This window comes from Streptomyces sp. PsTaAH-124, from assembly GCF_000373685.1.
Lineage (GTDB): Bacteria > Actinomycetota > Actinomycetes > Streptomycetales > Streptomycetaceae > Streptomyces > Streptomyces andamanensis.
The window spans coordinates 170,372-220,993 of the sequence record NZ_KB892166.1 but is presented as its reverse complement, the minus strand read 5'-3'; the positions used below and the strand labels follow the sequence as shown (position 1 = coordinate 220,993).

Below are 50,622 nucleotides of genomic sequence, written 5' to 3'. Positions count from 1 at the left end.
ATGTTCCCCCGGTTCACAGCGTCCTCGCTGTGTTTTCTTCAAAGGAACCTCGTCCCGACCATGACGGCCGGAGACGGGGTATCAACATATCTGGCGTTGACTTTTGGCACGCTGTTGAGTTCTCAAGGAACGGACGCTTCCTTTGTACTCACCCTCTCGGGCTTTCCTCCGGGCGCTTCCCTTCGGTCTTGCGTTTCCGACTCTATCAGATCTTTTTCCGATCCGATTTCCTCGGTGCTTTCCAGGTTCCCGCTTCCGCGTTTCCCTTTCCGGCGGTTCCGACTTTATCAGAAGTTTGGAGCCGGTCTGACCGGGCTTCGTTTTCCGATTCATCGGGGCTTCTCAGGAATCTGAATGACGAATGACTCCGGAAGCGGATAGATGTTCACTGTTGCCCGCCTGCCGGACCAGTAGGTCAGCTCCAGGCAACTGTTCGAATCTACCTCCCCACCCGCTCCGTGTCAACGGCTCCGGTGGGGCGAAGAGGACACTAGCAGCTCAGCGGACGGAAACGCACATCAGGCGGCCGTCGGCACGGTGGCGCTTCGCTCGGCTGCCGCCAGGTCTCCCGTACCGCTGGCGCGTACGGCTCGGCCGCCGAGGACGTACACGTAGGTCAGGAACGCCGCCTCGGCGACGACGCCGATGCCGATGCGGGCCCAGGTGGGCAGGCCGGACGGGGTGACGAAGCCTTCGATGGCGCCGGAGACGAACAGGACCAGGGCGAGTCCGATGACCATGCCCACGGCGGCCCGTCCTTCTTCGGCGAGCGCGGCGCGACGCGTGCGCGGGCCCGGGTCGATCAGCGTCCAGCCGAGGCGCAGTCCCGTACCGGCGGCCACGAAGACCGCGGTCAGTTCCAGCAGGCCGTGCGGGAGGACCAGGCCGAGGAAGGTGTCCAGGCGTCCGGCCGAGGACATCAGGCCGATGCCGACGCCCAGGTTGAGCATGTTCTCGAAGAGGACCCACAGGACCGGCAGTCCCAGGAAGACACCGAGGACCAGGCACATCGCGGCGGCCTGGGCGTTGTTCGTCCACACCTGCGCGGCGAAGGCGGTCGCGGGATGGTCCGAGTAGTAGGTCTCGTACTCACCGCCGGGGCGCGTGAGCTGCCGTAGCTCACTGGGGGCCGCGATGGTGGCCTGCACCGCCGGGTGGGTGCCGATCCACCAGCCCAGGAGTGCGGCGACGACGGTGGACAGGAGTGCCGTGGGCACCCACCAGTGGCGTGCCCGGTAGACCGCCGCGGGGAAGCCCTCCAGCAGGAACCGGGTGACGTCGCGCCACGAGGCCCGCCGGGTCCCGGTCACCGCCCCGCGCGCGCGGGCGACGAGCTGGCTGAGCCGGGCGGTCAGCAGCGGGTCGGGGGCGCTGGAGCGGATGAGCGACAGATGGGTGGCGGCACGCTGGTAGAGGGCGATCAGCTCGTCGGCCTCCGCACCGGTGAGGCGGCGTCGGCGGGCGAGCAGCGCTTCGAGGCGGTCCCACTCGGCTCGGTGGGCGGAGACGAAGACGTCCAGGTCCATCGTGTCTGCCTGCTCCTCGGCTGGTTGGTCGGCGGTCCGTCGGATGTGTCTGCTTGTCCTACTGCGACGCGACGGTCCTCAGCTTGGCAGACTGGCAGTTCTCGGGGCAGGCCAGGGAAGGGCGGCAGAGCGTGAGTGAGCTGGTGACGGGCGAGGCGGTGGCGCTGGAGCTGCGCCCCGCGAGACTGCCCAGCAGGGCGCTGGCCGTCCTGCTCGACCTCGCTGTGACCGTGGCCGCCTACCTCCTGGTGAGCGTGGGGCTGCTGGTCGCCACGGCCTCGCTGGACGAGGCGGCGCAGGTCGCGCTGTCGATCGCGGCCTTCCTGCTGGTGCTGGTGGGCGGTCCGATCGCGGTGGAGACGCTCAGCCACGGGCGGTCCCTCGGGAAGCTGGCGTGCGGGCTGCGGGTCGTCCGGGACGACGGCGGGCCGATCAGGTTCCGGCACGCGCTGGTGCGCGGGGCGATCGGTGTGGTGGAGATCCTGATGACCTTCGGGGTCGTCGCCTGTATCGCCTCGCTGGTCTCGGCGCGGGGCCGGCGGCTGGGCGATGTGTTCGCGGGGACCCTGGTGGTGCGCGAGCGGACGGCGGCCGGCCGGATGTCCGCCGTGCCACCGCCGCCGCCCTGGCTGGCCGGGCGGTTCTCGGCGCTCGATCTGTCGGCGGTGCCCGACGGGCTGTGGCTGGCCGTGCGGCAGTACCTGACGCGGATGCAGCAGCTGGACCCGCGGGCCGGCTGGGACCTCGCGCAGCGGCTCGCCACCGATCTCTCCGCGCTCACCGGTGTTCCCGTACCGCCCGGGGTGCCGCCGGCGATGTACCTGGCCGCGGTGTTGCAGGAGCGGCAGGTGCGGGAGGCCCGGCGGGCGTTCGGGCACTCTCCCGCCGGGGGCGGACCCGAGGCGGCTCGTGCCTTCGTCGCGCCCCAGACGCCGCCCGCACCCTCCCCGGCTCCGGCTCTTTCTTCTCCTTCTCCCTCTTCTCCGTTCTCCCCGCCTTCCCCGCCTGCTTCTCCTGCCCTCTCGCCGTCTCCGGCGCCTTCCGACGCGGCGGACGTGGAGGCGCGGCGGCCCGCGACCGGGTTCGTGCCGCCCGCGTAGGGCCGGTCCGTGCCGCTCTCAGGCGTCGAAGGCGGACGGCGGTGACCTGAGGTCCTCCAGCTCGATGCCGGGGGCCGCCAGGACGACGTCGCCGGAGAGATGAACGGTGTGCCGTTCCCCGGTGTCCAGGGCTGTGACCTGGTACTCGTCCACGGTCAGGGGGCCGTTGTCAGTGGCGTGTGCTTCTCTCTTCACCAGGGCCCAGGACTGGTCCACGGTGCGGGGGGCGAGGACCGGATCCGTGAAGGTGACGAGGCGTACGCGGGTGGCGGAGGCCGAGGGGGTGAGGCGCAGGAGACGAGCGGTGGCGACGAGGAACGCGGGGGACGTGCCGGTGAAGGCGTGGGCGCGCACATTGCCTTCGGTGGCGTGGGTCCCGGTGGGGTCGGTGCGGACCCAGGTGACGCCGTCGAGGGCGGCGCCGCGCACCTGCCAGCCGCCCGCGTGGAGTTCGAGGCGGATGGGGCGGCCGAGTTCGTCGAGGGCGAGGTCGACGGAGCCGCGGTGCTCGCCCGTAGGGGCGGTGACCTGGGAGACGTAGCGCCAGCCCGAGGGGCCTGGTGCGCACTGGAAGTGTTCTTCGGCGAAGGGGGTGTGATCGTGCGGATCGTGGAGCGAATAGGTGCCGCGGGGCATGGGGTTCCTGGGGCTTGACGGGCCGGTCCGGTCAACGGGGCAGGCCCCCGGCACGGGGGTGCGGGGGCCTGTCCCGGAGGACCGGGGAACCGGAGCGCCGGGCGGGGCCGCGGGTGCGGCTCGCCCGGCGCCCGGGATCGGTCAGTGGTGCCTGCGGTCGGTCAGTAGCGGTAGTGGTCCGCCTTGTACGGGCCGTCCACGTCCACACCGATGTACGCGGCCTGCTCGGGGCGGAGCCGGGTCAGCTTCACGCCGAGCGCGTCCAGGTGGAGGCGGGCGACCTTCTCGTCGAGGTGCTTGGGCAGCACGTAGACGCCGGTCGGGTACTCGTCGGGCTTGGTGAACAGCTCGATCTGGGCCAGGGTCTGGTCCGCGAAGGAGTTGGACATCACGAACGACGGGTGGCCGGTGGCGTTGCCCAGGTTCAGCAGGCGGCCCTCGGACAGCACGATGATGACCTTGCCGTCCGGGAAGGTCCAGGTGTGGACCTGCGGCTTGACCTCGTCCTTGACGATGCCGGGGATCTTCGCGAGGCCGGCCATGTCGATCTCGTTGTCGAAGTGGCCGATGTTGCCGACGATGGCCTGGTGCTTCATCTTCGCCATGTCCGAGGCGAGGATGATGTCCTTGTTGCCGGTGGTGGTGACGAAGATGTCGGCGGTCTCGACGACGTCGTCCAGGGTGGTGACCTGGTAGCCGTCCATCGCGGCCTGGAGGGCGCAGATCGGGTCGACCTCGGTGACGATCACCCGGGCGCCCTGGCCGCGCAGGGACTCCGCGCAGCCCTTGCCCACGTCGCCGTAGCCGCAGACGACGGCGGTCTTGCCGCCGATCAGGACGTCGGTGGCGCGGTTGATGCCGTCGACCAGGGAGTGCCGGCAGCCGTACTTGTTGTCGAACTTCGACTTCGTCACCGCGTCGTTGACGTTGATCGCGGGGAAGAGGAGGGTGCCGTCGCGCTGCATCTCGTACAGCCGGTGCACGCCGGTGGTGGTCTCCTCCGTGACACCGCGGATCTCGGAGGCCAGCTGGGTCCACTTCTGGGGGTTCTCGCCCAGGGTGCGGGTCAGCAGCTGGAGGATGACGCGGTGCTCGTCGGACTCGGCGGTGTCGACCGAGGGGACCTTGCCGTCCTTCTCGTACTCGACGCCCTGGTGGACGAGGAGGGTGGCGTCGCCGCCGTCGTCCAGGATCATGTTCGGGCCGCCGGTGGGGGTGTCCGGCCAGGTCAGCGCCTGCTCGGTGCACCACCAGTACTCTTCGAGGCTCTCGCCCTTCCAGGCGAAGACCGGGATGCCCTGGGGGTTCTCGGGGGTGCCGTTCGGGCCGACCGCGATGGCGGCGGCGGCGTGGTCCTGGGTGGAGAAGATGTTGCAGGACGCCCAGCGGACGCGGGCGCCGAGGGCGACCAGGGTCTCGATGAGGACGGCGGTCTGGACGGTCATGTGCAGGGAGCCGGTGACGCGGGCGCCCGCGAGCGGCTGCTGCTCCGCGTACTCCTTGCGGATCGCCATCAGGCCCGGCATCTCGTGCTCGGCGAGGGTGATCTCCTTGCGGCCGAACTCGGCCAGGGACAGGTCGGCGACCTTGAAGTCCTGCCGGTTGTCGACAGTCGTCATTACGGGCTGCTCCTCGGGATCGGGTCGAGGTGGGTACGGCTGACCTGCGCGGCGGCGGGCACGAAGGCGCCCCTCAGGACACAGGCATGCCTGCCCGCGTGCGCGCAGCGCAGTCCGTCGGAGGCCCTCTCTCCCTCGGTCGGCCCGCTCCGGGGCCGCCCGACCGCCATCAGCAGCGACGTCTGGCTCTGACCCAAGCTACACCGCGGTACCCGGCGGCCCCCAGTCCGCCTCCGGCCGGATCCGGCCGTCCGGGGCGTCAGTGACCGGTGGCGTGCGGGTTCGGTCCGCCCGGTGTGGCCTCCGGGTCGGCGCCCCTGGCGGCCTCGGCCGCGCTGTAGACGTCGGGTTCGAGGTAGATGACGCGGGCGATGGGGACGGCGGCGCGGATGCGGGACTCGGCGGCGTCGATGGCGGCGGCGATCTCGGTGGCCGTGTCGTCGTGCTGGACGGCGATCTTGGCGGCGACGAGCAGTTCCTCGGGGCCGAGGTGGAGGGTGCGCATGTGGATGATGCCGGTGACGGTGTCGCCGTCGACCATGGCGTCCTTGATCCGCTCGACCACGTCGGTCCCGGCGGCCTCGCCGAGCAGCAGCGACTTGGTCTCGGCGCCCAGCACGAGGGCGATCAGGACGAGCAGCACACCGATGCAGACGGTGCCGATGCCGTCCCAGACGCCGTTGCCGGTGAGCAGCGCGAGGCCGACGCCGCCGAGGGCGAGGACGAGTCCGATCAGGGCGCCGAAGTCCTCCAGCAGGACCACGGGCAGCTCGGGTGCCTTGGCGCGGCGGATGAACTGCGGCCAGGAGAGCTTGCCGCGCAGCTCGTTGGACTCCTTGATGGCGGTGCGGAAGGAGTAGCCCTCGGCGCAGATCGCGAAGGCGAGGACGGCCACCGGCCAGTACCAGTTCTCCACTTCGTGCGGGTGGCTGATCTTCTCGTAGCCCTCGTAGATCGCGAACATGCCGCCGATGGAGAACAGCACGATGGAGACGAGGAAGGCGTAGACGTAGCGCTCGCGGCCGTAGCCGAACGGGTGCTGCTCGGTCGCCTCGCGCTGGGCCTTCTTGCCGCCGACCAGCAGCAGGAACTGGTTGCCGGAGTCGGCCACCGAGTGCACGCCCTCGGCGAGCATCGACGAGGAGCCGCTGAAGGCGAACGCCACGAACTTCGATACCGCGATCGCGAGGTTGGCGCCGAGTGCCGCCACGATCGCCCTGGTGCCGCCTGACGCGCTCATCTGTCCGCGTTGTCCCTTCGCCTTCGTGCTGCCGGTGGGTCATTGTTGCAGCCCCGTCCGGCGGCGGTGCGCCGGATCCGTACGGCGGGCAGGTACCGCGGACCACGGCAGGCGGGTACGGCGAACCGGTACGGCGGACGGGCCGTCGCGGACGGGACGGCCCGCGGCGGCCCGGTGGCCGGTCGGGGCTCGGGTGTCAGACGACGACCGTGGCGCGGAAGAGCGTGCCGGTGCCGGACACCTCGGCCTTCTCGGCCGCCGGGACGAACACCGACTGCCCCGGCGTCAGTTCCTCCTCGCCCGCCCGTACCGAACCGGCCGTGCAGAGCAGGATCTGCGGGGTGGCCAGGGTGAGATCGCGGGCCGGGGCGCCCTCCGGGAGGACGTAGCGGGAGAGGCGGAACTCGTCGATGGGCGTCTCGTAGACCTCCTCGCCGTCCGGGGCGGCCTCGGGGCGCAGCACACCGGGGTCGGCCGCCTCGAAGCGGACGATGCGCAGGAGTTCGGGGACGTCGACGTGCTTGGGGGTCAGGCCGCAGCGCAGGACGTTGTCGGAGTTGGCCATGATCTCCACGCCCAGGCCGTTCAGATAGGCGTGCGGGATGCCGGCGCCGAGGAACAGGGCCTCACCGGGCTGGAGCCGGACGTGGTTGAGGAGCATGGCGGCCAGGACACCGGGGTCGCCCGGGTAGTGGTGGGCGATGCCGGCGTACGGGGCGTGATCGCCGCCGAGGCGGGCGCAGGCGGTGGCGGCCTCGCCGACCGTGCGGGCCATCTCCGCGGGGTCGGCGGTGAGGATCGCGGTGAGCACCTCGCGCAGGGCCGCCTCCTCGGGGCGGGCGCGCAGCAGGTCGACGTAGGGCTTGAGGGAGTCCACGTCGAGGGCGGCGAGCAGCGCGGCGGCCTCGGCGGGCGCGCGGAAACCGCACAGGCCGTCGAACTCGGTGAGGGCGCAGATCAGTTCGGGCTTGTGGTTGGCGTCCTTGTAGTTGCGCTGCGGGGCGTCGGCCGGGACACCGCGGCGCTCCTCGTCGGCGTAACCCTCCCGGGCCTGGTCCAGGTCGGGGTGGACCTGGAGGGAGAGGGGGGCTCCGGCGGCGAGGAGTTTGAGCAGGAAGGGCAGGCGCGGGCCGAACCTGGCGACCGCCTCGGCGCCCAGTTCCCGCTCCGGGTCGGCGTCGATGACCGCGGCGAGGGTGCCGCGTCCGGTGCGCGAGGGGGCGCCGGGGTGGGCGCCCATCCACATCTCCGCCTGCGGTTCGCCGCTCGGTTCCACGCCCAGGAGGTGCGGGATGGCGGTGGTGGAACCCCAGGCGTAGGGGCGGACGGTGTTGTCGAGGCGGTCCATGTGTTTCTCTGTGTTTCTCTCTGCGATGCGGCACCTGGCACCCGGCGGGCCGGCCGGGTGCCGGGTGTCCGGTGTGCGGGTGTCCGGTGTGCGGGTGGCGGTTCAGGACCGGGAGACGAGCGCCAGGTAGACGGCGGCGAAGTCCGTGACGGCGATGAGTTCCGCGAGGGTCTCGATCTCGCCGCCGGGCTCCGGTTCCAGCTCGCTGATCGGCGTGTCGTGGCTGAGGGCCAGGTCACGGGCGGCGGGCGCGGCGGTGAGGCCGCCGAGCGGGCGGTCACGCAGCAGCACCACGCGCGCGTGCAGCGCGGGCCGTTCGTCGACGCGGTCGCGGAAGAAGTCGTCCGGGTCGGCGCTGGCGGCCAGCGGACCGGCGAGCAGGGCGCTGTGTTCGGCGAGTGCCTCGGGCAGTTCGGCGACGACGGCGGGGACGCCGGACAGCTCGGCGAGCCCGGCGGCGAACCGGCGGCCGGCGGGACCGGCCGCGACGCCCTCGGTCCAGATCACCGGGAGGGCGTCGGCCAGTTCGGCGGCGAGGGTCTTGGCCGGGTTGCTGTAGGTGGCGATGGCGGGCCCGCAGCGTTCGGCGATCTGGTCGAGCCGGTCGGCGGCGGCCTCCAGGGCGTCGGGCGGCGCGGTGAGCAGGCCGACGCGGTCCAGCAGCGCCAGCAGCGGGGTGAGCAGCGCCCACAGCACGCCGGGCGCGGATCCGGCGAGGGGTTCGTCGTGGTCGTAGGGGGCGGTCGCCATGGGGATGAACAGACCGTGGGCGCCTGCCACGGACTCGGCGAGCGGGGTGCCCGCCGGGGCGACGGCGACGACCGTGCAGCCGCGGCGGTACGCCTGTTCGGCGAGCGTGGACAGGCTCGGCTCGGTGCCGTCGGGGGTGGCGATCAGCAGGAGGTCCACGGAGCCGGCCCAGCCGGGCAGTTCCCAGCGCAGGGCGCCGGAGGCACTGGCGACGCCGGTGGGGGCCAGCCGGGTGACGGGGCTGCCGGCGCCGGCGAGGGTGCCGAGCAGGTCGGCGGCGTGGGTGGCGGCGGCGCCCGGTCCGGCGATCAGGACGGCGCGGGGGCGGCCGTCCGGTTGGAGGTCGCCCACGCCGGCCTCCGCGGCGTGCCGGGCGGCGGTGCGGACGCGGGCTCCGGCCTCGGCCGCGCCGCGGAGCAGTCCGCGGTGGTCGGCGTCGGCGAGCGCCTCGGGGGCGTCGAGCAGCGTTTCGTCGATCATGTGCGGCAGCCTCCGATCGGTGCCGATCGCCGGGCACCGGGGCGTCTGGACGGCGGGGGGTCGGGACGGCGGATCGTCGCGGCGGCGGGGCGGGCGGCGCGGGGGCGGCGCGACCTGAGGACGGCTGGGCGGCGGGGCGGCCGGGCGGCGGACGGTGCGTCGCCGTCGTCCCGTGTCCGGGCCGCGTTCCCGTCCGGGTGGGCCGGGCTTGCGTCCGGGGGGCCGGGGTCCCGGTTTGCGTCCGGGTGGGCCGGGCCTCCGGTCCTGCGGACCGTCCGTCCGGGGTTGCCGGACCCGTGCGGGGGCCGTACGGCCGGGTGGTGGACGCCTGCCGGTCCCGTCGGTCCCGGGCCGGTCGGCCCTCGGGTCCGCCTCGGCCCTCGGTCCGCCCCGGTGCTCGGTCCGCCCCGGTGCTCGGTCCGCCGGTTCCGGGGACCGGTTCGGTCCCCGGGGCGCCGGACTCCTCGGGGTGTCCGGTCGCGGCTGCCCGGTGCCGTGGCGGCGGTCAGGCCGGGCGGCGGGCCTCGTCCACCAGCAGGACGGGGATGCCGTCGCGGACCGGGTAGGCCAGACCGCAGTCCTCACCGGTGCAGATCAGCTCGGTGTCCTGCTCCTTGAGGGGGGCGTGGCAGGCCGGGCAGGCCAGGATCTCCAGGAGGCCGGCTTCGAGCGGCATGGGTGTTCCCTTCGGGACGCGGGGTGCGTATGGGGTTGTACGGACGTGCCTGGTCAGCGTACCGCCGGTCGGGGCGCCGGTGGCGGGGTCCGCCGGGGTGGCCGGTCAGCCCCTGATGATCTCCAGGACCTCGTCGCGGACCTTGGCCATCGTGGCCTCGTCGCGCGCCTCCGCGTTCAGCCGCAGCAGCGGTTCGGTGTTGGAGGGGCGGACGTTGAACCACCAGTCGGTGGCGCTGACCGTGAGGCCGTCGAGTTCGTCGAGGGTGACGTCGTCACGGCCCGCGTAGGCGGACCGGAGCGCGGCGAGGCGGGCGGCCTGGTCGGCGACGGTGGAGTTGATCTCTCCGGAGCCCGCGTAGCGGTCGTAGCGGGCGACCAGGGCGGACAGCGGCTTGTCCTGGCCGCCGAGCGCTGCGAGGACGTGCAGGGCGGCCAGCATGCCCGTGTCGGCGTTCCAGAAGTCCTTGAAGTAGTAGTGCGCGGAGTGCTCGCCGCCGAAGATCGCGCCGGTACGCGCCATCTCGGCCTTGATGAAGGAGTGGCCGACGCGGGTGCGGACGGGGGTGCCGCCGTTCTCCTTCACCACTTCGGGGACCGAACGGGAGGTGATCAGGTTGTGGATGACCGCGCCCCGGCCGCCGTTGCGGGCCAGTTCGCGGGCGGCGACCAGCGCGGTGACGGCCGAGGGCGGGACCGGGTCGCCGTGTTCGTCGACCACGAAGCAGCGGTCGGCGTCGCCGTCGAAGGCGAGGCCGAGGTCGGCGCCCTCGGCGCGGACCCGCCGCTGGAGGTCGACGAGGTTCGCCGGGTCGAGCGGGTTGGCCTCGTGGTGGGGGAAGGTGCCGTCCAGTTCGAAGTACATCGGGACGAGATCGACGGGCAGGCCGGTCAGAACGGTGGGGACGGTGTGGCCGCCCATGCCGTTGCCCGCGTCGACGACGACCTTCAGCGGGCGGATGGAGCTGACGTCGACGAGGGCGCGCAGGTGGGCCGCGTACTCCTCCAGCGTGTCCCGCTGGGTGACCGCTCCGGGGCGGTCGGCCGGCTGCGGGGCGCCCGACTCGCTCCAGCGCTCGGCGAGTTCGCGGATCTCGGCGAGGCCGGTGTCCTGGCCTACGGGGGCCGCGCCCGCGCGGCACATCTTGATGCCGTTGTACCGGGCCGGGTTGTGCGAGGCCGTGAACATCGCGCCCGGCAGGTCCAACGCGCCCGAGGCGTAGTACAGCTGGTCCGTCGAGCAGAGCCCGATCTCGGTGACGTCGACGCCGCAGCGCACCGCGCCGCGGGCGAAGGCGCGGGCCAGGCCGGGCGAGGAGGGCCGCATGTCGTGGCCGGTCACCAGGGCGCTCGCCCCGGTCACCCGGGCGAAGGCCGCTCCGAACAGCTCGGCCAGCGGCTCGTCCCACTGGTCCGGGACCACCCCGCGCACGTCGTACGCCTTGACGATCTGCGACAGATCAGCAGCCACGGCCAACCCTTCTGAAGTCCCTGTCGGTCCCCACAAACTACCCGTCCCGGGCGGTGCGGCCCGCGCATGAACCGGGTGCGGCACGAGTGCCGCCGGACACACCGACCGCATGGGACGCGGCGCGCGGCATGAGGGGAGGAGAGCGGGCGGGCGGTGCGCGGATCCCCGACTCGGGTTGTGGTGAACGGTTTTGTCAGTTGTCCGGTGAGCGGAGGACCCGCAGATGGCCGCGGCGCGCGACCTCCATCGGGTCGGCTCCGCGGGCGCCACCGCCGGCTTCGGCCGCGCGCTCCTGCGGGCGGGCCGCCTCGCGCACGGCGTTGGCGAGCGCCTCCAGGTCGTCGCCGCTGGGCCGGGCCGGAGCCGAACCGTCGAGGAGCCGGACGACCTCCCAGCCGCGCGGGGCGGTGAGGCGCTCGGAGTGCTCGGCGCACAGGTCGTAGCAGTGCGGCTCGGCGTAGGTGGCGAGCGGGCCGAGGACGGCGGTCGAGTCGGCGTAGACGTACGTCAGCGTCGCTACGGCGGGACGGCCGCAAGCGGTGCGCGAACAGCGACGTACAGGGCTCACGACGTTGGACGGTACCGCACTCTTGAGCGGGCCGCGACGACTCTCCACCAGGTCACTCCACCGTGTCGTGCTGTGAAACACCCCACATGCTCCTTCAACAACACCTTACTGACCAGCGTTGACGGCATATGACGGGATCCCGAACACCCCTTGTTCCGGTCACGAGTAGGTACAAACACCGTCAATTGCCTTGAGATCGGCGGCCTCGGAGAGATACGCAATCGAGTCCGAGCTTGGCCGGATCCGGTGCCGGATGACCGGTTGCCGTACGGATCGCGCGGGCGGACGACCGGGACCCGCGGCGGTGGGCGCGGCCGGACGGCACGGCGCCGGGACGGTGTCCGCAACGAGGCGGGCGGGGGTCGCGAGGACTACCCTTCACCAGTGATGGACAACCGTGTACCGCCCCGCGCCGCAGGCCCCGGGCCCCGCCGACGTGATCGCCACGGCCGGGGCATGCGCGGCCCGATCGCACCGCCCCAGGTGCCGCTCGCCGCGAGCCGCGCCGAGGTGTTCGCGGACCTGGTGCAGGACTCCGTGGAGCGCCTGGAGCGGCGGTGGCCGCAACTGGCCGACATCGACTTCCTCGTGCTGGACGTGCCGCGTCCGGCCGGGCCCGGACAGTCCTGGAGCGACGAACCGGTGCCGCTCGGGGACGCCTTCCCGGCGGAGGCCGGGAAGACGGCGCGGGTGGTGGTCTACCGGCGTCCGGTGGAGATCCGCAGCAAGGGCCGCGACGAACGGGCCGCCCTGGTGCACGAGATCGTGGTCGAGCAGGTGGCCGAACTGCTGGGCCTGACACCGGAGACGGTCGACCCTCGCTACGGCGAGGACTGACCGCACGGCATCGGCTGCACGGCACCGGCCGCGCCGCGCTGGATGTCAGCCGTGCGTGCGCGGCCGGTCGCGAAGCGCTGTCAGCCGTGCGGTGCCGCCGGCCGTGGAGCATCGCCGGTCGTGGGGCACCGCCAGCCGTGCGGTGCCGCCAGTCCTGGAACGCGGTGCCGTCATTTCTGGAGCACCGACACGTCCTCGTCGGCCTGCGGCACCGACACCGTGCCCCGGTCGTCCGGCAGGGTCTGGACGGTGAAGCCGGGGACGCCCTCCTCCGTCGCCATGAGGGTGCGGGCCCCGTACACCGGGCCGCCGGACAGCCGCTCCACCGTCAGCGCGTAGCTCCCCTTCAGACCGGACGGCCGGGGCGGGTCGATGTCCTGGGTGGTGCCCGCCTTGATCGTGTACGTCTTCGACTGGGCCGTACCGCCCTCGCTGCCCGCCGACGCGGTGACTCTGACCTGGGCGGTGGCGGTGGGCGCGGTCAGCGACAGCGTCGAGCCCTTCGCGCTGTTGTCGGCCGAGGTGGCCCGGGTCCCGATCGGTCCGGACGCCGGGATGAACGCCGTCTCCTGCTTGCCGCCCTTGCCCCGGGTCACGCGCACCGCGGCGACGACCGGAACGGCCGCCTGCCCCTGGCTGAGCACCAGCGAGCCCGCCTCGCCGCGGGTGAGGTCGCCCAGGTCGACGCCGGTCGTCATACCGCCCTTCAGGTGCACGGTCTCGTGTCCCGCGGGAGTGATCAGACCGGTCGGCGAGGCCAGTTGGACCTTCAGGTCGGTGTCGGCGTCGGCCGCGGTGAAGGCGATCAGCCGCACGGAAGTGGCGTCCTTGGGGATGCCGGGCAGCACCAGGGAGGACGCCGGGTCCGCGGCGGCGGCCAGCCAGTCCCCGCCGATCTTCTCGTCGAGGGCCTGCACCGCCGCGCCGACCCGGCCGCTGCGCACGGTCACATGGACCGTGACGTCCTCCTGCCGGGTGTCGCCGAGCGTGGACAGCAGGACCGGCTCGCTGGAGCGCGGGCCGACGGTGATGCCCTCCCCCACCTCCGACTTCACCGCGCCGTCCTTGCCGTACAGCTGGATGTCGACGACGGCGGCGGAGTCGTCGGGGTTGGTCAGGTGGACATAGTCCGAGCGTCCTGCGGCGGTGCTCGCGCCGGGGAACCAGAACTCGGTGTCCGGGGCGGTGCAGTCCATGCCCAGCAGCCCGCGCCCGGCGCCCGCCGCGACCTCGGTGGTCTGCTGCATGGTCCAGCCGGGCGCGAACTTGCCCTCGGCGGTGCCGATCAGCGCGGGCGCGTCACCGCCGGAGGTGTCCCCGGTGACCGGCTTGCCCGGCTCCTTGGGCTGGAGGGCGGGCTTGTCGGCCTTCTTCTTGCTTTTGCCCTTGCCCTTGTCTTTGTCCTTGCCCGCCGAGTTGTCGGCGCCGCCGTCCGACTGCTGGGTGGCGGAGCTGAGTTCGGCCTTGCCGTCGGCTCCGGTGCCGTTCGTCACGGGGGTGAAGGACGTGTAGGAGGTGTCGGCTATGTCCGAGTCGCTCGGTGCCGGGCAGACCAACGTGGTGCGCTCCACCGGCAGTTGGGCGGCGGCCCGCGCGGGAGCGGTGCCCGCCTCGGCGGGCCCTTCCAGCGCGGCGAACCCGGTGACGGCGGCGAGCGCGGCCGCACCGGCGATCAGGGACAGGGTCGTGCGGTTCACTGCTGGCTCCCGTCGGGGCGCTCACTGCCGTTGCCGTGCGGGTGGTGCTGGTGCTGCTGTGCCGGGTCGTACGGCTGCTCCTCGTAGGGCTGGTGGTACGTCTGGTCGTAGCCGCCGGGGGCCGGCCGGCCGCCGTAGGCGTACGGGTCGTACTGGCCGCTCTGGTACGGGTCGGCCTGGCCGCCTTGATACGTCTGGTCGTACCCGCCCGCCGTGTACTGCTGGGGCGGGGCCGCGGCCTGGTACTGCTGGTCGCCGTAGGCGCCGTAGTCGGTGGCCGCCGGGGCACCGGCGTAGGCGGTGGTGTCCCACTCGCCGTAGGACTGCTGCTGCGGTACGGCGGCCGGGGCGCCCTCCTCGTGCGCGGGCTCGGCGGCCGGGTCCTGCCCGGTCTCCTGGGCGCTCTCCTCGGCCTCCGCCTGGGCACGCAGCCGGCGGGCCCTGCGGCCCTCGCCGGTGACGGGCTGCGCGGGGACGGGCTGCTCCTCCTCGGGCAGGTCGTCGTCGACGTCGCGGCGGCGGCCGGGCAGGGCGAGCACCACCAGCACGACGGCGAGCAGGCCCTGCGCCCACAGCCAGGCGGTGCGGGTGAACGGGGCGTCGAAGGTGACGTCGAGCTTTCCGCCCGAGGCGGGGAGTTCGAAGCCCTGGGCCCAGCCGTCGACGGTGGTGCGGGTGAGCGGCTTGCCGTCCAGGGTGGCGCTCCAGCCCGCGGCGGCGGAGTCGGCCAGGCGCAGCACCCGGCCCTCGGCACCGGCCGGGACGGTGGTGTGGATCTCCACGGGACCGGCGGCGACGGGCTGGGCCGCGGCCGTGCCCGAACCGGTGCCGCCGCCCGGGGCCGCGGCGGGCACGATGGCGGCGCGCGAGACCTCCTGGTTCACCCGCCACAGGGCGCTGCCGTCCTGCTGGCTGAGCCGGGACAGACCGGGCGTGGCGTCCAGGACCCGGGTGATCTCGCGGGGGGCGCCCTTGTGCACGAGGACGTAGCGCACGGCGAAGCCGCCGAGCTGTCCGGCCTGGTCGGCGCCGGAGCCCGCGACCAGGTTGGCGACGACCTTGTCGAGCCTGCTGTTGCCGCTGCCTGCCGCGGCCAGTTCGGCGTCGCCCATGCGGACGCCGGAGCCGCGCACCAGCATGTAGCCGACGTGCGCCGGGGAGTCGCTGTCGAGGACCAGGGTCCGGGCCTGGTCGCGGGTGCTGCTCTCCTCGGCGACGAACGCGGGCACCTGCACCGGGTCGCGCCGCTCCAGCGGGCCGTCGGCGCCGCGGATCATCCACCCGGCGACGACGAGCAGCGGACCGGCCGCGGCGGCGAAGGCGATCAGCGCGGCGACCGGCTGGCGCCAGCCGAAGCTCTGCTCGGCCACGCGCGCGCGTGCCCCGTCGGCGCCGAGCAGGGCGGCGGCCAGGAGGGCGAGGCCGTAGACGAGGGTCGCGGGTCCGGCCCAGGTGGAGTCGTTGGACAGGACGGCGAAGACGAGCGACACCAGGGCGACCGTCCAGGCGGCCCAGACGGCGGCCTGGCGCTGCGTGCGCAGCAGGGCGGCCAGCGCGGCCAGGACGATGCCGATGAGCATCAGTCCGTGCACCGTGCCGGGTCCGCCGGGGGCGGCGCCCAGCAGGTCCAGGGCGGAGGCGGCCGAGGAGCCGTACTCCAGGCCGGCCTCCTGGAAGAAGCCGGACGGCAGCAGCGTCAGCGACCAGGGGGCGAGCAGCAGCAGCGGGGTGAGGATCTGGGCCAGGAAGCGCAGCAGGCGCGCCACGAGGTCGCCGCGGCGCACGGCCAGCGGCACCAGGCCGAGGACCAGCGCGAGGGGCCAGACGATGGGGGTGAAGGCGGTGGTGATCGTCAGCAGGAGGGCGTACGCCCAGGTGGCGCGCCAGCTGCCGCGCGTGCCCGCCGGGGCGGTGAGCCCGGTGGCGGCGACGCCCGCGCGGGCGATGAGCGGCAGCAGGACGGCGAGCACCGCGGTGCCGACGCGGCCGCCTGCCAGGGCGCCGGTGGTGGCGGGCAGCACGGCGTAGACGACGGCCGCCCAGGCGCGCAGCAGCCGGGACGGGATCAGGGGGCGGGAGGCGAAGTACGCGGTGAATCCGGCCAGCGGCACGGCGCCGACCAGCAGCACGGTGACGGCGAGTCCCGTGGAGCCGAGCAGCAGGGACGCGAGCAGCGCCACGATCGCCAGGTAGGGCGGCGCGGAGGAGGTGCCGCCGGCGCCGACCGGGTGCCAGGAGTCGAGATAGCGCGCCCACAGGTCGCCGGAGCCGGGCGGGGCGGGCAGCAGGGCGCCGCCCGCGAGCGCGCCGCCGCCGAGCAGGCCGCGGCAGGCGATCAGGGAGACGAGCAGCAGGACCAGGAAGAGCACCGGGCCGGGTTTGCGGGCGATGCGCTTGAGCCGGGCGAACTGCTCGATCTCCAGGAAGTCGGCGTCCTCGCCGCCGGGTCCCGACTCGATCGCGCCGCCGTGCCGGCCCGCGGAGGAGACCTCGGGGTCGGAGCCGCCGACGAGGTTGCCCGCGACCTGTTCGACGGTGGCGCGGACGGTGGCGCCGGGCGGCGGGAACAGGGGGCGCAGCTCCCCCTTGTCGATCTGCGGTGCGCCGCGCGCGCGTCGGCCCGCGATGATCCGCTCGGGGCGCAGCAGGGTGCCGGCCAGACCGCGGATCTCGTCGAGGGCCTGTCCGGGGACCTTGCCGACGAGGTAGGCGAGGGTGCGCAGCAGGGTGCCGACGACGATCCGCACCAGGACCCAGGGCAGCGCGGCGGTACGGGTGTTGACGAGCAGGGTGTAGACGGCGCCCGCCTTGTCGACCTTGTGCGGGGAGGCCGCGGTGCGGCCCACGCAGTCGACGGTGCGGCGCTCGCGGGAGGCCGCCTCGGCGTGGCGTACGACGGCGTCGGGGGCGACGAGGACGCGGTGTCCGGCCGTATGGGCGCGCCAGCACAGGTCGACGTCGTCGCGCATCAGGGGCAGCCGGCGGTCGAATCCGCCGAGCTGTTCGAAGATGTCACGCCGGACCAGCATGCCCGCGGTGGACACCGACAGGACGGGCTGCACGTGGTCGTGCTGGCCCTGGTCCTGTTCACGGCGGTCCAGACCGGTCCAGCGGCGGCCGGAGTTGGCGATGCTGACGCCGACTTCGAGGAGTTGGCGGCGGTCGTACCAGCCGCGCAGCTTGGGGCCGACGACGGCGACGTCCTCGCGGCCGAGTTCGTACTCGTTGTCGACGACGCGCAACAGGTGGGCGAGGGCGTCCGGTTCGGGGGCGCAGTCGTCGTGCAGGAGCCACAGCCACTGCACAGGTTCGCCGTGCGGGAGGTCGGGCAGGTCGTAGGCGTCGTCGCGCCAGGTGCGCGTGACGGGGTCCCAGCCGCTGGGGCGCTTGAGGTAGGGCAGTTCGTCCGGGGTGAGGCGGGGGGCGGTGCGGACGGCCTCCTCGACGGCCTGGCCGAAGCCGGTGCGGCGGGCGAGGTGGAGCACCCGGTCGTCGCCGAGGGCCTCGCCGAGGACCTGGGCGGACGCGTCGGCGCTGCCGGTGTCGGCCGCGACCGCGTACTGGACGGGGCGTTCCTGGCCGAGCAGTCCGGCGAGCGCGTCGGGCAGCCAGCGGGCGCCGTCGTGGGAGACGAGCACGGCGGTCACGATGTGCCGCGGGTACTCGGGCGGGCGGTCGGGGTCGGACTGCGCCGGGGCGTATCGCGTGGCGCGCGGGGGGTCCGACGGCGCTGCGCCGTCGTGGTGGGCTGCCGTACGGCTGTGCACGGACATCGAGATACACGGCCCCGGTTCGATGGACTGCGGTGGACGCCCGTGCCTGCTGAGGGCGGCGGGCGTCTCGGACGAGCGACCACACTACTGGCTGGGCAAGACGGCGGCCCGCCGCCTGTGGATAACCCACCTGCGACGGGCCGTTCGTGAGGATTCTGCGGGGATCTGCGCGGTGTCCGTCCGGCCGGGCGGCGCCGTCGGACAGGGGCCGGAGCCCTGCCGGGCGGCGGCCGGAGCCGGGTTCAGACGGCGGCCTTCTTCAGACGACGGCGTTCACGCTCGGACAGACCGCCCCAGATGCCGAAGCGTTCGTCGTTGGCGAGGGCGTACTCGAGGCATTCGGAGCGGACCTCGCAGGCGAGGCAGACCTTCTTGGCCTCGCGGGTGGAGCCGCCCTTCTCGGGGAAGAAGGACTCGGGGTCGGTCTGGGCGCACAGCGCGCGCTCCTGCCAGCCGAGTTCCTCGTCCGCGTCGTCGACCAGCAGTTGCTGCACCAGCTCGGTCATGTGCGCCCCTCGTCTGTCTTTCGCGTCCCCGTGATGTAGCCGTTACCGATACCGGCTGAACGACACGAGTGAAATTACAAGTGTGCTGCTCCGGGCGAGTCAAGCCGAGATCTGCTATTGGGCCCCTTATTCACTCTGCGGAACCAAGGCCATGCGGAAAGTGTTCAAATCGGCATAAACCTTGACACCCAGCAGGGGCACCGAAGGCCGCCCGCCCTGCGCGGACCCCCGTCGGTGCCCGCACCAGGAAGGACGACCTGGCGTTCGATCCCGTTCCGGCCCGCGCGCCGAAGCGAACCGGATCACAGTCGGATCACAGGATCGCAACGGCGCTTGCGCGCCCGGCTTGTGCGCCATGTGTCCCGGTCTCCCGCTGAGCAAACCTTTCACCTGCGAGATGAACCGGATGAGGTGAAACATGTCCCACATTCCGGGCAGTGAGTTGACAGCGCTGGTGTGAACCGATGTGCTTGTGGGCATGCTCGCGCACTCGGCACTCACCTCGACCCGCACCGCCGGGTCCCACGGTGCTGCCCGCGCCCGCTGTAGCTGTCGCTGCTGCGGCTGTTGAGCCCCGCGCGTCCACGCGCCCGCTCCGGCCGCCGCCCGGGTCCCGCCCGCAGAACCCGGTGCGCCCCCTTCAGCACCACGCCTGAGAACCACGCCGATCGCCGCGGATCCCCGCATCCCGCAGATCTCCGAGTCTCCCGAGGAACCACCGCACCTCATGAACAGCGACAGCGACCTCCAGATCGCCGGCGACCTCCTGGAGGTCCCGCACCTCCTCCAGGCTCCGCGCGAGCACCCGGTCACGGTGGCCGAGTTCGCCGGCCTGGCCAGGGCCGTCGCCGCCGACCGCGCCCAGTGGGAGCACCTCGTCCGGTACGACGCGACGACGCGCTGGTACCACCGGCTGCGCACCGGCCCCGGCTACGAGGTGTGGCTGCTGTCCTGGGTGCCCGGACAGGGCAGCGGACCGCACGACCACGGCCGCTCCTCCGGGGTGCTGACCGTCCTGGAGGGCACCCTGACCGAGCGCACCCGGCGGGGCACGCGCGCGCTCGCGGCGGGTGAACAGCGCGTGTTCGCACCGGGATACGTGCACGAGGTCACCAACGACGCGCTGCGTCCGGCCGTCAGCCTGCACGTCTACTTCCCGGGCCTGACCGAGATGCCGATGCACGACTCCCCCGCCGCGCGGACCGCCGCCCGGTGCGCCGCCGCGAGCGGCGGCCGGGAAGCGGCGGACGCCGTCAACGCGTGACCCGTCCGGGGCCGACTCCGGCGACCGCGTGCCCCGTTGTCGTACCCGCCTGCCAGACTTGGCCCATGCGCATTGTGGTTCTGGCAGGCGGCATCGGCGGTGCCCGGTTCCTGCGCGGTCTGAAGCGGGCCGTGCCGGACGCGGACATCACCGTCATCGGCAACACCGGCGACGACATCCACCTCTTCGGGCTGAAGGTCTGCCCCGATCTGGACACGGTGATGTACACGCTCGGCGGCGGCATCAACGAGGAGCAGGGCTGGGGCCGGGCGGAGGAGACCTTCCACCTCAAGGAGGAGCTCGCGGCCTACGGCGTGGGACCGGACTGGTTCGGGCTCGGCGACCGGGACTTCGCCACGCACATCGTGCGCTCCCAGATGCTGGGCGCGGGCTATCCGCTCAGCGCGGTCACCGAGGCGCTGTGCGACCGGTGGAAGCCCGGGGTGCGGCTGATCCCGATGTCCGACGACCGGGTCGAGACGCATGTGGCCGTGGAGGTCGACGGCGAGCGCAAGGCGGTCCACTTCCAGGAGTACTGGGTGCGGCTGCGCGCGTCGGTCCCGGCGCAGGCGGTCGTGCCGGTCGGCGCGGAGCAGGCGAAGCCCGCGCCGGGCGTCCTGGAGGCCATCGCCGCGGCGGACGTGATCCTCTTCCCGCCGTCCAACCCGGTCGTCTCGGTCGGCACCATCCTCGCCGTGCCCGGCATCCGCGAGGCCATCGCCGACGCCGGGGTGCCGGTGGTGGGCCTGTCCCCCATCGTCGGCGACGCGCCCGTGCGCGGGATGGCGGACAAGGTCCTCGCCGCGGTCGGCGTGGAGTCCACCGCCGCGGCCGTCGCCGAGCACTACGGCTCGGGGCTGCTGGACGGCTGGCTGGTCGACACCGTCGACGCGGGCGCGGTGGAGCGGGTCGAGACGGCCGGGATCCGCTGCCGCGCGGTGCCGCTGATGATGAGCGACCTCGACGCCACCGCGCAGATGGCACGGGAGGCGCTGGCACTGGCCGAGGAGGTGCGCACGGCATGAGCGGCACACCCGCCGACGGCACGGCCGACACGGGGGGCAGCGGCGGCACCGCCGGGTCCGCCGGTCCCGCCGCCCCCTCCGGTCCCGGCACGGCGCCCGCGTTCCGGGTGTGGGCCGTGCCCGGCATCCCCGAGGTGGCCCCGGGCGACGACCTGGCCAAGCTGATCGCCGCCGCCGAGCCGGGCCTCGCCGACGGTGACGTGCTCCTGGTCACCTCGAAGATCGTCTCCAAGGCGGAGGGCCGGGTGGTCGAGGCCGCCGACCGGGAGGCCGCGATCGACGCCGAAACCGTGCGGGTCGTGGCCCGGCGCGGACCGCTGCGCATCGTGGAGAACCGGCAGGGCCTGGTCATGGCCGCGGCCGGGGTGGACGCCTCCAACACGCCCGCGGGCACGGTGCTGCTGCTGCCCGGGGACCCGGACGCCTCGGCGCGCGCGATCCGCGAGGGCCTGCGCGCGGTGCTCGGCGTCGACGTCGCGGTCCTCGTCACCGACACCTTCGGCCGCCCCTGGCGGGCCGGGCTCACCGACGTCGCCATCGGCGCCGCCGGACTGCGCGTCCTGGACGACCTGCGCGGCGGCACCGACGCCCACGGCAACCCGCTCGGCGCCACCGTCGTCGCCACCGCCGACGAACTGGCCGCGGCGGGCGACCTGGTCAAGGGCAAGGCCGCCGGGCTGCCCGTCGCCGTGGTGCGCGGCCTGGGGCACACGGTCACGGACGACGACGGGCCGGGCGCGCGGGCGCTGGTGCGCGAGGCACGCGACGACATGTTCCGGCTGGGCACCTCCGAGGCCGTACGGGAGGCGGTGACCCAGCGGCGTACGGTGCGGTCCTTCACCGACGAGCCCGTGGACCCCGGTGCGGTGCGGCGCGCGGTCGCGGCGGCGGTGACGGCTCCGGCGCCGCACCACACCACACCGTGGCGGTTCGTGCTGCTGGAGTCGCCCGGGGCGCGGACCCGGCTGCTGGACGCGATGCGCGACGCCTGGATCGCCGACCTGCGGCGGGACGGCAAGAGCGAGGAGTCGATCGCCAGGCGGGTGCGCCGCGGGGACGTCCTGCGCCACGCCCCGTACCTGGTGGTGCCGTGCCTGGTCATGGACGGCTCGCACACCTACGGCGATCCGCGGCGCGACGGTGCCGAGCGGGAGATGTTCGTGGTCGCCGCCGGAGCGGGCGTGCAGAACTTCCTGGTCGCGCTGGCCGGGGAGCGGCTCGGCTCGGCCTGGGTGTCCTCGACGATGTTCTGCCGGGACGTGGTGCGCGAGGTGCTGGAACTGCCCGCCGACTGGGACCCGATGGGCGCGGTGGCGGTCGGACACCCGGACGGCCCGCCCAGACCCCGGGACGAGCGGGACCCGCAGACGTTCGTCGAGGTGCGCTGAGGCGGCCTCGCCGGGACGGGTGACCGCGCAGGGACCTGCCCTAGGCTCATAGCGACCGCCTTCGACCCCGGGAACTGATCGTGGCAGGACGTTTCGCCCCGCGCCCCCGGCCCCCGCACTCGACCGTGTCCGGGGGCCGGGCCGCCGTACCCGCAGCCGCGGGCGCGCCCGAGGTGCCGCCGGGCGGACCCGAGCGGGAGCGCGCCTGGGTGCCGGACGAGCCGCTGGACCTGGGCCTGGTCCTGGGGCCGCTGCGGCGCGGGCCGGGCGATCCGACGTTCCGGGCGATGCCGGACGGCTCCGTGTGGCGGGCCAGCCGCACCCCGCTCGGGCCGGGCACGCTGCGGGTCTTCGTCCGTGGCGGACAGGTGTGCGGGCAGGCGTGGGGACCGGGCGCCGAGTGGCTGCTCGACCAGCTGCCCGAGCTGCTGGGCGCGGCCGACGAACCGGCGGCGTTCGCACCGCGGCACCGGCTGCTCGCCCTGGCCCGGCACCGGCGCCCCGGGCTGCGGCTGACCCGCACCGGACTGGTGCTGGAGTCGCTGATCCCCTCGGTCCTGGAGCAGAAGGTCACCACGCTGGAGGCGTACGCGGCCTGGCGGACGCTGGTGTGCGCGTACGGGGAACCGGCGCCCGGCCCCGTCCCCGTGCCGATGCATGTGATGCCGGCGCCGCGCGCCTGGGCGCTGATCCCGTCGTGGGACTGGCACCGGGCCGGGGTCGACGACAAGCGGGCGTCGACGGTGCTGCGCGCGGTGCGGGTGGCCGCGCGGCTGGAGGAGGCGACGGCGATGCCTCCGGCGGCGGCCCGGCAGCGGCTGGAGGTGGTGCCCGGGATCGGGCCGTGGACCTCGGCGGAGACCGTGCAGCGCAGCCACGGCGCGGCGGACGAGGTGACGGTCGGGGACCTGCACCTGCCCGGCATCGTGGGGTTCGCGCTGGCCGGGAACCGGGACGCCGACGACGCCGAGATGCTGCGGCTGCTGGAGCCGTACGCCGGTCAGCGGCACCGGGCGGCGCGGCTGATCCTGCTCAGCGGCCGGATCCCGCCGCGCCGGGCACCGCGGATGCCGTTGCGCGACATGGGACGGCTGTGAGCCGCGCGTAGGCCCGCCGGACCGGCCCGCCGAACCGGGCCGGGACCCGCGACAGCCTGACCACGGCAGAACCTCCGTCCGACCACCGCCGTCCCGTCGCCCCGCCGCGACGACGCCGCGGCAGACGGCGGACCGGCCGGCCGCCTACTGGTCCGAGGAGAAGCGCACCGCGCCCGCCGGGATGCGCGCGTCGCACCAGATCCGCATGCCGTCGCACAGCTCGTTGTCGGCGCCGACCACCGCGCCGTCGCCGATCACCGTGCCGGTGAGGACGGAGCGGCGGCCGATGCGGGCGCGGGTGCCGATGAGGGAGTCGGTGATGACGGCGCCGGGCTCGATGACGGCGCCGGGCAGGATCGTACTGCCGGACACCCGCGCGCCCTCGGCGACGCGGGCGCCCTCGCCGACCACGGTGCCGCCGGTCAGTTTGGCGTCGGGGGCGACGACGGCGGTGGGCAGGACGAGGCGGTCGCCGCAGCGGCCGGGCACCGCCGGGGAGGGGGCGCGGCCGAGGACCAGGTCGGCCGAGCCGCGGACGAAGGCGGCCGGGGTGCCGAGGTCCAGCCAGTAGGTGGAGTCCACCATGCCCTGGAGGTGTGCGCCGGCCGCGAGCAGACCGGGGAAGGTCTCGCGCTCCACCGACACCGGGCGGCCCTGCGGGATCCCGTCGATGACCGAGCGGCGGAAGACGTAGGCCCCCGCGTTGATCTGGTCGGTGACGATCTCCTCGGGGGTCTGCGGTTTCTCCAGGAAGGCGAGGACCCTGCCGGAGGCGTCGGTCGGGACCAGGCCGTAGGCGCGCGGGTCGGTCACCTTCGTCAGGTGCAGGGAGACGTCCGCGCCGCTCTCCTCGTGGGTGCGCGCCAGAGAACGGATGTCCAGGCCGGTCAGGATGTCGCCGTTGAGGACGAGCACCGGTTCGTCCGGCCCGGAGCGCAGGCGCGCGGCGACGTTGCGCAGGGCGCCGCCGGTGCCCAGGGGCTCCTCCTCGGTGACGTACTCCAGATGGAGGCCGAGGGCGGAGCCGTCGCCGAAGTACGGTTCGAAGACCTCGGCCAGATAGGAGGTGGCGAGCACGATGTGCTCGACGCCCGCAGCAGCGGCCCGCGCCAGCTGGTGGGTGAGGAAGGGCACGCCGGCCGCCCGCACCATGGGTTTGGGGGTGTGCACCGTGAGCGGGCGCAGCCGGGTCCCCTTGCCGCCGACCAGGAGGATCGCTTCTTTCACCTGTCGTCTCCGCTTCCTGCCGGGACCGGCCGCTTCGTCCTTCGGCCGGACAGTGTAGGCAGACCGCTCTCAGCGGCCCTGGTAGCGCGCCGCGGTCGAGCGGATCGTGCCGAGCTTGGCGTAGAGCTTGCGTCCGGGGCAGTCGGTGGCGAAGCCGTCCCGGTGACCGGAGATCACGTTCAGATGGACGTTCTTCCCCTTCTTGTAGCGGTTTCCACCGCCGGACTTCAGATAGGTCTTGCCGCGCGGGTCCATCCCGTAGAGGCCGAGCTTCCACGCGGTCAGCCGGGCGACGGCCTTGAGGGCGGCGGAGGACGGCTTGGTCTTGCTGTAGGTGCCGATGACGGCGATGCCCACGCTGTCGCTGTTGAAGCCCATGGTGTGCGCGCCGAGGACGGGCTTGGCCACGCCCCCGGCGCGGCCCTCGTAGACGGTGCCGCACTTGTCGACGAGGAAGTTGTAGCCGATGTCGCGCCAGCCCATGCTCCTGACGTGGTAGCGGTAGATGCTGCGGATCACCGAGGGGGCCTGCGAGCAGCGGTAGTTGTTGCCGGTCGCGGTGTGGTGGACGAACGCGGCCTTCACCTTCTTCGTGTAGCCGAACCCGCGCGAGCGCAGTGACTCGTCGGCGCCCCAGCCGTGCCGGGTGACGATGCGCGGGCGCGCTCCGATGTACGGCTTGGCGCGCTGGGCGGCCGTGAGTTCGTCGCCGCGCAGGTCGAGCAGTTCGCGTGCGGTGGCCGCCTGGTCCAGGGCGGGGATCTCGGTGGCGCCGAGCGGGACGAGGCCGGAGTTGGCGGCGGAGGCGGCGGTCGCGGCCTCGGTCAGTTCGCCGGTGCGCGCCTGGTCGGCCTGGGGGCCCGCCGGGGGTGTGTCGCCGGGGTCGACGAGTTCCAGGCGCAGCCCGGAGGGCAGCGGGGCCGGCTGCCGGGCGCCGTCGCCGTCCGTCCGGTCCCCGGTGTCGGCGCGGACCCGCAGGTCGACGCCGTCGGAGTCGCCCACCCACAGCGGTGCGGTGGCGCCGCGGATGTGGCCAGCGGCGCGCTCGGCGGCGCCCGGGTCGGCGCCGTGGTCGGCGTTGTGGGTGTCGACGTCCTGCCAGTCGGACCAGGTGCCGGTGGCCGCGGAGCGGGTGCGGACCTGGACGGTGCCGTGCAGTTCGGTGTCCGGGTCGTCCCAGACGACGCCGACCAGGGAGAAGTGCCGTACGTCCGTGCGGTACAGGCCCTGTTCGAGGCGGGCGGCGGTGACGGACCGGCCGCGGGCGTGGCCTGCGGCGCGCACGGCCAGGGGCAGGGACTGGGTGCTGCCGGGGACGGCGGGCGCCGTCGCGGCCGGGGCCGCTCCCGGCGCCGTGGCCGGTGCGGCGGCTGCGGCGGCACCCGCGGGGACGCCCGGCACGAGGGCGAGTCCGGCCGCACAGGTGACACCGATCGAGGACGCAAGGAATCCGTATCGACGCATGCCCCCGATCTTGGACATAGTCACACATATATGTCCATCTACGAACTGACGGTGCGTCGGGTGATGTTCCCTCGAACTGATGCCCGAGCGGCGAGATCCGGGCCGCCGTCCCTCGCCGCGGGCGGCCCGCGCCGCGTACGCTGACGCGGGTGAACGCCACCGAACGCACCCCTGCCGACCTGCTGCGTTCCGCGCTCGCCGCGGATCCGGGACGCCCCCTGGTGACCTTCTACGACGACGCCACGGGCGAACGCGTCGAACTGTCCGTCGCCACCTTCGCCAATTGGGTGGCCAAGACGGCGAACCTCCTCCAGGGAGACCTGGCCGCGGGCCCCGGTGACCGGGTCGCGCTGCTGCTGCCGGCGCACTGGCAGACGGCGGTGTGGCTGCTGGCGTGCGCGTCGGTGGGCGCGGTCGCGGACGTCGGCGGGGGCCCGGGGGCCGCCGACGTCGTGGTCAGCGGGCCGGACACGCTGGAGGCGGCGCGGGCCTGCTCGGGCGAGCGGATCGCGCTGGCGCTGCGCCCGCTGGGCGGCCGGTTCCCGCAGCCGCCCGCGGGCTTCGCCGACTACGCCGTCGAGGTGCCGGGCCAGGGCGACCGGTTCGCGCCGTTCGCGCCGGTGGACCCGGAGGAGCCCGCGCTGATCGTGGCCGGTGCGGAGCACACCGCGGCCGACGTCGTGGAGCGGGCCCGCGCCGACGCGTCCCGGCTGGGCCTGACGGGACCCGGTTCCCGGCTGCTGTCCGGGCTGGCGTACGACACCTGGGAGGGACTGAGCGCGGGGCTGTACGCACCGCTCGCCTCCGGCGGCTCCGTCGTCCTGTGCCGCCATCTGGACCGCCTGGACGAGACCGCCCTGGCCCAGCGCATCGAGACGGAACGGGTCACTGCCACGGCGAGGTGACCGCCACCCCGGTCCCGCTCCCCCTCGTCCCGGCGTTTTCCCCCGTTCGGCCCAGCACCACCCCGCCTCCCCTCCCCCGAGGGGCCATCGTCGTACGGACGGGACGTCGGGAAGACAGTCGGGAAGAAGGTCGGGAAGAGGCCGGGAAGAGGGTGGTCGCGGTCGTGGGCCGCAGGGCGGAGGGTCGGGACGAGGGACCCGGGGCAGGGGTCCCGGGGCAGGGGTGCGGGTCCCGGGGGCCGTGGGGCCCGGACAGGGCGCGTCGGCCACCGGCGCCGGGCGGCGGCGCGGCGCCTGCGCAGACTCCGGGCCGCCGTGTTCGCCGCGGCCGTCCTCGTCGGCGGTTCGGCCTGCACGATCCGGACCGCGGAGAAGCTGACCGGCATCCGGGTCGACCACCACATGGTCGTCGACTTCGGCGGGTTCAAGGACCTGGTCGACGCGGCCGACGGCGTGCGGGTGTGCCTGAAGGAACCCGTCATCGACGAGGACGCCGGGCTGCGGCTGCCCGCGGGCCGGGTGACGCTCGACGGCGAGCAGGCCCTCGGCTACGTCCGGGCCCGCAAGACGCTCGGCGACGGCAGCGACACCGACCGGATGGCACGGCAGCAGCGGTTCCTCGGCGCCCCCATCGGCAAGGTGCGCGGCGACGGGGTCCTGCTGAACCCGGTGAAGCTGTACCCCGTCCTCGACGCGGCCACCTCCTCACTGACCACCGACCCGGCGCCGGCGAATCTGCGCGGTCTCCACCAACTCGTGCGCGGACTGCGCGGCATCCCCACGGAACGCGTGCGGTTCCTGACGGTTCCGCGGAAGTCGTACGCCTACGACGCCGACCGCGATCAGCTCGTGCAGCCGGAGGCCGAAAGGCTGTTCGCCCGGCTGCGTACCGACCGGCCGCTGGAGGTGGCCCCGGAGGATTCACGGGATTCCGGCGCAAACAACGGCAATTCCGGGCCGCTGGATTCCGTGCGGGGACCCGATTCCACGCCCGGCGAGGAATCGCCTGCGCAGCCGGACGACTACGTTCAGTACGTTTATCCGGGCGTCCCGGCGGACGCCGGGACCAGCCGGGTCCTCGCGGCCCCACCTTCGCCGACGCCCACCTTCACCGGCAATACCGCCGCACAGGCCCCCTGCGGGTAAAGCCGCCGCCAAGGGCGAACTTTTGTCCGGGGAGAATGGGCGGATTGCCCAGTTGTAGGGGCGTGGAATTCGTCACCGGCGTCGCTCAATGCTCAACAGGCCGGATAGTGTGAGCGATCCGGTGCTACCGGCCACGAGGTCATCCTGGGGTCGCGCACTGTGTGAACCAGACCTGAGCGCCTCAGGGGGAAGGCGCCGCGTGGCCCCGACGGAGGGTTCGGACAACCGTGGACGCGCAAGGCCGTGGGCGGGCGGACAACATTGATCCCGCAGACCAGTGGGTGCTCAATCCGGCCACCGGTGAATACGAACTGCGACTGGACCCTTCCCCTCCGCAGTCGGCGGTGCCGGGGCAGCGCCGGGGCGCCGCCCCCGGGCCCGGGGGCGGCGCCTCCCGGCGGCGCGGCACTCCGTCCGACGCGGAGCAGGCGCACGAGACGGCCCCGGCGCCCACCGTGCCCGGCCCGCGCCGCCGCCGCGGCGCGCCCGACGAGGAGGAGCCGCCGCCCGGCCGGCGCAGCCGCCGCCCGGAGAAGAAGAAGCGGTCGCGGACCAAGAAGGTCCTGATGTGGACCGGCGGCACCATGGCGTTCGTCCTGGTCGGCGCCGGTACGGCGGGCTATCTGATCCTCAAGCACCTCGAAGGCAACGTCACCACCACCGACGTGGGCAGCGCGGCCAAGGACAGCTTCAGCAAGGACGAGGCCTTCAACATCCTCATCATCGGCACCGACAAGCGGACCGGTAAGGGCAACGAGGGCTACGGCGACAAGGGCAGCGTGGGCCACGCGGACACCAACATCCTGCTGCACGTCGCCAAGGACCGGACGAACGCCACCGCGCTGAGCATCCCCCGGGACCTGATCGTCGACGTCCCCGACTGCCCGACCAAGCAGCCCGACGGCAGCACCAAGGTCGTCCCGGGCTCGCACAAGGTCCGGTTCAACGAGAGCCTGGGCCAGGACGGACGCGACCCGGGCTGCGCGATGCGCACGGTCAAGGAGATCACGGGCATCTCCCCGGACCACTTCATGATGGCCGACTTCAACGCGGTGAAGACCCTGACCTCGGCGGTGGGCGGCGTCGAGGTGTGCCTCAAGCACGCCGTCAACGACAAGGACTCGCACCTGAACCTGCCCGCCGGTTCGTCCAAGATCGAGGGCGAGGAGGCGCTGGCCTTCGTCCGCACCCGGCACAGCTTCGGCAACCACGGCGACCTGGACCGGATCAAGGTGCAGCAGCAGTTCCTCAGTTCGCTGATGCGCAAGATGGCCTCCGGCGACACCCTCACCAACCCGGTCAAGCTGTACGACCTGGCGGACGCGGCCACCAAGTCGCTGACCGTCGACACCGGCATCGGCAAGGCGAGCACGCTCAAGGACGTCGCGCTGGAGCTGAAGAAGGTGCCGACGAAGAACATCACCTTCCTGACCGTGCCCGTGCTCGACAACCCCGACGACGGCCCGGTCCACAAGACGGTCATCCTCAACCAGGCCCAGGCTCCCCAGGTGTTCGACACCATCAACAGCGACGTCTCCTTCACCGAGGTGCAGAAGAAGAAGCAGCAGGCGAAGGACGCGCAGGCGGCCCGGCTCAAGGGCACCCGGTCGGCGGCCTCCGAGGTGCGGGTGCGCGTCCTCAACGGCGGGGCCAAGGACGGCGCGGCGCAGGAGACGCTCACCTGGCTCCAGAACCAGCAGGGCGTGCTCAAGTCGGAGAACGGCAGCAACGCGCCGGAGAAGCTCGCCAACACCACGCTGGAGTACGCGCCCGACCAGGCGGACCAGGCCCGTGAACTCGCCTCGCTCATGGGGCTGCCGGGCGCCGCGCTGAAGCCGGGCAAGAGCGTGACCAACTCCCAGGGCCTGCCCGCGATGACGCTGACCCTGGGCAAGGACTACAAGGGCGCGGGAGTGTCACTCACCGCGCCCAAGAAGGCACCCAAGGTGGAGGGGCAGCACACGGCTGACACGGTTCAGTGCGCCAGTTGAGCGCACCGTGTGACCTGACGGGCCTGTCGTACGTCTAACACGGCGTACGACAGGCCTGTTCGATGACTTGAGGGCGGGGAGGATGGGGAGTTGACGCAGAGCGGTCTGCGCGGGGAGGGGCCCGCGGTCGAGGACACGATGCCTCTGGCGCAGTACGAGAAGAACACGGGAGGCGGCGGCCACGGCCGGCGCGGCGGGGGCGGCCGGGGCACCGGCGGCAGACCGCCCAAACGCCGGGTGCTGCGCTGGTCGGCCACGGTGCTCGCGGTGGTCATACTCGGGACGGCCGGCGCCGGTTATCTCTACTACGAGCATCTGAACGGCAACATCCAGAAGGGCGAGCGCAGCAGCGGTGACTCCAAGGCGGCCAAGTCGAAGGCGAACGCCGACGGCCAGACGCCCCTGAACATCCTGCTGATCGGCTCCGACAGCCGCGACTCCGACGCCAACATCGCGCTCGGCGGCGGCCGGGACAACCGCGGCAACCCGCCGCTCGGCGACGTACAGATGCTGATCCACCTGGCCGCGGACCGCAAGAGCGCCTCCGTGGTGAGCATCCCGCGCGACACCCGCGTGGACATCCCCAAGTGCACGGACCCGAAGTCCGGCAGGACGTACCCGGCGACCAACACCATCATCAACGAGTCCCTGGCCCGCGGCGGCGCCGGCTGCACCCTCGCCACCTGGCAGAACCTCACCGGTGTGTACATCGACCACTGGATGACCATCGACTTCGCGGGCGTGGTGCGGATGGCGGACGCCATCGGCGGCGTCGACGTCTGCGTGAACCAGAACGTGTGGGACCGCTCGACGGCCCTCGCGCACGGCGGCTCCGGCCTGAAGCTGACGGCCGGCACCCACAAGGTCAAGGGCGAGCAGGCCCTCCAGTGGCTGCGGACCCGGCACGCCTGGGGCAGCGACCTGCTGCGGGCCAGGGCCCAGCACATGTACCTGAACTCGATGATCCGCACGCTCAAGGACCAGAGCATCTTCACCGACACGGGCCGGCTGATGGACCTGGCGGAGGCGGCCACCAAGTCGCTGCACGTCTCCGAGGAGATCGGCACCGGCAAGAAGCTCTACGACCTGGGCATGCAGCTCAAGGCGGTCCCGACGAACCGCATCACCATGACGACGATGCCGAACGTCCAGGACCCGCAGAACCGCGACCACGTCGTGCCGGACGGCAACAACGCGCAGAAGATGTGGAAGCTGCTGCGCGACGACGTCTCCTTCGACGCCAACGGCAAGCCCACCGACGCGAAGCAGGGCGCGGACGGCGCCAAGAAGACGACGCGGCCCAGCTCGCCGCCCGCGCACGCGGACGGCCAGATCGGTGTCACGGTGCAGAACGGCACCCGCACCGCCGAGCTGGCCCCGGTCGGCCACCGGGCCACCGCCATCAGCGACGAGCTGGTGCAGAAAGGCTTCACCAGGGCGACGCCGGACGGCTCGACCACCCCGGCCGTGTCCGACACGGTCGTGCGCTACCCGAGCGCCGAACTGAAGGGCGACGCCGAGCGGGTCGCCACCGCGCTGGGCATCCCGGTCGGTTCGGTGGAGCGGTCGACCGACGTCTCCGGCGTCACGCTCGTCGTCGGCGCGGACTGGCGCGAGGGCAGCACGTACCCGAAGCAGAAGGCACCCAAGGCCGGGGACATCCCGGAGAACTCCGACGCCATCAACGGCGCGGACACCAAGCAGTGCATGGACGTGTACCAGCCCTACCGCTGGTAGCGGCGCGCTCATCCGGAAGGGCCCCTCCCGCCGTGCGGTGAGGGGCCCTTCGGGTGTCCGGGCGGGTGGGCCGGTCAGGCGGAGGAGGTGACGACCGCCGGGCGCCGGGAGGCGATGACCCGCTTGGCCAGGGAGCGGGGGCTGGTGAGGAAGCCCCAGCCCCAGGACATGTGCATGGTGGCCAGGGCCACCGGGATGCGCAGCCGGGCGCGCAGCGGCAGGCCCTTGCCCGCGGGCAGCGAACCGGCGGCGATGGCCGCGAGATAGCCGCCCGGGACCACCAGGGCCCAGGGGGTCACGGCGGCGCCCACCACGATCCCGGCCGCGATGGCGCACACGGCGGTCGGCGGGGCGAGGTAGCGCAGGTTGATGGAGCCCTCGTGGTAGCGGGCGACGACGTGCCGCCAACGACCGTAGTCCTTGTACTGCTTGGCGAGCGCCTTCACGGTCGGCCGGGGGCGGTAGGAGACCCGCAGCTCGGGCGAGAACCAGATCAGGCCGCCCGCCTCGCGGATGCGGAAGTTCAGCTCCCAGTCCTGGGCGCGGATGAACTCCTCGTTGTAGCCGCCCTGTTGCTCCAGCGCCTCGCGGCGGAAGACGCCCAGGTAGACCGTCTCGGCGGGGGCGGCCTGGCCGCCGGTGTGGAAGGCCGCGTTGCCGACGCCGATCTTCGAGGTCATCGCGGCGGCGACCGCGTGCTCCCACGCGTTCTCGCCCTCGGCGTGCATGATGCCGCCCACGTTCTGCGCGCCGGTCTCCTCCAGGAGCCGTACCGCCGTGGCGATGTAGTTCGGCGAGAGCATGCCGTGGCCGTCGACGCGGACGACGATCGGATGGCGGGAGGCCTTGATCGCGGCGTTGAGGGCGGCGGGGGTACGGCCGGTGGGGTTCGGGACCGTGTGCACGCGGGGGTCGTCGCGGACGAGCTGGGCGGCGATCTCGTCCGTGCGGTCCGTGGACGGACCCAGGGCGATCACGACCTCCATCTCGCCGTCGTACTCCTGCGCGAGGATCGCTTCGACGGCCCCGCGCAGATGCCGCTCCTCGTTGAGGACGGGCATGATCACAGAAACGGCGGGGAACCGCACGTCGGAGTTGGCGTTCATCGGTGCTCACGTTACCGCGAACGGGGGACACCGGTGCGCGCCGCGGGGGCCGCTGCACCGGTCAGCAGATCGTATGGGCCTACGGTGCTCACGGTGTCCACCCACGCCATCCGCGGAGGTGCCCCCCATGTCCACCACGTCGCCCCGGCCGCCCAGGCCGCCCGCGCCACCGCGACGCGGGCCGCGGCAGGCCGCCGCACCCGTACGGGCGGCCCGCATGCCGTACGCGCCGCCGCCGCGCCGCAGACCGCGCTGGGCCATGCGGGCGGCGACCACGCTCTCCGTGGTGGTGCTCGCCTCCGCCGGGATCGGGCACGCGGTGGTCTCCAGCCTGGACGCCGACATCACCCGGATCGATCCCTTCCGGGACATGAAGAACCGGCCGCCGACGGGCCACGGCATGAACGTGCTGCTGGTCGGCACCGACGGCCGGGACCGGATCAGCGAGCAGGAGCGGCAGCACTACCGGCTGGGCGGCCAGCCCTGCCACTGCACCGACACCATGATGATCGTGCATCTGTCCCAGGACCGGGAGCGGGCCAGCGTCGTCAGTCTGCCCCGCGACTCCTACGTCGACCTGCCCGCCCACCTCGACCGCAACACCGGCAGACAGCACCCGCCGCACCCGGTCAAGCTGAACGCGGCCTACGCCGAGGGCGGTCCGGCCCTGACCGTGAGCACGGTCGAGAGCATGACCCGGCTGAAGATCGACCACTATCTGGAGGTCGACTTCACCGCCTTCATGCGGACCGTGGACGTCCTCGGCGGCGTCCAGATCTGCACGGCCGTCCCGATGAAGGACACCTACACCGGGCTGGACCTGGCCGCCGGCGTGCACACCCTCACCGGCGGGCAGGCCCTCCAGTACGTCCGCTCCCGGCATGTCGACGGGGCCAGCGACTTCGGGCGGATGAAGCGGCAGCAGCTCTTCCTGGCCGCCCTGATCGAGCGGGCGACCTCCTCGCGGGTGCTGCTGAACCCCATGAGGTTCCGGGACGTCACCCGGGCCGTGCTCGGCTCGGTCCGCGCCGACCAGGGCTTCCACACCGACGAGCTGCTCGACCTCGGCCGGGCGATGCGGAACTTCTCGCCCTCGTCCTCGGAGTTCACCACCGTGCCGGTCGCCCAGGCGTCCTTCCCCGTCAAGGGGCTCGGCTCGACCGTGAAGTGGGACCCGGCGCAGGCGGACCGGCTGTTCCGCACCCTGCGCGACGACCGGCCGCTGGCCGCGCGCAAGCCGGCCCGCAGGCCCGATGCGGCCACGGCCGTGGAGATCCCGCCGCAGCGGATCCGGGTCCAGGTGGAGAACGGCACCGACACGGCGGGACTGGCCCGCCGGGTGGACACCGCGCTGGCCGCCGCCGGGTTCGCCACCACCAAGGCACCCGTGGACGCCAGACAGCGCGGGGTGACGCGGACGCTCGTGTTCTACGACCCCCGCTGGGACCGCTCGGCCCGGTCGCTGGCCGCCGCGCTGCTCGGCAGCGAGCTGCGGGCCGTGCCGGGACAGGGCGCCACGCTGCGGGTCGTCGCCGGGAGCGGCTTCCGGCAGGTGCGCCAGGTGCGGGTGCGGACGGTGGCGCAGGACAGCACCGAGGTGGTGCGCGGCGACCAGGTGGCGTGCGACTGAGATCACACCCGGCGCGGGCGGCCGGGGCGCGGACTCAGTCCTCGTACCCCTGCGCGGCCCGCTGCTCGCGCAGCTCCATGATGGCGCGGCGGCGGGCCAGGCGGTGGGTGCGCCGGATCTGCGCCTCCTGGTAGCGGCGCTTGTCCCGCTCGGTCTCGGGGAGCACCGGCGGCACCGAGCGGGGCTTGCCGTCGGCGTCCACGGCGGCGAAGACCAGATAGGCGGAGCCGACCTGGGTGGCCGGGGCGGACTCGTTCCAGCGCTCGGCGAGCACCCGGACGCCGACCTCCATGGAGGTCCGGCCGGTCCAGTTGACCTGGGCTTTCACATGGACGAGGTCACCGACGCGGACCGGTTCGAGGAACGCCATCTCGTCCATGGAGGCGGTGACGGCGGGCCCGCCGCTGTGCCGTCCGGCCACCGCGCCCGCGGCGTCGTCGACCAGCTTCATGATCACCCCGCCGTGCACCGTACCCAGCAGGTTGGTGTCGCTGTGGGTCATGATGTGGCTGAGGGTGGTCCGGGACGCCGAGGTCGGCTTGCCCGGTATCTCCGGATGTCCGGATTCCGCGGCGGGGGCCTGATCTGTCATGGGCCCCACCTTATGCCGCACCTTGTGCCGCGCCGGGATCCGGCGAATTTGTGTCAGCTTGGCAACAGCCCTGACCTTATTTTCCGACGGCCCTTGTGGGGCACACCCCGGGGCCCGGCACACTGGGCCACATGAATGATTGGCCCGAGGGGTTCTCCGGCGGCGACGACCGCGGATCCCGGTACGGACGCGGCAGCGCCGGAGCGCAGCCGGAGGGCGCGCGCGTGATGCGCCAGGTGCGGCGCGGCGGCCCCGCGGGCCCGCCCGGACAGCGCGGCCCCGGCCCCGCGGCGCCGCCCTACGGCGTGCCGCAGCAGCCGTCGTACGTCGATGGCGGTCAGGGTCCGGCCTACGACGACGGCCAGGGCTACGACAGCGGCTACAACACCGGACAGGTCTACGGCTCGCCGGGCGGGCCCGGCGGCCCGGCCGGTCCGGGCGACGGCCGCACCCGCGGTCCGCGGCCCGCGCCGAACTGGCGGCGCCGCATCAAGTGGACCGCGATCACCCTGGTCACGCTGGTGGTGGTCACATCGGTGTCCACGTACTTCTGGGCCGACTCCAAGCTCCACCGCGACGTCGACCTGTCCAAGGTCATCGACCGGCCGGAGGGCGGCAAGGGCACCAATTACCTGATCGTCGGCTCGGACAGCCGCGACGGGCTGTCCGACGCGGACAAGAAGAAGCTGCACACCGGCTCCGCCGAGGGCAAGCGCACCGACTCGATGATGATCCTGCACGTCGGGGACAACGGCGACACGCTGATCTCCCTGCCGCGCGACTCCAACGTCGAGATCCCGACCTTCAAGGGCTCGGACTCCGGCAAGATGTACCCGGCCTCGGGCGCCACCAAGCTGAACGCGGCCTACGCCAAGGACGGCCCGACGCTGCTGGTGCGCACCATCGAGTACAACACCGGCCTGCGCATCGACCACTACGTGGAGATAGGCTTCGCCGGCTTCGCGAACATCGTGGACTCGGTCGGCGGGGTCGAGATGACCATCGACAAGCCGTTCAAGGACAAGTGGTCCGGCGCCGACTTCCAGGCGGGCAAGCAGAAGCTGGACGGGCAGCAGGCGCTGGCCTTCGTCCGCACCCGGCACGCCTTCGCCGCCTCCGACCTCCAGCGCACCAAGAACCAGCAGAAGTTCCTGTCCGCGCTGGCCCACGAGGTCGCCACCCCGACGACGGTCCTCAACCCGTTCACGTTCTACCCGACGATGAGCGCCGGTCTCGACTCCCTCATCGTCGACAAGGACATGAGCCTGTGGGACCTGGCGTCCATGTTCTGGGCGATGAAGGGTGTCAGCGGCGGCGACGGCACCTCCATGAACATGCCGATCTCCGGCTCCGTCGGCGGCAACCTCGTCTGGGACAAGGCGAAGGTCAAGACGCTGGTGGAGCAGCTGAAGAACGACGAGAAGGTGACCGCCACCGGCGACTGACCGGACGGCACCCGGCAGCGGGACCCCGCGGCACCGGGCCGCGGGGTCCCGCTGTTCCCGTCGGACGGATCACATCCGGGTGCTCATGGCGCGACACGTCTCCGCGCAGCGGCGACACGCCTCGGCGCAGCGCATCATCATCTGGTCGTCCGGCATGGTCATGCACGCCTCGGCGCACATGTCGCAGGCCTTGGCGCACATCGCGCACATCTCGCCCGCCATGGGCGAGCGGCGCATCATCATGTCCGCGCACATCCGGGTCGTCTCGGAGCAGTCCATCAGCGCGCGCATGACCTGCATCTGCGCCTGGCCGCCCTGCTGCATGCAGGAGCTCATGGCCTCCTCGCAGGCGGTGTGGCAGCTCATGCAGGCGTTGACGCAGTCCTGCATCTCCTTGCTCATGGCGGTCATCGCGCCGGGCTGGGTGTGGGTCATGGCTCCTCCTGGAGACCGAAGGGGCCCCGGGGCGGGCCCCGTGCCCTTCCGTCGTACGCCCGGCCGCCGCCGTCCGCCATCCGGCGCAGTCGCGGGCGCGCTACGCCCGTCCGGATGACGGCCGGGGCCGGGCGGCGGGCCGTTCCCTCACGGCTTGCCACAGGGCTTGCTCAGGGCTTGCGGCCCACGCCCGCGAAGTGGGTGACCTCGGCGACCTCCCCGTCCCCGGCCCCGGGCCGCCAGCGGGAGCAGGAGACGATGCCGGGCTCCAGCAGCTCGACGCCCTCGAAGAGCCGCTCCAGGTCGGCCCGGCCGCGCAGGGTCATGGGGGCCGAGCCCTGGCCGTTCCAGTACTCCACCGCCCGGGTCATCGCCTCGCCGTCCACCTCGGTGGTGGGGTGCGAGACGACCAGGTGGCTGCCGGAGGGCAGGGCCGCCAGCAGCCGCCGCACGACGGAGACGGCCTCGTCGGTGTCCAGGACGAAGTTCAGGATGCCGAGCATGGTGACGGCGACCGGCCGGCCGAGGTCCAGGGTCGCGGCGGCCTTGCGCAGGATGGCCTCCGGGTCGTGCACGTCCGCGTCGACGTAGTCGGTGGCGCCCTCGCGGGTGCTGGTGAGCAGGGCGCTCGCGTGGGCGAGGACGAGCGGGTCGTTGTCGACGTAGACGATCCGGGCCTCGGGGGCGGCCCGCTGGGCGACCTCGTGGGTGTTGTCGGCGGTCGGCAGCCCGGTGCCGATGTCCAGGAACTGCCGGATGCCCACGTCTTCGGCGAGGTGGCGCACCGCGCGGGCCAGGAAGCGCCGGTCCGCGACCGCCGAGCGGGGCAGCTGGGGCACGAACGAGAGGATCCGCTCGCCGACCTCCTGGTCCACCGGGTAGTTGTCCCGGCCGCCCAGCCAGTAGTTCCAGATCCGAGCCGAGTGCGACACGTCGCTCCGCAGCCGGGCCGTGCGCGCGACTGTCTCGTCGTGCGTCGCGGAAAGGTCGGACATGGTGCCGGGCCCCCTTCGGGCAAAACGGTTCGGCCGGGCCCAACGTAGTGCCAAGTCGCCCCCGGGACAGGCCCCTTGGCCAACTTCCGTCCCGCGCAAAGCCGTCGCCCCCCGTCCAGGCGGACGAGGGGCGACGGCGTCGGTGCGCGTACGGGCGGTTACGGCAGGTTACGAGCCATCACGATCCGCTGGACCTGGTTCGTGCCCTCATAAATCTGCGTGATCTTGGCGTCGCGCATCATGCGCTCCACCGGGTAGTCACGGGTGTAGCCGTAGCCGCCGAGGAGCTGGACGGCGTCGGTGGTGACCTCCATGGCGATGTCGGAGGCGAAGCACTTGGCGGCGGCGCCCTGGTAGGTCAGGTCGGCGTCGACCCGCTCGGAGGCGGCGGCGGCCTGGTAGGTCAGGGCGCGGGCCGCGGAGACCTTCATGGCCATGTCGGCGAGCATGAACTGGATGCCCTGGAAGTCGGCGATCGGCTTGCCGAACTGCTTGCGCTCCTTGACATAGCCCTTGGCGTAGTCGAGGGCGCCCTGGGCGATGCCGAGGGCCTGGGCGGCGATGGTGATGCGGGTGTGGTCGAGGGTCTTCATCGCGGTGGCGAAGCCGGTGCCCTCGGCGCCGATCATGCGGTCGGCGGGGATCCGCACGTTGTCGAGGTAGACCTCGCGGGTCGGGGAGCCCTTGATGCCGAGCTTCTTCTCCGGTGCGCCGAAGGAGACGCCCTCGTCGGACTTCTCGACGACGAAGGCGGAGATGCCCTTGGAGCGCTTCTCCGGGTCGGTCACGGCCATCACCGTGTAGAAGTCGGAGACGCCCGCGTTGGTGATCCAGCGCTTGACGCCGTTGAGCACGTAGTGGTCGCCGTCGCGGACCGCCTTCGTCCTCATGCCGGCCGCGTCCGAGCCCGCGTCCGGCTCGGAGAGGCAGTACGAGAACATCGCGTCGCCCTTGGCGAGCGGGCCCAGGTACTTCTTCTTCAGCTCCTCGGAGCCGGAGAGGATCACCGGGAGCGAGCCCAGCTTGTTCACGGCGGGGATCAGGGAGGAGGACGCGCAGACGCGGGCCACCTCCTCGATCACGATGACGGTGGCGAGGGCGTCCGCGCCCGCGCCGCCGTAGCTCTCCGGGACGTGCACGGCGTGCAGGTCGTTCGCGACCAGGGCGTCGAGGGCCTCCTGCGGGAAGCGGGCCTCCTCGTCCACCGCGGCGGCGTACGGCGTGATCTTCGCCTCGGCCAGCGAGCGGACGGCGTCGCGGAGCATGTCGTGCTCCTCGGACGGGCGGTACAGGTCGAAGTCAGCCGATCCGGCCAAGGTCTCTCACGCTCCAAAGACGACCAGTGATGAACAGGTGATGACGAGCGGCGATGCTAATTACCGTTAAGTAACTCGAATTTTAGGGGCCTGCTCACGTGAGCGGTACGTGAGCTTGGCGACAACGGGTGGCTGTGGGGACATTGCCCCGCGCGGGCCGCTCGCACGCCCCCGATATGCTCGGGCAGCGCTTCCCCGTCGTCCCTCCTGGAGCATCCATGAGCCTGAAGATCACCGTGATCGGCACCGGCTATCTCGGCGCCACCCACGCCGCGGCCATGGCCGAGATGGGCTTCGAGGTGCTGGGTCTGGACGTGGTCCCCGAGAAGATCGAGATGCTGCGCCGGGGCGAGGTCCCCCTGTACGAGCCCGGTCTGGGGGACCTGCTGCGCCGCCATGTGGCCGGTATCGAGGGTTCCACCGGACGGCTGCGCTTCACCCAGGACTGGGCCGAGGCGGGGGCGTTCGGCGATGTCCACTTCATCTGCGTGAACACCCCGCAGAAGCACGGCGAGTACGCCTGCGACATGTCCTACGTCGACTCCGCGGTCGGCTCGCTCGCCCCCCATCTGGCCGGGCCCGCGCTCGTCGTCGGCAAGTCCACGGTGCCGGTGGGCTCGGCCGACCGGCTGGCCCGTACGCTCGCCGCGCTCGCGCCCGCGGGCGAGGACGCCGAGCTGGCCTGGAACCCCGAGTTCCTGCGGGAGGGCTTCGCCGTCCGGGACACCCTGCACCCGGACCGGATCGTGGTGGGCGTGCGCAGCGAGCGGGCCGAGAAGCTGCTGCGCGAGGTGTACGCCACGCCGATAGCCGAGGGCTCCCCCTTCGTGGTCACCGACTTCCCCACCGCCGAGCTGGTGAAGACCTCCGCGAACTCCTTCCTGGCCACCAAGATCTCCTTCATCAACGCCATGGCCGAGGTGTGCGAGGCCGCCGACGGCGATGTCGCCAAGCTCGCCGAGGCCATCGGGTACGACGACCGGATCGGCCGGAAGTTCCTGCGCGCCGGGATCGGCTTCGGCGGCGGCTGCCTGCCCAAGGACATCCGCGCCTTCATGGCGCGCGCCGGTGAGCTGGGCGCCGACCAGGCGCTGACCTTCCTGCGCGAGATCGACTCGATCAACATGCGCCAGCGCGGGCGGATGGTCGAGCTGACCCGGCAGGCGCTGGGCGGCGGGCCGTTCCTCGGCAAGCGGATCGCGGTGCTGGGCGCCACCTTCAAGCCCGACTCGGACGACGTACGGGACTCCCCCGCGCTCAACGTCGCCGGCCAGATCCACCTCCAGGGCGGCCAGGTGACCGTCTACGACCCCAAGGGCATGGACAACGCGCGCCGTCTCTTCCCGACGCTCGGCTACGCCGGCTCGGCGCTGGAGGCGGTGCGCGGCGCCGACGCCGTGCTGCACCTGACCGAGTGGCAGGAGTTCCGCGAGCTGGACCCGGCCGAGCTGGGCGAGGCCGCCGCCGTCCGGCTCGTCCTGGACGGCCGCAACGCGCTCGACGCGGAGCTGTGGCGGCGGGCGGGGTGGACGTACCGGGCGATGGGCCGCCCGACGGCCTGAACCGCGGCCCACGGCGCTCTCGGAAGCGCGCCCGGGGGCACAGGCGCGCGCGGGCGGCGCCGGTTCGGCCGAGGCTCAGTCGGCCGAACCGGCGCCTTCCGGCATTCTCGCACCACCGGACGGATGGTCAGGCTTCCCTGGCGCGGTACCGGCGCATCTTCGCGCGCGCCCCGCACACCTGCATCGAGCACCAGCGGCGGCGGCCGGCCGGGCTGCGGTCGTAGTACGCCCAGTGGCAGGTGCCGGCCTCGCACGCCTTCAGCCGGGTCCAGGTGCCCGCGACCAGCGCCTCGGCCACGGCGGCGGCGACCCGGGAGAGCAGCGGTCCGTCGTCGGCGGGCGTCAGGGCGGCGGCGCCGTCCCGTGCGTCGACGGCGACCACCAGCGGGGCCCGCGCCAGCAGCTCGCCGAGCGGGGTCACCCGGCCGTGCGGGGCGTGGCCGGCGTGCGCGAGCAGGGCGGCGCGCAGCGACTCGCGCAGCTCGCGTGCCCGGGGCAGGTCCGCCTCGGCGATCCCGAAGCGCTCCAGGTTCTCCGCCGTGCCGAGCGAGTCCGCTGTCGTCTCGATGTCCAGGGTGTTGACCAGGGACTCGATCAGCGCCAGGCCGCCGGGCGCGGACGATCTGTCACTCATGCCAGTGACGGTACCGCGTAAAGAGGTTGCGCCGTTACCGGAGATCGGCAAGCATGCAGTAACGGTTACTGGTTACCCGCTCTTACGGGTAACCGCCACCTTCACCAGGAGGAAGTCATGGCTCTCGCCAAGCTGGGTGTCGTCGTACTGGACTGCCCCGATCCGCGCGCGCTCGCCGGTTTCTACGCCGGGGTGCTCGGCGGGACCGTCGAGGGCGAGGGCGAATGGGTGGACCTGAAGGTGCCGGGCGGGGTGGCGCTCGCCTTCCAGCGGGCGCCCGGCTGGGTCCCGCCGAAGTGGCCCGCGGCGGACGCCTCGCAGCAGTTCCATCTGGACCTGGAGGTCGAGGATCTGGACATGGCCGAACAGGGCGTCCTGGCCCTGGGCGCGAAGCCGCTGGCCCACCCGGACGGCAGGGGCTTCCGGGTCTACGCCGACCCGGCCGGCCACCCGTTCTGTCTCTGCGCCTGCTGAGGCCGGGGGCGGCGGGCGGGGGCACCTGGGACCCGGGTGTTCCGGTGCGCCGCCGCACCGGTGGCGGGCGGGAGGGCGGCCGCACCGCCGTCCCGCCCGCACCACCGGCGTCTCAGCCGTCCAGCTCCCCGATGGTCGCGTTCGACGGGGTGCGACGGGCCCGCAGGTCGCGGGCGACGTCCTCGGCGGCGCCCAGGACGCGTACCGCGTTCTGCCAGGTCAGCTTGGCCAGGTCGGTCCGCGACCAGCCGCGCTCCAGCAGTTCGGCGATGAGGCGGGGATAGCCGGAGACGTCGTCCAGGCCGTCCGGGGTGAAGGCCGTGCCGTCGTAGTCGCCGCCGATGCCGAGGTGGTCGATGCCGGCCGCCTCGCGCATGTGGTCGAGGTGGTCGGCGACCGTGGCCGCGGTGGCGACCGGGCGGGGGTGGGACGCCTCGAAGGCCCGGTGGACCTTCATGCCCTCCTCGGTGGTGTCGAGGTGGTGCAGGCCGTGCGCGCGCATGTTCTCGTCCGCGGCGGCCGTCCAGTCGACGGCGGCCTGGAGGACGAACTTCGGCACGAAGGTGACCATGGCCATGCCGCCGTTGGCGGGCAGGCGTTCGAGCACGTCGTCCGGGACGTTGCGCGGATGGTCGCAGACGGCCCGCGCCGAGGAGTGGGAGAAGATCACCGGGGCCGCCGAGGTGTCCAGCGCGTCCCGCATGGTCGTCGCGGCCACATGGGACAGGTCGACCAGCATGCCCAGGCGGTTCATCTCCCGGACCACCTCGCGACCGAAGGCCGACAGGCCGCCCACGCCCGGCTCGTCCGTCGCCGAGTCCGCCCACGCCACGTTGTCGTTGTGGGTGAGGGTCAGGTAGCGCACCCCGAGGGCGTACAGACCGCGCAGCGTGCCCAGCGAGTTCGCGATGGAGTGGCCGCCCTCGGCGCCCATCAGGGAGGCGATCCGGCCCTCCGCGCGGGCCGCCTCCATGTCGGCGGCGGTCAGGGCCGGTGCCAGGTGCGCGGGGTAGCGCTCCAGCAACTGCCATACGCCGTCGATCTGTTCGAGGGTCGCCGGGACCGGGTCGGGCAGGTCCGAGCGGACGTACACCGACCAGTACTGCGCGCCGACCCCGCCCGCGCGCAGCCGCGGGATGTCGGTGTGCAGATGGGCGGCCTGGTCCACGGCGATGTCCCGGGCGCCGAGGTCGTAGCGGACCTGCTCGCGCAGGGCCCAGGGCAGGTCGTTGTGGCCGTCGACGACCGGGAACTCGCGCAGCAGTTCGCGGGCCTGTTCCAGTGCGCTCACGGCGGTCACTTCCCCGTGCCGAAGCCGAAACCGGCCGCGCCCTCGACCTTGGCGCGCAGCCGCTTGCCCTTCTCGGTGGCCTGGTCGTTCAGGTCCTGCTGGAACTCCCGCATCCGGGCCCGGAGGTCCTCGTCGTGCGTGGCGAGGATGCGCGCGGCGAGCAGGCCCGCGTTGCGCGCGCCGCCGACCGAGACCGTCGCGACCGGCACCCCGGCCGGCATCTGCACGATGGACAGCAGCGAGTCCATGCCGTCCAGGTACTTCAGCGGCACCGGGACACCGATCACCGGCAGCGGCGTGACCGAGGCGAGCATGCCGGGCAGATGGGCGGCGCCGCCCGCGCCCGCGACGATCGCCTTCAGCCCGCGCTCGGCCGCCTGCTCGCCGTAGGTGATCATCTCGCGGGGCATGCGGTGCGCGGAGACGACGTCGACCTCGTAGGAGATCTCGAACTCGTCGAGGGCCTTCGCGGCGGCCTCCATGACGGGCCAGTCGGAGTCCGAGCCCATGACGATGCCCACCAGAGGAAAGGGGCGTGCGTCAGCGCTCGTCGAGGGGCGGTGGTCGGGCGACGGGTGGGCTGGGCTCATTCGGTGATCGTGCCTCTCAGGTAGCCGGCTGCGTGACGGGCGCGCTCCAGCACGTCGTCCAGGTCGTCGCCGTAGGTGTTGACGTGTCCGACCTTGCGGCCGGGCTTCACGTCCTTGCCGTACATGTGGATCTTCAGCTGGGGGTCGCGGGCCATGCAGTGCAGGTACGCGGAGTACATGTCCGGGTAGTCGCCGCCGAGGACGTTCGCCATGACCGTCCACCTCGCGCGCGGGCGCGGGTCGCCCAGCGGCAGGTCCAGCACGGCGCGGACGTGGTTGGCGAACTGCGAGGTGATCGCGCCGTCCATCGACCAGTGGCCCGAGTTGTGCGGGCGCATCGCCAGCTCGTTGACCAGGACGCGGCCGTCGCGGGTCTGGAACAGCTCGACGGCGAGGTGGCCGACGACGTCCAGTTCCTTGGCGATGCGCAGGGCCATCTCCTCGGCCCCGAGCGCGAGGGACTCCTCCAGGTCGGGGGCCGGGGCGATCACCGTGTCGCACACGCCGTTCACCTGCCGGGACTCGACCACCGGGTAGGCCACGGCCTGGCCGTGCGGGGAGCGCACCACATTGGCCGCCAGCTCCCGGACGAAGTCGACCTTCTCCTCGGCGAGCACGGGCACGCCCGCGCGGAACGGCTCGGCGGCCTCCTCGGCGGAGTCCACCACCCACACGCCCTTGCCGTCGTACCCGCCGCGCACGGTCTTCAGGACGACCGGGAAGCCGTCGCCCTCGGCCGCGAAGGCCGCCACGTCGGCCGGGTCGCTCACGATGCGGTGCCGCGGGCAGGGCACGCCGAGCGCGTCGAGCCGGGCGCGCATCACCCCCTTGTCCTGGGCGTGCACCAGCGCCTCGGGGCCGGGGCGGACGGGGATGCCGTCCGCCTCCAGGGCCCGCAGATGCTCGGTGGGCACATGTTCGTGATCGAAGGTGATCACGTCGCAGCCCCGCGCGAAGGCACGCAGCGTCTCCAGATCGCGGTAGTCGCCGATGACGACATCGCTCACGACCTGTGCCGCGGAGTCCTGGGGGGTGTCACTGAGAAGCTTGAACCTGATGCCGAGCGGGATGCCCGCCTCGTGTGTCATACGAGCGAGCTGTCCACCGCCGACCATGCCGACTACCGGGAACGTCACGCCCCCAGGGTATCCGCCGCGCCACGGCGGCCGGATTCCGCGCCCGGTGTCCGGATCCCGGGGGTCCCGGGCCGGGCGGCGCGAACCGGCCGCCGCTCCCGCCCGGCGCGCGGGCGCCGCCGGGCCGCGCTGGATAGCATGGGCGGGTTGACGACACCGAACCGGGCGGAGGCCTGCACGACCATGGACCGTGGTTCCTCGGGGCACCGACCGGCGCCCGCGGCTCCCCCGGCGGCCCGGGGCGCGCTGCTGCGGCGCGTCCGGCGCGCTTGGCGGGAGGTCGCCAAGTTCGGCGCGGTGGGCGGAGCGGGGCTGCTGGTCAACCTGCTCGTGTTCAACCTCGTCCGGCACACCACCGGTCTCCAGGTGGTGCGGGCGAGCGTGATCGCCACCATCGTGTCGATCGTCTTCAACTACATCGGCTTCCGGTACTTCACCTACCGGGACCGGGACAAGAGCGGCCGCACCAAGGAACTCACCCTGTTCCTGCTGTTCAGCGCGATCGGCCTGGTCATCGAGAACGGCGTGCTCTACCTGGCGACGTACGGCTTCGGCTGGGACAGCCCGATCCAGAGCAACGTCTTCAAGTTCCTCGGCATCGGCATCGCCACGCTGTTCCGCTTCTGGTCCTACCGCAGCTGGGTCTTCCGCGCCCTGCCCGCGCACGACACCGCGGCCGGTGCCGGACCGCTGCCGGGCGGGGCCGCGGGCCGGGACGCGGCGGCGGCGCAGGCGCGCAGCGACGCCTACCGCTGATCCCGGGCACCTGCCGCCGAGTCGTACGCCCGATCCCGTACGCCCCACGCCCCGCCCGCCCGGACGGTGCCGCGGCACCGCTCAGCGCACCGTCGTCTCGTCCTCCGCGGACCGCTGCAACGGGGGTGTGCGGGACAGGAACAGGCCGAAGACCGGGGGCAGAGCCTGGAGGAGTTCCAGCCGGCCGCCGTCCGCCTCGGCCAGGTCGCGGGCGACGGCGAGGCCGATGCCCGTGGAGTTGCGGCCGCTGATGGTGCGCTCGAAGATCCGGGCGCCCAGGTCTGCGGGGACCCCGGGGCCCTCGTCGGTGACCTCCACGACCGCCTGGTTGCCGGTGACACGGGTGCGCAGGGCCACCGTGCCGCCGCCGTGCATGAGCGAGTTCTCGATCAGCGCCGCCAGCACCTGCGCGACCGCGCCCGGTGTCCCCACGGCCCGCAGATGCCGCTTGCCCGAGCTGACGATCGCCCGGCCCGCGCTGCGGTAGGCGGGACGCCACTCGGCGATCTGCTGCTGGATGACCTCGTCCAGGTCGAAGGTGACGGCCGAGCCGGTGCGCGGGTCGCGGGAGTTGGTCAGCAGGCGCTCCACCACGTCCGTCAGCCGCTCGACCTGGGTGAGCGCGACGTTCGCCTCCTCCTTGACCGTGTCCGGGTCGTCGGTGAGGGTGATCTCCTCCAGCCGCATGGACAGCGCGGTCAGCGGGGTGCGCAACTGGTGGGAGGCGTCGGCGGCCAGGCGTCGTTCCGCGGTCAGCATCCGGGCGATGCGCTCGGCGGAACCGTCCAGCACATCGGCCACCCGGTCCAGCTCGGGCACGCCGTAGCGCTTGTGGCGGGGCCGGGGGTCGCCGGAGCCCAGCCGCTCGGCGGTCTCGGCGAGGTCGGTCAGCGGGGAGGCGAGCCGGTTGGCCTGGCGGATCGCCAGCAGCACGGCGGCGACCACCGCGAGCAGCGCCACCAGCCCGATGATCAGCAGGGTGCGGCCGACCTCGCGGGTGACCGAGGAGCGGGGCTCCTCCATCCGCACACTCTCGCCCTGCTCGCCCCGGGCGGTGGAGTGGATGACGTCACCGGAGGGCTTGGTGCCCACCTCGATGGGCGGATGCCCCGGAATGCCGATCACCGCGTACTGGCCCGCGGCCACCTGGTCGCCGAGGATCTCCGCGTTGACGGTCTCCGCGCCCAGCAGTCTGCTGTCGACGATGCTGGCCAGCCGCAGCGCCTCGGAGTCGACGCGCTCCTGCGCGCTGTTGCTGATCGTGCGGGTCTCCACGATCACCAGGGAGACGCCGAAGACGGCGATCACCACGAGCACCACGGCGAGCGTGGACTGGATCAGTCGGCGGCGCATGTCCTCTTACCTGACGGTGCCGGATCGCCCGGCGGTGCCGGACCCTGCCGGGTCCGTACCGCGGGCCGGACTCAGCTCTTCTCGAACCGGAAACCCACCCCGCGCACGGTCGCGATGTACCGGGGGTTGGCCGCGTCGTCGCCGAGCTTCTTGCGCAGCCAGGAGATGTGCATGTCGAGCGTCTTGGTCGACGACCACCAGGTGGTGTCCCAGACCTCGCGCATCAGCTGGTCGCGGGTGACGACCCGGCCCGCGTCCCGCACCAGCACCCGCAGCAGGTCGAACTCCTTGGCGGTGAGCTGGAGTTCCTCGTCGCCCATCCAGGCGCGGTGCGACTCGACGTCGATGCGCACGCCGTGCGTGGCCGGGGGCTGCTGGGGCTCGGCGGCGCCGCGCCGCAGCAGGGCCCGTACCCGGGCCAGCAGTTCGGCCAGCCGGAAGGGCTTGGTGACGTAGTCGTCGGCGCCCGCGTCCAGGCCGACGACGGTGTCCACCTCGTCGGCGCGCGCGGTCAGGATCAGGATGGGCACGGTGTGGCCCTCGGCACGCAGCCGACGGGCGACCTCCAGGCCGTCCATACCGGGCAGACCGAGGTCCAGCACGACCAGGTCGACACCGCCCTGCATTCCGGCGTCGAGCGCGGTGGGTCCGTCCTCACGCACCTCGACCTCGTAGCCTTCCCGGCGCAGTGCGCGGGCCAGCGGCTCCGAGATGGACGCGTCGTCCTCGGCGAGCAGTACACGGGTCATGGGGTGATGGTAGTCCGCCCGCGCCGCCCGCCGGGGTGACCTGCGGTGTGATCGGCCTCCGGTGCTCTTACTTTGCGGGGCTATGGTCGCGGCCTTTCCGGCGTCATGGTCACAAACCCTTCACCGCGTCCGCGCCAAGCCGCTGACCTGGGGTGCGAACCTTGAATAAACCTTCGAAAAGGCGTGTGCGGTTCCCTCATTCCCTGTGATCCCTGTCTCAAGTCCTTCCATATCCGGCACTGTCCTGCCGTATGGTGAGTTGAACGCCTGTAGCACGCAGCGGACCTTCGGCGCTCTTTAGACGCTGAGGGTCCCTTTTGTGTGCGGGCCGGTTCTTTCCGGCCTCGAAAAGGAATGACCTAGGGCCGGGCCTCACCGGACGCATCGTCGCGTCGCGAGGCGTGGATCCCGGTGGCCGCCGTCCGAAGCTCCGTGACCCGGGGCACAGTCCCCTGGGCGTGGGGTGGACGACGGCCCTGCCGGTGCCGGCCAGCCCCCCACCGGGCGCGTACCGGCTCGCCGCGGCGCGTCCCGACCAGCAAGGAACGACCATGGCGTCCAGCCTGACGAAGGACTCGGTCCATCCGGGCACCCCCGGTTCCGAGAAGACCTTCTTCGGCCACCCCCGCGGCCTGGCCACCCTCTTCATGACCGAGATGTGGGAGCGCTTCTCCTACTACGGCATGAGGGCCCTGCTCCCGCTGTACCTGGTGGCCCCGGGCGGCCTGCACCTGAGTGCGGCCGGCGCGACCGCGATCTACTCGGTCTACCTGTCCCTCGTGTACCTGCTCGCCATGCCGGGCGGCTGGTTCGCGGACCGGGTCCTCGGCCCCCGCCGGACGGTCGCCGTCGCCGGTACGGTCATCATGCTGGGCCATCTGACGCTGGCCCTGCCCTGGTCCGGCAGTTTCTTCGCCGGTCTCGGCCTCGTCGCCATCGGCTCCGGCCTGCTGAAGGCCAACATCTCCACCATGGTCGGCCACCTCTACAAGGGCGCCGACGACCCGCGCCGCGACGGCGGCTTCACGATCTTCTACATCGGGATCAACCTCGGTGCCTTCGCCGCGCCGCTGATCATCGGCACCATCGGCGAGAACGTGAACTGGCACATCGGCTTCGCGCTCGCCGCGCTCGGCATGGCGCTGGGCCTGGCCCAGTTCCTGCTCGGCTCCCGCCATCTGAACCCGCGCTCCGACGTCGTACCGACGCCGCTGTCCGCGCAGGAGAAGTCGTCGCTGCTGCGCAAGTCGGCCCTGTGGGCGGCCGTCGCGGCCGTCTTCTACGCGATCGTCGGCTTCTCCGGCCTCTACACCCTGAACTGGCTGCTGGTGCCGATCACCGTCGCCGGTCTGCTGATCCCGGTCGCGGTCATCGCCCGGATCAAGCGGGACAAGGACCTGGACCGCACCGAGCAGTCGAAGATGACCGCGTACATCTGGTTCTTCGTCGCCGCCGCGGTCTTCTGGATGATCTACGACCAGGGCGGTTCGACCCTGTCGCTGTTCGCCGAGAAGTCCGCCGAGAACAGCGTCTTCGGCTGGCACTTCCCGGTCTCCTGGTACCAGTCGGTCAACCCGGTCCTGATCATGGCGTGCGCGCCGGTCTTCGCCTGGCTGTGGCTCGCGCTGGCCCGGCGCGGCAAGGAGCCGAGCACCGCGGTCAAGTTCACGATGGGCCTGGTGCTGGTCGGCGCCTCCTTCTTCCTCTTCCTCGCCCCGCTGGCCATCGCCGACGGCGGCCACAAGGCCGCGGCGCTGTGGCTGGTGGCGATCTACTTCGTCCAGACCGTCGGTGAGCTGACCCTCTCCCCGGTCGGCCTGTCGGTCACCACGAAGATGGCGCCCGCGAAGTACGCCTCGCGGATGATGGGCGTCTGGTTCCTGGCCGTCACCGCAGGCGACGCCACGACCGGTCTGCTCTCCATCGCCGGGGTCGACCTCAACAAGACCGGCATCGTCGCGCTGGAGGCCACGCTCGCGGTGCTCGCCGGTGTCGCGGTGTGGATGTACCGCAAGAAGGTCAAGGAACTCATGGGCGACGTACGCTGACGCCCACCCGCCGGACCCTCCAGGGCCGCCGCGTCCCCATCGGGGTGCGGCGGCCCTGTGGGTTTCCGGGGCGGGGAGGCGGGGCGCGCGGGGGCGATCGCGGGGACGGGTGAGGGCCGTACTGCCCGGCGGACCGGGCGCGGCAGCGCGCGAGGCGGGCTCCGGCAGGCACAGGCGGACGGAGCGCGGGGGCGTCCGGACGCGACCGGCGCGGGGGCGGGGCCGTCTGGACGCGACCGGCACGAGGGCGGGGCAGGCGTGCGTGGACACGGCCCGGCGCCGGAATCGGGACGCGGCGGGCGCGAGGCCGACGGGCGGGCGCGGCGGGCGGGCGCGATCGGCGTGCGTACGCGGGCGCAACCGACGTACGCGGCTGCTGCGGGCGTACGCGGGGACACTGCGGGGCGGCGGGCGTCCAGGCGCCCGCCGTGCGCGCCCTACGCCGGTGCGCCCAGTTCCGCCCACACCTTCTTGCCGGCGACGCCCGGGACCCGGACCACGCCCCAGTCCAGGCACAGGCGCTGGACGATGAACATGCCGTGACCGCCGGGGCGGCCCGCGCGGTGCGGGGTGCGCGGTGCGGGCTGGCCGGCGCCGAGGTCGGAGACCTCGATGTGGATCACCTTGTTGTCACAGGTGATCTCCAGCCGGTCCGGGCCCTCGGCGTGCAGGCAGGCGTTGGTGACCAGTTCGGAGACGACGAGGAGGACGTCCTCGGCGGCGGCCCGCTGGTCGGCCGACGCGGCGGGCAGCCAGCCCCACGCGTACAGCGCCTGACGGGCGAAGTCGCGGGCGAGCGGCACGACGCCGCTCGTGCCGTCGAAGCTCAGTCTGCGGACCTGGCGGCCTGCCGACGGGGTCGCCGGTACGGCCGTCACACCCCCTGCGGAGGCGTCGTCGGCCGGCGCATCCCCCTCGGACGCCCCGGCAGCGCCGCTGGGCTCCGGGCCACGGTCGCCCGGCGAACAGGGCCGGGTGGTGCTCATCAGCGCTTCACCTCACCGATTCACCAGTTCACGATTCAAAAGTCACCACGCTCG

The 50,622-nt window shown here is 72.8% G+C and carries 42 protein-coding genes and 1 pseudogene; 16 read left to right on the top strand and 27 right to left on the bottom strand.

Annotated features, from left to right (window positions below; genetic code table 11):
* Positions 1-518: 518 nt before the first annotated feature.
* A complete protein-coding gene (locus B086_RS0113830; RefSeq protein ID WP_018567009.1) occupies positions 519-1,526 on the bottom strand; it encodes a stage II sporulation protein M in 1,008 nt (335 codons plus the stop codon).
* Between the two features lie 131 nt (positions 1,527-1,657).
* On the opposite strand from B086_RS0113830, the gene B086_RS0113825 reads away from it, so the two are divergent.
* Positions 1,658-2,626: an RDD family protein gene (locus B086_RS0113825; RefSeq protein ID WP_026252402.1), complete on the top strand. Its 969-nt coding sequence runs from the start codon at positions 1,658-1,660 to the stop codon at positions 2,624-2,626.
* 18 nt (positions 2,627-2,644) lie between these two features.
* Here the strand turns inward: B086_RS0113825 and B086_RS0113820 are convergent, their stop codons facing one another.
* The 9 genes from B086_RS0113820 to B086_RS0113780 all read right to left on the bottom strand — a co-directional run bounded on the left by B086_RS0113820 (position 2,645) and on the right by B086_RS0113780 (position 11,461).
* Positions 2,645-3,262 carry a hypothetical protein gene (locus tag B086_RS0113820; RefSeq protein ID WP_018567007.1) on the bottom strand — a complete coding sequence of 206 codons (618 nt, stop codon included), beginning with the start codon at positions 3,260-3,262 and terminating at the stop codon, positions 2,645-2,647.
* 161 nt (positions 3,263-3,423) lie between these two features.
* Positions 3,424-4,881 carry an adenosylhomocysteinase gene (ahcY, locus tag B086_RS0113815; RefSeq protein WP_018567006.1) on the bottom strand — a complete coding sequence of 486 codons (1,458 nt, stop codon included), beginning with the start codon at positions 4,879-4,881 and terminating at the stop codon, positions 3,424-3,426.
* Positions 4,881-5,078, bottom strand: a complete 198-nt coding sequence (locus B086_RS0113810; RefSeq protein ID WP_018567005.1) for a hypothetical protein — start codon at positions 5,076-5,078, stop codon at positions 4,881-4,883. The genes ahcY and B086_RS0113810 overlap by 1 nt, the downstream gene beginning before the upstream one ends.
* A 62-nt stretch (positions 5,079-5,140) precedes the next feature.
* The gene (locus B086_RS0113805) at positions 5,141-6,121 is read right to left on the bottom strand and encodes a cation diffusion facilitator family transporter (RefSeq protein WP_018567004.1); all 981 of its coding nucleotides are present in this window, start codon (positions 6,119-6,121) and stop codon (positions 5,141-5,143) included.
* Between the two features lie 196 nt (positions 6,122-6,317).
* Positions 6,318-7,469, bottom strand: a complete 1,152-nt coding sequence (manA, locus tag B086_RS0113800; RefSeq protein ID WP_018567003.1) for a mannose-6-phosphate isomerase, class I — start codon at positions 7,467-7,469, stop codon at positions 6,318-6,320.
* Between the two features lie 102 nt (positions 7,470-7,571).
* Positions 7,572-8,699, bottom strand: coding sequence for an SIS domain-containing protein (locus tag B086_RS0113795; protein WP_018567002.1), 1,128 nt, complete (start codon positions 8,697-8,699; stop codon positions 7,572-7,574).
* A 505-nt stretch (positions 8,700-9,204) separates the two neighbouring features.
* Complete coding sequence (locus B086_RS42805; RefSeq protein ID WP_018567001.1) at positions 9,205-9,375, bottom strand: Trm112 family protein; 171 nt, start codon at positions 9,373-9,375, stop codon at positions 9,205-9,207.
* Between the two features lie 105 nt (positions 9,376-9,480).
* On the bottom strand, positions 9,481-10,845 hold the full coding sequence (locus B086_RS0113785; RefSeq protein ID WP_026252401.1) for a phosphomannomutase/phosphoglucomutase: 1,365 nt from the start codon (positions 10,843-10,845) through the stop codon (positions 9,481-9,483).
* 193 nt (positions 10,846-11,038) lie between these two features.
* Positions 11,039-11,461 carry a DUF3499 domain-containing protein gene (locus B086_RS0113780; RefSeq protein WP_026252400.1) on the bottom strand — a complete coding sequence of 141 codons (423 nt, stop codon included), beginning with the start codon at positions 11,459-11,461 and terminating at the stop codon, positions 11,039-11,041.
* 339 nt (positions 11,462-11,800) lie between these two features.
* Here B086_RS0113780 and B086_RS0113775 point away from each other — a divergent pair, with 339 nt between their 5' ends.
* Positions 11,801-12,250: a metallopeptidase family protein gene (locus tag B086_RS0113775; RefSeq protein WP_078510080.1), complete on the top strand. Its 450-nt coding sequence runs from the start codon at positions 11,801-11,803 to the stop codon at positions 12,248-12,250.
* 170 nt (positions 12,251-12,420) lie between these two features.
* Here B086_RS0113775 and B086_RS0113770 read toward each other — a convergent pair whose 3' ends face one another.
* From B086_RS0113770 to B086_RS0113760, 3 genes are all read right to left on the bottom strand, one after another.
* The gene (locus tag B086_RS0113770; protein ID WP_018566997.1) at positions 12,421-13,947 is read right to left on the bottom strand and encodes a DUF5719 family protein; all 1,527 of its coding nucleotides are present in this window, start codon (positions 13,945-13,947) and stop codon (positions 12,421-12,423) included.
* Positions 13,944-17,720: a glycosyltransferase family 2 protein gene (locus tag B086_RS0113765; protein WP_018566996.1), complete on the bottom strand. Its 3,777-nt coding sequence runs from the start codon at positions 17,718-17,720 to the stop codon at positions 13,944-13,946. The genes B086_RS0113770 and B086_RS0113765 overlap by 4 nt, the downstream gene beginning before the upstream one ends.
* A gap of 242 nt (positions 17,721-17,962) precedes the next feature.
* Positions 17,963-18,226: a WhiB family transcriptional regulator gene (locus tag B086_RS0113760; protein ID WP_003975777.1), complete on the bottom strand. Its 264-nt coding sequence runs from the start codon at positions 18,224-18,226 to the stop codon at positions 17,963-17,965.
* A gap of 727 nt (positions 18,227-18,953) precedes the next feature.
* Between B086_RS0113760 and B086_RS0113755 the strand changes: the two genes are divergently transcribed.
* From B086_RS0113755 to B086_RS0113740, 4 genes are all read left to right on the top strand, one after another.
* A complete protein-coding gene (locus B086_RS0113755) occupies positions 18,954-19,490 on the top strand; it encodes a cysteine dioxygenase (protein WP_018566995.1) in 537 nt (178 codons plus the stop codon).
* A 65-nt stretch (positions 19,491-19,555) separates the two neighbouring features.
* Positions 19,556-20,515, top strand: a complete 960-nt coding sequence (gene cofD / locus B086_RS0113750; protein ID WP_018566994.1) for a 2-phospho-L-lactate transferase — start codon at positions 19,556-19,558, stop codon at positions 20,513-20,515.
* Positions 20,512-21,903, top strand: a complete 1,392-nt coding sequence (locus tag B086_RS0113745; protein WP_018566993.1) for a coenzyme F420-0:L-glutamate ligase — start codon at positions 20,512-20,514, stop codon at positions 21,901-21,903. The genes cofD and B086_RS0113745 overlap by 4 nt, the downstream gene beginning before the upstream one ends.
* A gap of 80 nt (positions 21,904-21,983) precedes the next feature.
* On the top strand, positions 21,984-23,000 hold the full coding sequence (locus tag B086_RS0113740) for a DNA-3-methyladenine glycosylase family protein (protein WP_018566992.1): 1,017 nt from the start codon (positions 21,984-21,986) through the stop codon (positions 22,998-23,000).
* Positions 23,001-23,144: 144 nt separating this feature from the next.
* Here the strand turns inward: B086_RS0113740 and B086_RS0113735 are convergent, their stop codons facing one another.
* Positions 23,145-24,227 carry a nucleotidyltransferase family protein gene (locus B086_RS0113735; protein WP_018566991.1) on the bottom strand — a complete coding sequence of 361 codons (1,083 nt, stop codon included), beginning with the start codon at positions 24,225-24,227 and terminating at the stop codon, positions 23,145-23,147.
* A 69-nt stretch (positions 24,228-24,296) separates the two neighbouring features.
* A complete protein-coding gene (locus B086_RS0113730) occupies positions 24,297-25,709 on the bottom strand; it encodes a peptidoglycan recognition protein (protein ID WP_026252397.1) in 1,413 nt (470 codons plus the stop codon).
* Between the two features lie 131 nt (positions 25,710-25,840).
* Between B086_RS0113730 and B086_RS0113725 the strand changes: the two genes are divergently transcribed.
* From B086_RS0113725 to B086_RS0113710, 4 genes and pseudogenes are all read left to right on the top strand, one after another.
* Positions 25,841-26,596, top strand: a complete 756-nt coding sequence (locus B086_RS0113725) for a TIGR03089 family protein (RefSeq protein WP_018566989.1) — start codon at positions 25,841-25,843, stop codon at positions 26,594-26,596.
* Between the two features lie 318 nt (positions 26,597-26,914).
* A pseudogene (locus B086_RS39975) lies at positions 26,915-27,742 on the top strand (LCP family protein); the annotation flags it as partial.
* A 227-nt stretch (positions 27,743-27,969) separates the two neighbouring features.
* Entirely contained in the window at positions 27,970-29,733 is a 1,764-nt protein-coding gene (locus tag B086_RS0113715; RefSeq protein WP_026252396.1) for an LCP family protein, read from the top strand.
* Positions 29,734-29,823: 90 nt separating this feature from the next.
* Positions 29,824-31,470, top strand: coding sequence for an LCP family protein (locus B086_RS0113710; protein WP_018566986.1), 1,647 nt, complete (start codon positions 29,824-29,826; stop codon positions 31,468-31,470).
* A gap of 74 nt (positions 31,471-31,544) precedes the next feature.
* On the opposite strand, the gene B086_RS0113705 is transcribed toward B086_RS0113710, so the two are convergent.
* Positions 31,545-32,576 carry a glycosyltransferase family 2 protein gene (locus B086_RS0113705; protein ID WP_018566985.1) on the bottom strand — a complete coding sequence of 344 codons (1,032 nt, stop codon included), beginning with the start codon at positions 32,574-32,576 and terminating at the stop codon, positions 31,545-31,547.
* 127 nt (positions 32,577-32,703) lie between these two features.
* Here B086_RS0113705 and B086_RS0113700 point away from each other — a divergent pair, with 127 nt between their 5' ends.
* Positions 32,704-34,206 (top strand): LCP family protein, encoded by a 1,503-nt coding sequence (locus tag B086_RS0113700; protein WP_026252395.1) that lies wholly within the window; start codon positions 32,704-32,706, stop codon positions 34,204-34,206.
* 34 nt (positions 34,207-34,240) lie between these two features.
* On the opposite strand, the gene B086_RS0113695 is transcribed toward B086_RS0113700, so the two are convergent.
* The gene (locus B086_RS0113695; protein WP_018566983.1) at positions 34,241-34,798 is read right to left on the bottom strand and encodes an acyl-CoA thioesterase; all 558 of its coding nucleotides are present in this window, start codon (positions 34,796-34,798) and stop codon (positions 34,241-34,243) included.
* A 131-nt stretch (positions 34,799-34,929) separates the two neighbouring features.
* Between B086_RS0113695 and B086_RS0113690 the strand changes: the two genes are divergently transcribed.
* A complete protein-coding gene (locus B086_RS0113690; RefSeq protein WP_199790750.1) occupies positions 34,930-36,243 on the top strand; it encodes an LCP family protein in 1,314 nt (437 codons plus the stop codon).
* 69 nt (positions 36,244-36,312) lie between these two features.
* On the opposite strand, the gene B086_RS0113685 is transcribed toward B086_RS0113690, so the two are convergent.
* The 3 genes from B086_RS0113685 to B086_RS0113675 form a co-directional block, all read right to left on the bottom strand.
* Positions 36,313-36,678, bottom strand: coding sequence for a four-helix bundle copper-binding protein (locus B086_RS0113685; RefSeq protein ID WP_018566981.1), 366 nt, complete (start codon positions 36,676-36,678; stop codon positions 36,313-36,315).
* A gap of 170 nt (positions 36,679-36,848) precedes the next feature.
* Positions 36,849-37,673 (bottom strand): SAM-dependent methyltransferase, encoded by an 825-nt coding sequence (locus tag B086_RS0113680; RefSeq protein ID WP_018566980.1) that lies wholly within the window; start codon positions 37,671-37,673, stop codon positions 36,849-36,851.
* Between the two features lie 158 nt (positions 37,674-37,831).
* Positions 37,832-38,989: an acyl-CoA dehydrogenase family protein gene (locus B086_RS0113675; RefSeq protein WP_018566979.1), complete on the bottom strand. Its 1,158-nt coding sequence runs from the start codon at positions 38,987-38,989 to the stop codon at positions 37,832-37,834.
* Positions 38,990-39,207: 218 nt separating this feature from the next.
* Between B086_RS0113675 and B086_RS0113670 the strand changes: the two genes are divergently transcribed.
* Positions 39,208-40,551, top strand: coding sequence for a UDP-glucose dehydrogenase family protein (locus B086_RS0113670; protein ID WP_018566978.1), 1,344 nt, complete (start codon positions 39,208-39,210; stop codon positions 40,549-40,551).
* Between the two features lie 127 nt (positions 40,552-40,678).
* On the opposite strand, the gene B086_RS0113665 is transcribed toward B086_RS0113670, so the two are convergent.
* A complete protein-coding gene (locus B086_RS0113665) occupies positions 40,679-41,185 on the bottom strand; it encodes a CGNR zinc finger domain-containing protein (RefSeq protein ID WP_018566977.1) in 507 nt (168 codons plus the stop codon).
* A gap of 117 nt (positions 41,186-41,302) precedes the next feature.
* Here B086_RS0113665 and B086_RS0113660 point away from each other — a divergent pair, with 117 nt between their 5' ends.
* Positions 41,303-41,659, top strand: coding sequence for a VOC family protein (locus tag B086_RS0113660; protein WP_018566976.1), 357 nt, complete (start codon positions 41,303-41,305; stop codon positions 41,657-41,659).
* Positions 41,660-41,771: 112 nt separating this feature from the next.
* Here the strand turns inward: B086_RS0113660 and B086_RS0113655 are convergent, their stop codons facing one another.
* Genes B086_RS0113655 through B086_RS0113645 form a run of 3 tightly spaced genes read right to left on the bottom strand, consistent with a single transcriptional unit; the run spans position 41,772 to position 44,676 of the window.
* Positions 41,772-42,959, bottom strand: a complete 1,188-nt coding sequence (locus tag B086_RS0113655) for a dipeptidase (protein WP_018566975.1) — start codon at positions 42,957-42,959, stop codon at positions 41,772-41,774.
* Positions 42,956-43,540 carry a 5-(carboxyamino)imidazole ribonucleotide mutase gene (gene purE, locus B086_RS0113650; protein WP_199785689.1) on the bottom strand — a complete coding sequence of 195 codons (585 nt, stop codon included), beginning with the start codon at positions 43,538-43,540 and terminating at the stop codon, positions 42,956-42,958. Before purE ends, B086_RS0113655 begins: the two co-directional genes overlap by 4 nt.
* Positions 43,537-44,676 carry a 5-(carboxyamino)imidazole ribonucleotide synthase gene (locus B086_RS0113645; RefSeq protein ID WP_026252394.1) on the bottom strand — a complete coding sequence of 380 codons (1,140 nt, stop codon included), beginning with the start codon at positions 44,674-44,676 and terminating at the stop codon, positions 43,537-43,539. Before B086_RS0113645 ends, purE begins: the two co-directional genes overlap by 4 nt.
* 183 nt (positions 44,677-44,859) lie before the next feature.
* On the opposite strand from B086_RS0113645, the gene B086_RS0113640 reads away from it, so the two are divergent.
* A complete protein-coding gene (locus B086_RS0113640) occupies positions 44,860-45,432 on the top strand; it encodes a GtrA family protein (RefSeq protein WP_018566972.1) in 573 nt (190 codons plus the stop codon).
* Positions 45,433-45,513: 81 nt separating this feature from the next.
* On the opposite strand, the gene B086_RS0113635 is transcribed toward B086_RS0113640, so the two are convergent.
* A complete protein-coding gene (locus B086_RS0113635) occupies positions 45,514-46,785 on the bottom strand; it encodes an ATP-binding protein (protein WP_018566971.1) in 1,272 nt (423 codons plus the stop codon).
* Positions 46,786-46,856: 71 nt separating this feature from the next.
* Positions 46,857-47,534: a response regulator transcription factor gene (locus B086_RS0113630; protein WP_018566970.1), complete on the bottom strand. Its 678-nt coding sequence runs from the start codon at positions 47,532-47,534 to the stop codon at positions 46,857-46,859.
* A 551-nt stretch (positions 47,535-48,085) separates the two neighbouring features.
* Here B086_RS0113630 and B086_RS0113625 point away from each other — a divergent pair.
* Positions 48,086-49,582, top strand: coding sequence for an oligopeptide:H+ symporter (locus B086_RS0113625; protein WP_018566969.1), 1,497 nt, complete (start codon positions 48,086-48,088; stop codon positions 49,580-49,582).
* A gap of 437 nt (positions 49,583-50,019) precedes the next feature.
* Here the strand turns inward: B086_RS0113625 and B086_RS0113620 are convergent, their stop codons facing one another.
* Positions 50,020-50,568, bottom strand: coding sequence for an ATP-binding protein (locus B086_RS0113620; RefSeq protein WP_026252393.1), 549 nt, complete (start codon positions 50,566-50,568; stop codon positions 50,020-50,022).
* Positions 50,569-50,622: the final 54 nt, after the last annotated feature.

Coding starts and splice junctions, on each gene's coding strand:
- B086_RS0113670 (WP_018566978.1), top strand. CDS start 39,208: ATGAGCCTGAAGATCACCGTGATCGGCACCGGCTATCTCGGCGCCACC.
- B086_RS0113700 (WP_026252395.1), top strand. CDS start 32,704: ATGTCCACCACGTCGCCCCGGCCGCCCAGGCCGCCCGCGCCACCGCGA.
- B086_RS0113805 (WP_018567004.1), bottom strand. CDS start 6,121: ATGAGCGCGTCAGGCGGCACCAGGGCGATCGTGGCGGCACTCGGCGCC.
- B086_RS0113730 (WP_026252397.1), bottom strand. CDS start 25,709: ATGTCCAAGATCGGGGGCATGCGTCGATACGGATTCCTTGCGTCCTCG.
- B086_RS0113695 (WP_018566983.1), bottom strand. CDS start 34,798: ATGACAGATCAGGCCCCCGCCGCGGAATCCGGACATCCGGAGATACCG.
- B086_RS0113680 (WP_018566980.1), bottom strand. CDS start 37,673: ATGTCCGACCTTTCCGCGACGCACGACGAGACAGTCGCGCGCACGGCC.
- B086_RS0113620 (WP_026252393.1), bottom strand. CDS start 50,568: ATGAGCACCACCCGGCCCTGTTCGCCGGGCGACCGTGGCCCGGAGCCC.
- B086_RS0113635 (WP_018566971.1), bottom strand. CDS start 46,785: ATGCGCCGCCGACTGATCCAGTCCACGCTCGCCGTGGTGCTCGTGGTG.
- B086_RS0113625 (WP_018566969.1), top strand. CDS start 48,086: ATGGCGTCCAGCCTGACGAAGGACTCGGTCCATCCGGGCACCCCCGGT.
- cofD (WP_018566994.1), top strand. CDS start 19,556: ATGCGCATTGTGGTTCTGGCAGGCGGCATCGGCGGTGCCCGGTTCCTG.
- B086_RS42805 (WP_018567001.1), bottom strand. CDS start 9,375: ATGCCGCTCGAAGCCGGCCTCCTGGAGATCCTGGCCTGCCCGGCCTGC.
- B086_RS0113745 (WP_018566993.1), top strand. CDS start 20,512: ATGAGCGGCACACCCGCCGACGGCACGGCCGACACGGGGGGCAGCGGC.
- B086_RS0113775 (WP_078510080.1), top strand. CDS start 11,801: ATGGACAACCGTGTACCGCCCCGCGCCGCAGGCCCCGGGCCCCGCCGA.
- B086_RS0113640 (WP_018566972.1), top strand. CDS start 44,860: ATGGACCGTGGTTCCTCGGGGCACCGACCGGCGCCCGCGGCTCCCCCG.
- B086_RS0113830 (WP_018567009.1), bottom strand. CDS start 1,526: ATGGACCTGGACGTCTTCGTCTCCGCCCACCGAGCCGAGTGGGACCGC.
- B086_RS0113755 (WP_018566995.1), top strand. CDS start 18,954: ATGAACAGCGACAGCGACCTCCAGATCGCCGGCGACCTCCTGGAGGTC.
- B086_RS0113685 (WP_018566981.1), bottom strand. CDS start 36,678: ATGACCCACACCCAGCCCGGCGCGATGACCGCCATGAGCAAGGAGATG.
- manA (WP_018567003.1), bottom strand. CDS start 7,469: ATGGACCGCCTCGACAACACCGTCCGCCCCTACGCCTGGGGTTCCACC.
- ahcY (WP_018567006.1), bottom strand. CDS start 4,881: ATGACGACTGTCGACAACCGGCAGGACTTCAAGGTCGCCGACCTGTCC.
- B086_RS0113665 (WP_018566977.1), bottom strand. CDS start 41,185: ATGAGTGACAGATCGTCCGCGCCCGGCGGCCTGGCGCTGATCGAGTCC.
- B086_RS0113765 (WP_018566996.1), bottom strand. CDS start 17,720: ATGTCCGTGCACAGCCGTACGGCAGCCCACCACGACGGCGCAGCGCCG.
- B086_RS0113705 (WP_018566985.1), bottom strand. CDS start 32,576: ATGAACGCCAACTCCGACGTGCGGTTCCCCGCCGTTTCTGTGATCATG.
- purE (WP_199785689.1), bottom strand. CDS start 43,540: ATGAGCCCAGCCCACCCGTCGCCCGACCACCGCCCCTCGACGAGCGCT.
- B086_RS0113690 (WP_199790750.1), top strand. CDS start 34,930: ATGAATGATTGGCCCGAGGGGTTCTCCGGCGGCGACGACCGCGGATCC.
- B086_RS0113820 (WP_018567007.1), bottom strand. CDS start 3,262: ATGCCCCGCGGCACCTATTCGCTCCACGATCCGCACGATCACACCCCC.
- B086_RS0113660 (WP_018566976.1), top strand. CDS start 41,303: ATGGCTCTCGCCAAGCTGGGTGTCGTCGTACTGGACTGCCCCGATCCG.
- B086_RS0113760 (WP_003975777.1), bottom strand. CDS start 18,226: ATGACCGAGCTGGTGCAGCAACTGCTGGTCGACGACGCGGACGAGGAA.
- B086_RS0113795 (WP_018567002.1), bottom strand. CDS start 8,699: ATGATCGACGAAACGCTGCTCGACGCCCCCGAGGCGCTCGCCGACGCC.
- B086_RS0113630 (WP_018566970.1), bottom strand. CDS start 47,534: ATGACCCGTGTACTGCTCGCCGAGGACGACGCGTCCATCTCGGAGCCG.